Source organism: Psychroserpens burtonensis DSM 12212 (genome assembly GCF_000425305.1).
GTDB classification, from domain to species: Bacteria; Bacteroidota; Bacteroidia; order Flavobacteriales; family Flavobacteriaceae; genus Psychroserpens; species Psychroserpens burtonensis.
In genome coordinates this window covers 1-57,671 of sequence record NZ_AUDE01000018.1, presented here as the reverse complement: position 1 = coordinate 57,671, position 57,671 = coordinate 1, and the positions used below count along the sequence as shown (strand labels likewise).

Below are 57,671 nucleotides of genomic sequence, written 5' to 3'. Positions count from 1 at the left end.
GACTAAAATTTTTACTCATTTTCATTAATTATAACTTTACTCAAACTTTAACAGTCTTTAAAGTCCACATTTTCAATTAATTATTCTTAGTTTGTTAAGTTTATTTAAATTTAGTCTAAATAAGCTTTGATAATTTAAAGATGTGTTTTATTTTTGCAATCGAATTACAGATGTTATTTGTATTAAGTCTAAATAAAAACAATAAAAGCTTAAAAAATGAAAAAAATCGCTCTAAGTTTATTTGCAATTGCAAGTCTTTTCACATCATGCTCTAATGATGATGATGTTATTACAACGACATCACAAGTAGAAGCACCTGCAACTTATACGTTTCAAAGAAATGGAGAAACAACCGTCAGTTACAGTGGACAAACCACTCGTATTTTAATGGGAGAAGAATTTATAAGTGCACTTAAAGATCCATCTAAAACTGAAGCTCAGTTGGACGATATGTTTGCTCATGTAGAAGGAAATGCAGATTTCTCTGACGCAGATTTAAACGCTTCTAATAAAAGTATTCGAAGTAAAGTAGCTGCCTCTTCAGATTTCTTTGCAGCTAACACTGCTGATGCCACAGTTATAAAAAATGATTTTGACGGTTGGATTGCAAACCAAGTCAATGATGTGTTTCCAAGATGGAATGATGATGCTTCTGCAGGAGTTGCAGGTCAAATTCAGGAAGCTGGAGGAGGATCTATTCGTTATATTAATGCTCAGGGTTTAGAATATAATCAAGCCATAAACAAGGGCTTAATTGGTGCTTTGATGACAGATCAATTGCTAAATAATTATTTAAGTCCTGCTGTTTTAGATGCAGGGGATAACGTAGTAGATAACAATGCAGGTACGGTAGCTGAAGGAAAAAACTACACTAATATGGAGCACAAATGGGATGAGGCTTTTGGTTACCTATATGGGACTGATGACGCTACAAACCCAATGCTTAATCAAGATAGCTTTTTAAACAAGTATTTGTCTAGAGTAGAGGGAGATTCCGATTATCAAGGGATTGCTCTTAGTCTTTACAACGCTTTTAAATTAGGTCGTGCTGCTATTGTTGCAAATGATTATATTATAAGAGATGAGCAAGCTGATATTATTAAAAATGAAATTTCTAAAATGATTGCTATTAGAGCAATCTACTATTTAGAACAAGGTAGGATTGTTAGAAGTGCTGGAGATAATGGTGGTGCATTCCATGACTTATCTGAAGGTTTTGGTTTTATCTATAGCTTACAATTTACACGTCAGGCAGACTCTAATGCGCCTTATTTCACGAAGACTGAAGTAGATGGGTTTATTACTCAATTAATGGAAGGAAACGGGTTTTGGAATGTTGCAGATGCAACTCTAGAGGCAATGTCGGCTGAAATTGCAAATAGATTTGATTTATCTATTGCGCAAGCAGGAAGTTAATTACGTGTTAATCTAAAAAAAGCAAATACGTTCCCTTGCTTGAACGTATTCGCTTGTTTATCTTTGCAAAATGAAAAAGTAAAATATAAAATGAAAAAATGATGAAGAAAATTGTTTTAAGTTTATTTACAATCGTGTTGTTCGTGGCTTGTACAGAGTCAGACGATACAGGAGGATCTGGTGGGACATCAGATGATTTTAACCGTCAAGCGATGTTGACGAATTGGGCAGATAATATTATTATTCCTGCTGTTCAAGATTTAAGTTCAGATTTAGGAACATTATCTGCAAATAAAGATGCGTTTTTGGCGTCTCCAAATCAAACTACTTTAGATGCCATAAGAGTATCTTGGCTAGAAGCCTACAAAACGTGGCAATATGTTGAAATGTTTAATATTGGTAAAGCAGAAGAGTTTAATTATGCTTTTCAAATGAATATTTATCCTACTAATGTTAGGGATATTCAAAGTAATATTAGCTCAGGAACCTATGATCTTGCTAGCGTAAATAATAACGATGCCGTTGGTTTTCCAGCTGTAGATTATATGTTATATGGTTTATCAAATAGTGATACTGAAATTTTGGATGCCTATACAATAGTTTCAAATTTTGAAGCTCATAAGTCATATTTGTCAGATTTGATAAATCAAATGCAAGCTTTGACGACTACAGTTTTAAGTGACTGGACATCAAATTACAGAGATATTTTTGTCAATAGTTCAGCAAATACGGCGACTAGTTCTTCAAATAAATTGACTAACGACTTTATTTTCTATTACGAGAAAGGGTTGCGAGCTAATAAATTTGGGATTCCAGCAGGTGTGTTTTCAACAACGTCTTTTAATGATAAGGTTGAAGCTTTTTACAATAAAGATGCCTCAAAAATATTGGCGCTAGAAGCTTTACAGGCTGTTCAAGATTTTTTCAACGGCAAAGCTTATAATGCTTCAATATCTGGAGAGAGTTTTAACTCCTACTTACAGTATTTAAATACAATTAAAGAAGGTGACGATTTAAGTGCCTTAATCAATAATCAGTTTAATACTGCTGAATCAAAAATACAAGTGTTAAGTAATGATTTTTCATTACAAGTTGAAACGGATAATAATAAAATGTTAGAGGCCTTTGATGAATTACAAAAAGCAGTCGTTCTTTTAAAAGTGGATATGATTCAAGCAATGAACATCAGTGTCGATTTTGTAGATGCAGATGGAGATTAATCTCGCATAAAATTAAATAATAATTAAGATTCTTTAGTGGTGTAAATCGTTAAGGAATCTCTTTTTAACAAGCCATTTAAGGCTCCAATAAAAGCACTCTTTTGGGTTAAGAATAGTCTCAACCTAATATTTAGATGACATCGAAACTTAACAAATACCTAAATAAAACGACAAATGCAGCTCCTCTAGCAGTTTTTCGTGTGCTTTTTGGGATCATGATGTGTTTTAGTCTCCTAAGGTTTTGGTACCATGGTTGGATAGAAAAGCTATACATAGCCCCTAAGTTCCATTTTAAATATTATAATTTTGAATGGGTGAGATCATTAGGAGATTATAATTATCTGTTATTTTTTGTCTGCGGAATATCCGCACTGTTTATCGCTTTTGGTCTAAAATATAGATTTTCAATCATCATATTCTTTTTAAGCTTCACGTACATAGAGCTCATTGACAAAACGACCTATCTCAATCATTATTATTTTATTAGTGTCCTGAGCTTTTTGATGATCTTTTTGCCTGCAAACGCTAAGTTTTCAGTAGATAATTTACTGCGGAAGCGACGTTTTAATCAAATCCCAAATTGGACAATAGACAGTATAAAACTACTTTTAGGAATTGTGTATTTCTACGCCGGAATAGCAAAAATAAATAGTGATTGGTTACTTAGCGCCATGCCATTAAAAATCTGGCTACCGTCAAAATACGATTTACCAATAATTGGTAATAATTTAATGCAACAAGACTGGTTTCACCACGCGATGAGCTGGTCTGGAATGTTTTACGACTTATTTATTCCATTTTTGTTACTGTATAAACGTACCCGTATTTTTGCTTTTGTGCTCGTTGTGTTTTTCCATGTATTTACGAGAATTTTATTTCCAATTGGAATGTTTCCATTTATTATGATTGTGGCGACGTTAATCTTTTTTGATGCCAGCGTTCATGAAAAAATAATTGCGATTATTAAACGTATTATCAAACCGTTTCAAAAAATAATAAAAGCTCCAAAATTACAAGAGACATATCCATTTTGTAGTCGAAAGATCTTACTGCCAATCGTAGCTGTTTTTTTTGCATTTCAAATCCTATTTCCGTTTAGGTATTTATTGTATAAGAACGAATTATTTTGGACTGAAGAAGGTTATAGATTGTCATGGCGAGTCATGCTTATGGAAAAAGCAGGAATGACGACCTTTAAAATTGCTAATTCTAAATCAGGGCAGTATTTCTATGTTGATAATACTGATTTCTTGTCTGCCTTTCAAGAAAGGCAAATGAGCTCTCAACCAGACTTTATTTTAGAATATGCTCATTTTTTAGGAGACCATTTTAAAACTCAAGGTCACGAAAATATACAAGTTTTCGCTGATAGCTACGTCGCACTCAACGGACGATTAAGCCAACAATATGTTGATCCAACCGTCGATTTATATCAAGAAAAAGAATCATTTAAACCCAAAAATTGGATTTTACCATTTAAAGATGACATTAAAGGATTTTAAATTAGTACTATTTATATTTCTATTCAGTTTACCTGTAATTGGGCAGAACAAACTCTCAGGTTACATTACTAATGGAACTGATAATACCGTTATTAATAATGTTCAAGTTTTTGAGAAATCTGCTGGTTTATTAACGACGTCAGACGCTAAAGGATACTATGAGTTTTCTTCGGAAAAAACAGAACTAACTGTGATATTTTATATTTCAGAATTTGAGATTCTTGAACGAGAACAAACCCTTGAAAAGGATGAGAATCTAAACGTCGTTTTGTTGCCATTACAGGAAAATCTTTCTGAAATTATAATCAACGTAAGACGCGCAAAAGTTTTTGAACTTAATAGACTAAAGGATGTTGAAGGCACTGCTATTTATGCAGGTAAAAAAACCGAAGTTGTTTTAGTAGATCAATCACTTGCTAATCTTGCGACTAATAATGCACGTCAAATTTACAGCCAGGTTGCAGGACTAAATATTTTCCAAAATGACGATGCAGGATTACAACTTAATATTGGAGGTCGTGGTTTAGATCCCAATCGTACAGCTAATTTTAATACGAGACAAAACGGTTATGACATTAGTGCAGATGTTTTGGGGTATCCAGAAAGTTACTATACACCAGCAACCGAAGGTTTAAAAGAAATTCAAGTGATTCGTGGTGCTGCTTCGCTGCAGTACGGAACCCAGTTTGGCGGACTCATAAACTTCAAAACTAAAGCTCCAAATCCAAATAAGCCCATTGAGCTTATTACTAGAAATACGGTAGGAAGTTTTGGGTTATACACAAACTTCACAAGCCTTAGTGGTACCAAAGGGAAGTTTAGCTATTATACCTATTTCAATTATAAAAAAGGTGACGGCTTTAGACCTAATTCTCAGTTTGAATCTAAGAATGTATTTGCACATGTGGGCTACAAATTCAATGAGAAAACAAACATCTCTGCAGAGTTCACACATTTGTATTATCTCGCTCAGCAAGCTGGTGGTTTAACAGATGCACAGTTTAATGAAGATCCATTGCAAAGCAATAGAGCACGCAATTGGTTTAGAGTAAATTGGTTGTTGTATAACTTCAAGTTGAGTCATAAAATTTCCGAAGATACCAACTTTACATTCAATGCTTTTGGGCTTAATGCTTCTCGTGACGCGCTAGGGTTTAGAACCAATCGCGTAGATCAAATTGATCCCAATGGCGAACGCGATTTAATAAAAGGTGAGTTTAATAACTTTGGAGCAGAAGCACGATTACTGAGTAAATATAAGATCTTCGGAAAAGAAGCCACCTTCCTAATTGGCTCTAAATTTTATAAAGCGAGTAATAGCGAACAGCAAGGTCCAGGATCTGAAGGAAGCGGTCCAGACTTTAATTTATTTAACGATGAGTTCCCAAATTATCCAGCACAATCACAATTTGATTTTCCTAATTTAAATGTAGCTGTATTTGGAGAGAATATTTTTTACTTAAATGATACGTTTTCTATCACACCAGGGTTTCGTTTTGAATATATAAAAACCGAAAGTGAAGGGTTTTTCAAACGCATTAATACAGATGCAGCAGGCAATGTTATTTTTGAGGAAACGGTAGAAGATAACCGTGATTTTGAGCGTAAGTTCATATTGTTAGGCGTTGGTTTGAGTTATAGGCCATCAACTGCCTTAGAGGTTTATGGAAATATCTCTCAAAATTATAGATCTGTAACCTTCTCAGATATCAATATTTTAAATCCAGCATTTGCTGTGAATCCAAATATTACAGATGAGGAAGGCTTTACTGCAGATATCGGTTTTCGAGGTAATTATAAAAATACCATTTCTTATGACTTAGGTGCTTTTGCTTTATTCTATAACGGTAGAATTGGTTTTATTCAAAAAGCGTTTGATGATGGTCGTGTTATAAGTGAACGTGGTAATGTTGGTGATGCTAGACTATTTGGTATAGAATCTTTAGTTGATTTTAATTTTAAGAAGATTCTTAAAATGGACAATGATTTTAGTTTTAATTATTTCATCAATGCGTCTTTTATTTCCTCGGAATACACGCAATCCCAACAATCTGGAGTTGCAGGGAATCAAGTTGAATTTGTTCCTGATGTGAATATTAAAACAGGGTTGCGATTCGGGTATAAAAACTTGTTAGCAAATGTGCAATACTCGTATTTGGCTAGTCAATTTACAGATGCAACAAACTCTCAAGACTCAAATTTAAGCGGAGTTATTGGAGCAATACCACAATATGATATTATGGATGTATCTCTATCTTACACTTACAAACGTTTTAAGTTAGAAACAGGAATCAATAATCTACTTGATGAAACCTATTTTACAAGACGTGCAACGGGTTATCCAGGACCTGGAATTATACCTTCAGCTCCGAGAAATTATTATGCCACATTTCAAATCAAATTATAATATTATTTAATTTATAGTGATTCTGAATTCTTAAATCATAACTTGTTATGATTTAAAGTTCATTATCTTCGTAGAAACATATCGATATGAACACTACAATAGAAAAATTACTAAATAATCAAATTAAGTACGAAGCGCAAGCGTCATTACAATATTTAGCAATGGCATCTTGGGCCGATGCTACTGGTTATAATGGAGTTTCAGATTTCTTTTATAGTCAGTCAGACGAAGAACGTGTTCACATGAGTAAATTAATAAAGTTTGTCAACCAAAGAGGAGGATCTGTCATTATACCAGCTTTGGACAAACCTAAAGACAGCTATCAAGGACTCAATGAGCTTTTTGCAAAGTTTTTAGAAAGTGAAATGTTTGTGACAGAGCAAATCAACCATGTTATTTTTGAATGTTTACAACAAAAAGATTACAACGTACACAATTTCATGCAATGGTATGTGACAGAGCAATTAGAAGAAGAAGCAATGGCTAGAACACTACTTGATAAACTAAATATTATTGGAACAGATAAATCTGGTCATTATTTGTTTGATCGTGATATTAATGTAATAGCCGCTAATCATGAAAATGAATAGACAACTGTTGATAATTTTGTAAAAAATGCTCTCTCTACAGGGATCTTTTTTTTGTAACTTTGTTTTTATTTAGAATAAATTAAAATAATGCAAAACGATTTAACAATAGAAAATGTAACTGTGATTATTACATCATGTGTATTTTATTGTGATCAAAATAAGAAGTCTAAGTGTTGTAAAAAGTATAAAAAAGTAGGGAAAACTAATTGTTCTCGTTGCCCCAAATTGTAGTGATTTAAATCTGTTTTTTAAGATTTAACCTTGTCTTAATACAATTCTTTATATAAGTTGTATCTTTGCACGCAATTATAACTGTAATTGCATTATGATAGCACACGAAAATAAAATTATTGGAGAAGGTCTTACCTACGACGACGTACTTCTGGTCCCAGCATTTTCTGAAATTTTACCTAGAGAGGTAAATATCCAAACCAAATTAACTCGTAATATAACGATAAACATACCTATAGTTTCTGCAGCTATGGATACCGTTACAGAGAGTAAAATGGCAATTGCTATGGCTCAAGAAGGTGGTATTGGTGTGCTCCATAAAAATATGACGATAAACCAACAAGCTGAAAAAGTTCGTAAAGTAAAACGAGCCGAAAGTGGTATGATCATAGATCCAGTAACCTTACCAATGACTGCAAAGGTTAGTGATGCTAAGCAAAATATGGCAGAGCACAGTATTGGAGGAATTCCTATTGTAGATGATAAAGGTTTACTTAAAGGGATTGTTACTAATCGTGATTTGCGTTTTGAACACGAGAATGATAGACCGATTGTAGAAGTTATGACTTCTGAAAATTTAATAACTTCGAGAGAAGGTACTTCGTTAAAAGATGCAGAGAAGATCTTACAGCAGAATAAAATCGAAAAATTATTGATTGTTGATGAGAGCTACAAACTAGTTGGACTCATTACATTTAGAGATATTACTAAAGTCACTCAAAAGCCAAATGCAAATAAAGACACCTATGGAAGACTTCGAGTTGCAGCAGCGATTGGTGTTACACCAGATGCAGTAGAGCGTGCTTCAGCATTAGTGAAAGCGGGAGTAGATGCTGTCGTTATAGATACCGCTCACGGTCATACGAAAGGTGTGGTCTTGGTTTTGAAAGAGATTAAAAAGAAATTCCCGAAATTAGAGGTCATCGTCGGAAATATTGCAACTGCAGAAGCAGCTAAATATTTAGTTGAAGCCGGAGCAGATGCTGTAAAAGTAGGGATTGGTCCAGGATCAATTTGTACAACTAGAGTAATAGCAGGAGTCGGGTTTCCTCAGTTTTCTGCAGTTTTAGAGGTTGCAGCAGCAATAAAAGGATCTGGAGTGCCAGTTATAGCAGATGGAGGAATTCGGTATACAGGTGATATTCCAAAAGCGATAGCAGCAGGGGCAGATTGCGTCATGTTAGGATCCTTATTAGCAGGTACAAAAGAGAGTCCAGGAGAAACCATTATTTACGAAGGACGAAAATTTAAATCGTATCGCGGAATGGGTTCAGTAGAAGCGATGAAACAAGGGAGTAAAGACCGTTATTTTCAAGATGTTGAAGATGATATCAAAAAATTAGTCCCAGAAGGTATTGTTGGTCGTGTACCATATAAAGGTGAATTAGTAGAAAGTATCCATCAGTTTATAGGCGGATTAAGAGCAGGAATGGGTTACTGTGGTGCCAAAGATATCGCTTCGCTCCAAAATAAAGGGCAATTTGTAAAAATTACGGCTTCAGGTATTAATGAAAGTCATCCTCATGATGTGACGATTACTAATGAATCTCCTAATTATTCGCGATAGAATAAAAGATATATTAAAAGTAAAAAAGCGCAACATAATGTTGTGCTTTTTTACTTTTAGAACGGTCAGCTTATAGCTGATTTATTCCAAGAGGTATTACTGTTATTTGGTTTTCCTAGCTTTGAGATAACACTACGTTTAGCTTCTCGTGCTAACGGTGTACGTTGTAAATCTGTTAACATAAAAGGTCCTTTTGATTCTGGATAGTTTAAGATTTTAGAAAGAATATGGCAATATCTGTGCCCTTAGCAATAGTAACTTTATATTGTTCCATTTATTAAATCTTTATATAGTATGGTATAGATCTTTGTTTTACAGTGGTCTACTGGTAGTATGTCAATTTCCGAAGCATTAAAACGTCATTTAAATTCGTTTATTATCATGATTTCAGAAGTTTAAGTATGCATAGTTATTGGCTTATTATAACTTATCTCATTAATAACTAATTTGGGACGTTCTTTTTTTGTGCTGCTGAAATAGGACAATTCATTAGGACTGTTTCCTTCTAAATAATAAGTGATAACTATTCCAATAGCACCAAATACTAATAGCCCAATATTATTTTTAATAGTCGTGTTAATTTAAGTGCATTTTACTCCTCTAGAACAGTCTTGCTAGGGAATATTTTTGAAACGACATACCCTACAATCATTGCCAAGGCGAATGAAGGAGCAAGTACATCTAATTCTTTAAAATAGGGACCTATTCCTTCCATATTTGATACTACAAACTTGAAAAGTATGACTGATAGAAACCCAGTAATCATAGAAGCAATAGCTCCTTTCTCAGAATATCCTTTCCAAAACAAGGACAGAATAATCACAGGACAAAAGGTGGCTGCAATTCCAGACCACCCAAAAATCATAATCCAGAAAATCTTCCTATCTGGATATAGATTGTATAATATGACAGCAATACCAAGTGCGGCTACAGCCATTCCAATAGTAACTAGCCTCGAAAACGTGGTTAAGTCTTCATCTTTTAAGTCTGGTCTAAATATTTTTTGGTAGAAGTCGCGCGTAATGGCGCTAGAGGCAAGAATAAGTAATGAATCAATTGTTGACATGATTGCAGATAATACAATAGCAATAAAGATAGCTACTAAAATGGTTGGTAAGAATTCGTTAGTGATCATGCTCAATACATCTTCTCCTCCAGTTCCTAATATAGCTTCAGGATCCTGTCCTTCGCTTGTGAAATAAATTCGAGCAAGAATTCCAATCGTTACTGCTGCTGCATCTGTTAAGAGCGTAAAAAGCAGTGCAATCCATTTTCCTTTATCAATCTCATGTTCACTTTTAATAGACATAAAGCGAACATATACTTGTGGAGAACCAAGGAAACCTAGGCCAATCATTGAAAAGCCGAGAATCGTAAATAAGTTCATCCAGCCATCATCGCTTCTACCCATTATTTGAGTTAGTGTGGGGTCAATGGCATTCAATCCTTCTGTGATTCCAGCACCATGATCCATTGAGAACCAAACGACAATAGGCAATAAAACCAACCCGAAAAACATTAAAATACCTTGGAACATATCTGACCAAACTGCAGCTACAAATCCACCAATAAAAATATAGATCAACACAATACTGAAACCGATAAGCACTCCTATTCGATAGTCAATACCGAGCATGGATTCAAATGCAATTCCAGTGACATCCATTTGAGAAGCGACATAAATGACAACGAAAACCACTAATACAGAAGCAGAGAGAATTCGAAGTGTGTTTGTAGAGGATTTAAAATGACTCTCGAGGTAATCAGGTATTGTAATTGATTTGTACTCATCAGACCGCCTTTTAAATTTTTTGGCCATGAATTGCCAGGAAAGAAAAACTCCTAGTAGTTCACCGGCAACAACCCAATATCCAGAATAGCCTGCTATTGCTCCCATTCCTGTTAGACCTATTAAAAGCCATCCAGATTCGCCAGTGGCTCTTGCAGAAAAAGCAATAGCCCAAAAACCCATTTTTTTGCCCCCTAAATAATAATCACTCATACTTTTGACTCTCCGTGAGGCTAATATTCCTATTAAGAATAGAATAGCGACATAAATGGCTAGGACGATAATTTTTGTAGTCATAGTTGTTTTGAGTTATTTCGTTAAAGATAGTATTCCTTTAACGTTTGTAAAATATCTTTTAATACTGAACAGTTTCGCATTAGACGAGGTACATTTTTTAAGTATCAAATTATAGTAAATACAAACGAATAGAAAGGCCTTACAGATTTTTTTAAGTAGGCGAGTACCAAGCCATATATTTTAAAGGTCTTAAGTTTGTCTTTCGTTATTTTTTAAATACTTACTCTAATGATTACAGAGGTAATTGACCAATTGTGTATTTGAAATATTTAGAAGTTTTATTTTCTACAATAGGGTTTTGATCGCTTTCACAAAAGAATTTAATTATTGAGACTACTTCTTGTCGCTAATAATGATTGCTGGTATATTTAGCGATTTATACAATGCATTATACGCATTCATTTCTGTGTCTATAATAACATTGCGTTCATTTTTATACACTTGCCAATCTTTCATTAAATCATTAAGTCGTTCTATAGCGCCATCAGTGATTTTAGGGTCTGCTTGATCGATATAACTTTTTAGCTGAATAAGTTGTGCGTTTAGCTTGTTATTGAAATTAATAACATCTTGAAACGTTTTTTGATCGGCTTGAATTAAATTTTCTTCCCAACTATTAATACGCTTTATTAAATCGTCTCCTTTTTCTATTAATGAGGTCATATTCTCATTATCTTTTAAAAGCTTGGCGTGCATATCAAGTTGCGATTTTGTAGATCGCATTTGGTTTACAGACTCATGCATATCTCTAACCGTATTCTCAATGGTTATAAGTATATTTTGTTGCGCTATAAAATCTTGAGAAGTTGAATTAATTAAAGGATTTGGAAGAATAGTTACTACTGTTTCAATTGTCTCTTCTTCTAATGTTAATTGTAATGTGTAATTGCCGGGAGCTACGCTAGATCCAGAGAGTCCGCCATGAATAAAAACCTTATTTATAGCAGGTAAGACTTCTCTCTTAAAATCCCAAGTAAAGCGATTATATCCTTGTTTGGAAGGTAATATTTGTGGTTGAGATGGTCCTCCTGGCCACGATTTAAAATCTTCAGATTTTTTGTTAGTGTATGTTCTTATAACTTTTGAATTTTGTAAAACCTCTAATTTTAAATCTAAAGTATCTACTGTTTGGTCTATATAATAATCAAAAGTTACACCGCTTTTAGGGTTTTCTCCTTGTCCTATATCTTTAGATGTACCACCAAAAATGCGATAGGTTGCTTTCGGTTTGAATAGTTGCAAGGCATTATTCTCAGAATTCATGTTTTGTAATACACCTAAATCATCTAATATCCAGAATCCACGTCCTGATGTTGCAGCGACCAAATCATTATCTTGAATGATTAAATCATTAATAGGAACGATGGGTAAGTTTAATTTTAGACGCTGCCAATGAGCACCATCATCATTTGAAACGTATAAACCAATTTCGGTGCCAGCATACAACAATCCTTCGTTTTTTTCATCTGCCCTAACGACTCTTACAAATCCGTTTGGATCCTCTAGACCATTTACAATTTTTGTCCAAGTTTGTCCATAATCGGCTGTCTTAAAAACATACGAGTTCAAGTCCATCGATTTATATCGCATGATAACTATATAGGCTTTTGCTGGATCATGTGGAGAGACATCAATACTATTTATAATACCATCTTTAATTCCTTTTGGAGTAATGTTCTCCCATGTTTGACCACCATTTTTCGTAATATGAAGTAAACCATCATCACTACCTGCATATAAAACACCTTCTTCATGTGCTGACTCTACTAATGCCGTAAGCGTATTGTAATTTTCACCACCTGCCGCTTCATTGGTATAGGGACCTCCGCCAGGACCATGTTTTTCGGTTTCATTCTTAGTAAGATCTGGACTAATAGCAGTCCAGCTTATGCCACCATCCGTTGTTTTAAAAACAACATTACCAGCATGATAAATTGTAGTTCTGTCGTGTGGTGAACTTATAATTGGTGCATTCCAATTATAACGATACCGAGCGTCTTTTGGAGCAATACTTAATCCTAGTTCTGGGTATTCTTTAATTGATTTTTGTTCTTTAGATGTTTTGGTCCATTTGCTAATGTTCCCTTGATAGGTACCACCATATACTGTTTCTGGATTGTTGGGGTCGAAAGCAATAAAAGCACTTTCACCACCTGCCACAGAATACCAGTCTTTCCAATCTATTCCTCGATCGTTTGTTCGGCTTGCAATGGCAATAGCAGAGTTGTCTTGTTGACCACCATATACGTTATAAGGTACCAAATTATCAGTTATAACACGATAAAATTGAGCAGTTGGTTGGTTTTGTTGAGAGCTCCAACTTTCTCCTCCATTAAAGGATATATTAGCGCCTCCATCATTCGAGTTTATTAGATTGGTATTATCATTTGGATTGATCCATAAATGATGATTATCTCCATGAGGAACAGGAATATTAAAAAAACTATTACCTCCATCAATAGATTTCATAACCGGTGCATTTAAAACATAGACTACATTCTCATTTTGAGGATCAGCAAAAATCTCCATATAATACCAAGACCGTGCAATATTAACACGGTTGCTATTTACTTGTTTCCAAATTTTTCCTGCGTCGTCTGATCGGTATACACCCCCTTTTTCATCCTCAGCTTCAATAACTGCAAACACACGTTCTGGGTTTGCTCTAGAAACAGAAATGCCTGATTTACCAAAAGCTTCAGGCAATCCTTCTTTCATGTTTTCCCAAGTATCTCCACCATCATTAGACTTATATAAACCTGAATCTTTACCACCAGATTCCATAAACCAAGGATATCTGCGATGTTGCCACATTGAAGCATATAAAATACGAGGATTGGTCATATCCATAGACAGGGATGAAGCTCCTGTTGTATCATTTACTGACAATATGTTCTTCCAAGTAATACCACCATCTTGAGTTCTATAAATACCTCGCTCTGCGGATGGAGCATATTGTGCGCCTTGTGCAGTTATATAAATAATATCAGGGTTTGTTGGATGTATGACAACATCTGAAATATGACGGGTTTTTTCTAATCCTAAATGCGTCCATGTTTTTCCAGCATCCATAGATTTGTATACACCATCTCCCATCGAAGTCATAACAACACGTGCAGCATGTTCGCCCATACCAACAACGACTATGTTTGAATCACTTTCAGATACAGTAATAGCACCGACAGATCCTGTTTTTAAAAAATCATCAGAGATATTTTTCCATGTGATTCCATCATCAATAGTCTTAAATACACCACCTCCTGTAGAGCCCATATAGTAGGTGTGAGGCTGTCCTATTACTCCAGTAGATGTAACGCTTCGACCTCCTCTAAACGGACCAATATTACGCCATTTTAAACCATGAAATAAAGAGTCTATTAGCTTTGTAGTGGGCTCTGAAGACTTGATTTTTCTTTTTTGGGCATTAGTAGTTATTGGCAGCATAAGCATGCAAATAAATAATAGTTTTAGTGATTTCATATTATTACTTTTGGTTAATAGATGTATAGGTTCATAAAATTTTATCACATTTTTTTTTCGAGAAATTGGGACTCTTTATGGTTGTTTTTTATGAAGCACAACTTTGTTGTTTATGATTAATTGTATTCGTGAGAACTAAGTTAGTAAATAGAAAATGAACCAGAGGAAAACCTTTAGGATTTTCTGATTATGAGTAGATTATGAAAGTAATGATACATGATGTTGTGTGTGGTTTTTTAATAAACACATCAATCTATGACGAAAGGAGTAAAAGATATAGCCACAGCACTTAAAAAAAAACACCGCTAAAAACAAAGTATATTCGAGCGAATAGTTTTGAGGAATCTGTCCTCATTTTATTAATAAGTTCCATTTCAGTTAAAATCAGTGATGCGTTATAAATACTGTCAATCCATTTTAATTCACTAATATAAGGATATTCTAAAATTCCAATTTCTATAGAGAAAATCAAAAGGCATTTTTTAACTTTTTTAGTGTTAGAATATTTTGCCTTTTCTTTACAAGAATTATTCAATAGTCACATTAAATAAATATCCAACTATTGCTGTTAGTCCCATTGCGACAGTTCCCCAGAATGTAATTCGGATTATCGCTTTTCCTATACTTGAGCCACCGGTTCTAGCAGCTAATGCTCCCAGAATTATAAGAAAAAATATTGCAAAACCATAAAGTGAATATTCCATACTTTTTAAAGGAAGAAAGAGCGTTACTAAAAAAGGAAGTAATCCTCCTACCGTAAATGCTAAACCAGAAGCTAATGCAGCTTGCATGGGTTTAGCTTGACTTATTTCATTAATCCCTAATTCATCTCTAACATGAGCTCCCAGGGCATCGTGCGCTGTTAATTCTTTAGCGACTATTAAGGAAGTTTCTTTTTTGAGGCCTCTTTTTTCGTAAATTTCTGCGAGTCTTTGTAATTCGATTTCGGGCATTTCATTCAGTTCTTGCTTTTCACGTTCGATATCAGCTTTTTCCACATCTGTTTGAGAGCTTACCGAAACATATTCTCCAGCTGCCATTGATAAAGCACCAGCGACTAGTCCAGCTAAAGTTGCCAAAATAATAGGTTCTCGAGTATCACTGGCAGCTGCAACACCAATCGCCATACTCGCAACTGATAAAATGCCGTCATTAGCTCCAAGGACAGCAGCTCTCAACCAATTACTTCTGTGTATGTAATGATTATCTAAATAATCGTCTAAACCATCTGTTTTTTCTGTCATCTATTTTGTTTGGTCAAATTAGACATAACGATTTGCTTAAGAATCGTTATATAGTGGACTACTAATTTAGGAAAAATTGGGACGAACCACAGGTAAACTATAGGTTTTTTTTAAGTAGTATAGTACTAAGCAATTATTTTTATACCATGTGATTAGACTTCTTTTATGAAATAGTGCTGTTGAGAATAAAACTAAGAAAATATAAACTCAAGAGTTTTAAAATAATTTAGATGAATTGTTTTTAGGAATTATAAAATTCAAATTATGTAGATTACAAATTGTGCAGTCTCTTTACCAATCAATAATTATTTTTAATATTTGAACTAAATTCCTCTTTTTTTTTGCGGAGTTGGCACACATATTTGATGATTTTTCACTTTTACTGACAGATTTGCTGATTTGATTATTTTTTATGTGATTATTTTTAATTTAATTCTAAAGTTGTGTTTTACTACCATTAAAGGGATACAACACGATTTTCACGTATTACGTTTAATGATTTATAGGTTAATAACTTTTCATTGTAGTTTTTTGGAGTTTTGGCTTGATTTTGGCGGCTAATGATATAATAAGTTTAAAATAAAATGTTTGCTGCATAAAAATTATGCAAAGAATATTTTTAAAATCAATAATATAGTATGAATCAAGTTAAAGAGAATAACACGGTAAAAGTAAATTACACAGGTAAGTTATCTGATGGACAGATTTTTGATAGTTCTGAAGGAAAAGAACCGTTAGAGTTTACTTTAGGTCAAGGACAATTAATACCTGGTTTTGAAAAAGGATTAATCGACATGAAGTTAAATGAAAAAAAAACCATTACTATTTCTAAAGAGGAAGCGTATGGAGAAATCAATGAAGATTTAAAACAAGAAGTTAAAAAAACAGAACTTCCCCAAGATATTACGCCAGAAGTTGGCATGGGACTAGTTTCTAAATCTCCAGATGGACAAGAAACGAATTTACTAGTGGTTGAGGTTAAAGAGGAAAGTATCGTTATAGACGGAAATCATCCTTTAGCTGGCAAAGACCTAATTTTTGATCTTGAAGTAGTAGCAATTAAAGAGACAGAGGTTACAAAATAAATTAAGTTACTTAATTTTGAAATACCTGACAGCCGTTGTTAAAACTTTTTCAGCAAAGGTTGTCAGGATTTATTGTTAGATTAATTTGCTGTATAGGTTTTGAGTGTATAATTACAAACTTGCTTGAGCATTCAAATAGAGATGATTTTAAAGAATAGTTTTTTTAATCGCGAGCTTTATAGTTTTAGCTAAGTATTTGAATTTTTATTAATCCTACTGAAACAGATTAAATGAACATTATATATACCATAATCGGAATTGCATTTCTCATTTTTATAGTGGTTACATTTTACATGATTTTATTTCAACCATTTCTAGACTCCTTCAAAAAATAAAAATTATATGCTTATTTGGATTTTGTAAACATATAATGAGGCTTTCGTTCGCTTAGAATGTTTACTAATTATGTTTGTAGATGGTTAGCTACGCAGCAGCAACTTAGAACAAACTGCTCCAAAAGCAATTGCTATAAATACCGCTAAGCCAATATTTTTATTTCTTTTTCTATGTTGTGTCATTTTCTCAAATTGGGCGTAATATGCGTTATATTGTTATTCGTTTGCGTAAGAATCTAATTTAACAAAAAACGCACAGATATAAAATTCCAGAAAATTTTTAGTAGGTAGGCGATTACCAGCCATTAATTATACATGATGTGATGCTTTCGTTAAGTCCTCTTTTTTAGTTTTATTATGATCAGTAATATCATTTTTTTAATTCCTCATTACGGTTACTCTATCTCTTCTGGTAAAGGTGAAATCATAATGTGCGCTCTATGTGTTCCAGGATTCATAATCCAAGGATGATTTGGTGCCATTGGAGCTGCTGGCAAACCAGTCGATTCTGCTGTAGCCCAAGGCATATACACTACGTAGCGGAGTTGAGCACCTTCAACTTTTGAAGTTTCAGGATCATACATTGTTTTTGCTCCGTAGTAGATATGCAAAGTCAATCCAGGAGATATTTTAAGTTGACCTGATTTCATTTCTGCTTCACGCATATCAAAAATTTCTTGTCCTGTCTTTCCCTCTGCTCTTAAAGCTCTTCCTCTAGCCATAAAGGGTTCAAGGTCTTTATGATAACATGCGGCATTAAATCCATCTTGATTAGGATTATCTGCAAGAACAATAAATTCATTATCTCCTTCTCTTAACGTTACAAATTCACCTGCCATATTATACCCAATAACTTTACATTTCGATCTGCTTTCTTCGGGAGCAGCCATTAATGATGTGGCAATTAAAGATTCATTACTATCAATAGTCTTTAATTGTTTACCATTAGACGTGCTTTCTGTTGCAGTTTTCGTTTCAGAGGATTCCTGTGTTGATATTTTTATTTTGTCTGAGGAATTACAAGAAATCAAAATTCCTATAAAAATAAATGCTGTAATAATACGTTTCATGTTTTATTAATTTTTTAGCAGCGTCATATGGAAGTATAACGCCTTTATTATTTGTAGTAGAGAATTTAGGAGTACTAGTTTTCAAAAAGTAATTTACAAAATAAAAAAGAATAGTGATTTGAATTAGAACTAAAATCGCTGTTCCTTAAACTCAGCGTGGTGACAATGTTTTTAGTTTCATTTTGCTTAGGGCAGTTGAACTACGTTATTATGGGTTGCAATAGTCGCAATACATAGGGTCTTCCCTTGTTTTTGTGTGTGGATACATTTCTTCTGTTGTGTAATTACAATGTTGGCAAACGTAAATGTGGCTTAATATAGAATTTGTTGGTGATCCACATAAGTCACATTCTAATCCTTTTTTTGAGTCTGTAATTCCAAAGCCGGGTTTACTACATTGATGGCATGAAGAGTTTATTTTGATAATCAATTTTTGGGTTGCTGCTTCAATTACTTTCATTCGAGAAGGGTTATATAATGCTCTCATATCTGTTTCAGAATAAATAGTATTTGACTTTTTCAGAAGTTTTTTGAATGCTTTTTGTAATTGAATTAGATCTGTAATACCTTTAATTATGTCGCTATTGTCGTTTTTTGATCTACGAAGTATTAGTCCGTGAGAAGGGAATTTTACGGATTCAGCAAAGTCAAACAAGTCTTTCTCTGTCTCAATCTCTTTTCCATTAAAATTGGTTTCCATACTCAGTTCTCTGACAATTATTTCCAAGTTATTTTTCTTGTCAATAAATATTAAAAACTCATCATCTGCGCTAGCAAAAAACAGTGAGGGATGAGCACCAAAAGAGCCTTCACTTGCAACACCCAAATCACAGTCGCTTGCGTCCATAGCGAGAAGACATTTTTTTCTAGCGGTTGCTATTGGGTCAGACTCTCTTTCAATTTCTCCTGAAAAAGTTCCTAAAGTATCTGTGTCGAAATTTTTATTAGTAAAACAGGTTACACCAAGATTTTTTTCTAATATAGGAGCTATTACTTTTTCCTTTTCGTGCTTAGTAGCGATTAAGAGTCTTCTGTTTTTAAATAATGAGATGCTCATATAATTGGGAGTAATTATTTTATTTTGTTGCTCTTTCTAATCGATCATTAATAGATTTTCCTAACCCAAAGTCTGGAAATATTTCTGCTACAATCAGATCTAAATTTAAATTATCCAATTTGTGTAATGTATTGTACAATTTTGAGGCAGCTTCTTTTAAATCTCCTGATTTTGATAAAACCTCTAAGTGTTCTATATGTGAGCATTTAATCTCCACTGAGAACTTTATCACACCAATTCTTTTATTTTTGAAATTCTTAATAAAAGTTTCAACATCGTCTACGAGGTATGTTTTAGTCCTAGGGGCATAGTGTCTTGCTAGCATTCCGGGAGCACTTGGAGCCTTCTCATTCTTGTTTTTAATTTTAATTTCTCCAATAACATTTTCAATTTCTTCTATAGAGATAGCTCCCAATCTGTAGAGTACAGGCTCGTTGTTTTCAAATCCAATAATGGTAGATTCTATTCCGTTTTCACATTCTCCACCCTCGAGTATCATGGGTATGGTCTCCTTAAAATAGTGTTCAACATGCAATGAACTGGTGGGACTAATTCTATTAAACGGATTTGCACTAGGTGCAGCCACTGGAAAAGATAATTTTTTTAATAAACTTAAGGTAACAGGATGATTTGGAATTCTAATTGCTACAGCATCTTTACCTGCGGTTATTAAATCTGGAATGTTCGATTTTTTCTTTAAAATTAAGGTTAGTGAACCAGGCCAAAAAGTAGCAGCAAGTTTTCGAGCTTTAGCAGGAAATTCACTTACTAGTTCTTCTATTTGCTCAAGAGTATGAATATGAACTATCAACGGGTTGAAGAAGGGTCTTTGTTTGACTTCAAAAATTTTACGAATTGCTTTTTCACTGTAGATATTTCCTGCTAATCCATAAACAGTCTCTGTAGGTATTGCAACGACATCTTCGTTATTTAGGATTTCAATTGCTTTGGCAATATCATTTGAAATAATAGTCATATTTAAAGCTATTTATTGCTAAACTCTATAGGCATTCCAAAACTATTTTCTTGAAAGATACCATGATCATATATGAGTTTTCCATTTACGAAGGTCTGTATAATTTTTGTATGAAAAGTAGTGCCTTCTAATGGCGACCAAGCACATTTATAAAGCAGATTATCTTTAGCGACTGTCCATTGGTTATTCAAGTCCACTAAGGTCAAGTCTGCATAATATCCTTTTCGAATAAATCCTCTGTTTGTAATGCCATACAGAATGGCAGGGTTGTGACACATTTTTTCAACTATTTTTTCCAATGAAATTAGGTCTTGTTTATAAAACTCCAACATACAATTTAGTGAGTGCTGTACCATTGGTGCTCCTGACATAGATTGAAAATAGGGTTGTTGTTTTTCTTCCAAGGTGTGAGGTGCATGGTCCGTAGTTATGATATCTATTTTGTCATCAAGTAATGCCTTTAATAAACCGTCTTTATCCTCTTCTGTCTTTATAGCCGGATTCCATTTAATAAGCATTCCTAGTCGTTCATAGTCTTTGTCTGAAAACCATAGGTGATGAACAGAAACTTCAGTCGTTATTTTTTTCTCTTGTAGCGGAATGTCGTTTTGAAATAAGTGAGTTTCTGCTTCAGTAGTTAAATGCAGAATATGAAGTCTGGCATTGTGTTTTTTGGCTAGCTCAATAGCGCGTTTGGTCGCTTCGTAGCAGCCTTCAGTACTTCTAATAATTGGATGAAATTTCGCAGGAATATCATCGCCATATTTTTCTCTAAAAGCTTTTTCATTGTGTTCTATGATCTCTTCTTTTTCTGAATGTATAGCGATTATGGATTTGCAATTAGCAAATAGTTTTTCCATTGTCTCTGGGTTGTCTGCAAGTAGATTTCCTTTTTTTGTAAAATACAAACCGTCATCTGAAACTCCAATAAATTGGCTTGTATCTGTTTTTATTATAGCATCAATATTTTCTCCATTTACACCAAGGAAAAACGAATAGTTGGCTAAAGATTTTTTTGAAGCAATTTCATACTTTTCTTTTAGGCTTTCAACGGTCAAAATATTAGGAACCGTATTCGGCATATCAATAAAAGAAGTAACTCCTCCTGCTATAGCTGCTTTGCTTTCGGTATATAAATCTCCTTTGTGCGTAAGTCCTGGGTCTCTAAAATGGACTTGACCGTCAATTATTCCAGGGAATAGGTGTTTGCCTGTTCCATCAATTACTTTGTAATTCGGTTCAATATTAATAGTTCCGATTTGTTGAATAAATCCATCCGACAGCAGCACGTCTGCTAAAACTGATTTTCCCTCATTTACAACTGTTGTATTCTTGATTAAAATTTTTTGCTTCATTGTTTGTTTTCTGTCTTTGAGTTCGATTGCTACTTAGTCCATTGGTCATGATTACTAGTGAATATAAGAACACAACTATTTAAAAAGCAATTTGGAAAAATAATAAAGACTAGCGAACTGAATTCGCTAGTCTTATATAAGGTATTTGCGAAAGTCTTTTTTGCTCTTTTTGTAAACGAATTAAATATTTATTTGTCTAATTTCCTTCAGTTAAAGTAAAGCTTCCGTCACCATTAAAATTAGTAACGTTGATTGTTACGGTCCAGTTTCCTGGCTCACCATCAGATGTTACGCCAGAAAAAGAATCTGGCTCGATAGCACCATTCAATGACCTGTCTAAAACGGTGTTCCCTTCAGAATCTTCAACTATCATTTGGAATAATCCAGTTGTTGAGGCTGTAATATCTGCGTTGTAGTCAGCCGTAGAAAGGTCGTTTTGCCAGTTGAAAGTTTCGGATGTAGTGCCTCCATTCCCCGTAAAATCTCCTCCAATGTCACCATTGACACCTTCAGTTAAAGTGACATTTGCTATTAAATTATCATCATCATCATCAGAACAACTATAGAAAAAGAATACCGTCGTGATAATTGTTAGAATAATTGTCGGTTTTAAAATTTTCATGAAACATATGGTTTACTGCAAAAATAAATATTAATACTATTAATTAATATTTATATTATTAATAGTATACATAAATAATGTTTATGTATACTATGCTTTGAAAAGAGCTTATTTATTTAAATACCTAAAAGCATAATATATTATTAGGGATAATAAGGCTGCCGGTTTTCTGTATGGTGTTTTGATCGATTTTAAACATAATATGCTCTTATTAAAATCTAGGATTCGAAAAATAGAGAGATTCTGGTTCCAATAGCTAATACGATTCTGAGTATTTCTCTTTTAGCTACACGTTCAATAAACTAATAATCAGGGAGAAATAAAAGTCGGCGAAACGTTATGGACACAACTGTAAGTAAATCCTAACGTAAGCTTTTTAATTGCTTAACCTTAACTTTAAGTGTAAGGATCATATTTGTAATTAATTATAAAAAAACCAAATATGAAATACTTTAGTAAGTTAATTATGGCATTTTGCCTAGTTTTAGTAGTGAGTTGTAATAAAAATGATGACTCAACTTCAAGTTTAATTGTAGATACAACTGTTAATTTTCAGTTTAAAACGTCAATTAATATTGGAGGTGAAGGTGCTTCGGAAATTTCAGCTTATGACCCAGTTTCTAAAAAACTATTTACCGTTAATGTAGAATCTAATCAAATATCTGTGACCAATATTTCGAATATAAGTTCACCTATTCAAGAAACGCCAATTAATTTAAATGCCTTTGGAGCACCAAACAGTGTTGCAATTAATAATGGTAGATTAGCAGTTGCCGTTGAGGCTGATCCCAAGCAAAACCCTGGAAAAATAGTAGTCTATAACACAACAGATAACTCTTTACTCAAACAATTTACAGTGGGCGCTCTACCAGATATGGTTACATTTTCAAAGGATGGTAATTTAATTATCTCAGCTAATGAAGGAGAGCCTAATGACGATTATACTAATGATCCTGATGGAACAATAAGTATAATTAATTTAACTGATGACTCTGTCATTACTCTTGACTTTTCGTCGTTCAATAGTCAAGAAAGCGCATTAGAAAGTCAAGGGTTTAGAGTCTTTGGACCGAATGCAAATTTAGCTGCAGATGTTGAACCAGAATATATAGCAGTTTCAGAAGATTCTAATACTGCTTGGGTATCATTGCAAGAAAATAATGGTATCGCCGAAATTAATTTAGTTACCAAAACAATAACTAATATTTATCCTTTAGGTTATAAAGATTATAGTTTGTCAGGCAATGAAATTGATGCAAGTGATCGAGATAATAGTAAAGAGATAAAAAATTGGCCAGTATATGGCATGTATCAGCCAGATGCCATTGTAACTGTGAGCATAAACGGTACTGACTATATCATTTCGGCAAACGAGGGAGATGCTAGAGATTATGACGGTTTTAGTGAAGAAGTTCGTGTAGAAGATGTAGTGTTAGATCCAACTGTATTCCCAGTTTCTCAAGATTATCAAAACGAAATTTATTTGGGACGTTTAAAAACAACAACATCTCTAGGAGATGTCGATAATGATGGCGACCAGGATATTATTTATAGTTATGGAGCACGTTCTTTTAGTATCTGGTCAACTGGCGGAAGTTTAATTTATGATAGCGGTAATAGTATTGCTATTGAAACCTTAAATGCAACTCCAGATAGATTTAATGATGACGATGGAAGAAGTGATGATAAAGGAGCAGAACCTGAAAGTGTTGAAATTTTAAATATTGGAAATGAGCGCTATATACTTTTTGTTGGCTTAGAGCGAAATGACCAAGTTTTGGTGTACGATATTACAAATCCAATAGCGCCACAATTCTTAAGTATTTTATCTCATCCAGGAGACCAAGCTCCTGAAGGGTTGTTAGCGATTACAGCTGAAGATAGTCCAAGTGGAAATGCTCTATTAGTAGTTTCGAATGAAGATAGTGGAACTGTTACTATTTATGAGAATATGCAATAATTTTATTTAATTTTTTTATTAACCTAACGCCTTGATACATTTTTATTGGGGCTTTTTGTTTTATGCTAGTAGTACTTATATTTTAAACAGTCATAGAAATTATACTTTCAGATGGACAGAAAGGACACCCGCGAGTATGTTAAATTATATAGTCTTTATGGTAATTAATAACTTCATTGGTTATACTTAATTCAATTTTATCAACGTGTTTTATATATAAATTTTTTTCTCTGAATCTTCATAGGTGTTATAGGGTGTTCGTAAAAAATGGTTTTCTTGCCTGTGATTTCTCCGCCTAACTTTAAGACTATTTCACCGGTTATATCTCTAGCGTCGATGATTACTTTTTCTATTCCTATTTGAAATAATTCATCTAAGGATTTTATTGCAATTCTTTTTCCCAGACCTAGACCTCTTAACTTTTTATGAATTGCTAATCGTCCCCAATGACATTCAGATTTGATTTTCCAAGCGGCAACAGTTCCAACAATCTCATTACTATTTCTAATGCACCACCATTTTTGATGATTATTGTCAAGAAGTAATAGTTCTTTTGGAATATTTTGCTCTTTGTAAAATACAGTCTCAATAAATAATATAGCCGAGTCATAGAATTCTTGATTCAATTGTTCTACTTCGTATGAAATTGCGTTTGGTTTATTGTCTAATTTTGACTTTTTAAAATTAGGCCTAAAAGTTGTGTATAGTATTAATTACATTGTTTAGTACCTAAATTTAGCAAATATAAATTGAATAGAAAAACTGCGGGGTTTTTCTCAAATGTCTTAAAACTGCCAATAACATGAGATACGGTGTTATTTTACGTGTTTTTTATTCTGCCAACAATTCTTTCCACTTGTTAGATTCGGCAAACTCTTTCACAATTTGATTCCGCTGTATTAGTAATTGAGTCATATGTTTTTGAAGGAACAATTTGTCTGCAAGATTCCATAAAATACCAAAAGGTGACTGATAGTCGAAAATATCTATCATTAGAGGTTCCTCCATTAAATTCGGAAAAGTGATGTTCGTGTTTGAATTGCTTAAAGGTTCCTTTCTGCATTTCGTCCACAAAGTAATTTGGGTGGCCGTATTCGGTAATTATTGAAGTCAGTTTTTGATAAACGCCAAAGTGTTTTGCTCACCAAGTGACGCTCTCATTCATTTCGATTAAACCACTTGTTTTTACAGCGATAGCTTGCTCGTTAGTTTGTTTAGTCGAAATTTTGTGTAAATCGATACTTCTTGAAAGGTCAAACACGATGTTTTTGAAAGCTTTTATTTCAGTTTGGAGTTCAATTACTGGCATTTTAGTCTTATGTATGGTAACGTTTGTTGTTTTATTTTAATGCTTAATTTAGCCAATACAAATGGAATAGAAAAACCGGGAGTATTTTTGCAAGTAGTCTCGTATTCGTAATTAATTTGTGTGGTGCTATGTGCAGGTTTTTATTCTCCACAATGTAAATAATCTTTCAACGCCAAACGCCAAAACTCTCCCTTATCAAATTTCTCATTAAGTCCATTATCTTCTTTTTCTAAAAAAGCCTTGATGCCGTGTTGTACCATATATTTTGGGTAATATTTTGGAACTCCGACTTTTTGAATAGCTTGACAAATTTTATTTAAATTATCAGAACCTAATTCAAGTTCTTTTTTTAAGTTTTCTATTAGAGAATTTCTTGCGCTTTCATCAATATTTAACAGTGTATTTTGTTGCAATACTCATAAAGATTGATGAGCACTTTTATCTTTTACTCGGTATGTGTCATATTTCCCATACACTCCTGCAATTGCAAATAGTTTTACTGCCTTTTTATATTCTTTTAATGCAATACATTTCCTCATTCCTTTTAAAATATCAGCAGGATTATTCTCATTTGTAACTTCTGATAAATCAACAGATTCTAAAGGCTTTGGTGATTCTAAATTTCCATTCGCTTCAATTGAGATCCTCTTTTGGGAATTAATTTGATTAATTCCAAGTATTAAAAGTGCAAGAATATATAGCTTTTTCATAATATGGGTTAATATGCACACAACGAGTTGCTAAATACTAAAGATAGAAAAGTTGGGTTTAATATCTTTTAAACAACTGCTAATGGTTATATCTTATAACTACAATTATTTGATAGCATTCATAAATCAAAAGATTGGAGCGCATTGTCAGACAAAGATCTTCTTAATAAGCAAGTATATAAATAGGTGTTACTGCTTACTGATGTTGTCACAGTTTTGAAACACATTTATTAGAACTAATTTTTTCTATTAGAGTTATTCAAAAGCTATGAGATCATAAGGACATGAAAACAACTCAAATATACACTTAGGTATTTACCTTATAAATCTCCAACGTTGTGAACTCTTTAGACCATCTCTAAATATTACTCTTTATTATATCCTAAAAGCATATCAATAGTATTGACAGTCACACTGTGATAATTAGGTCTAGACTGTTCATAAATAGCCAAGGCCTTATCAGCCTTATCTGCTTTTTTAAATGCCTTAAAGAGAGTAGAGACATACCAACGTCTGCCAACTCTAATTAAAAAGTCTTCTATCTTTTGGTCCACGTCATTACTATGATAATCATGATTAATTGCCTGCTCATACCAAACCATGGCAATATGAGAATTTGTGGCATTGGTGAAGTCAAAAGCGTTGTCTAATCGCAATAAATCGTCGGTTGTTACTGTTTCAGGGAAATTTCTAATAAAATGCACCCATTCTTGTGTTGTCCAATCTTGAGTTTTAGAAACATCAACAGCTTTTGTATCCAAATAGTATTGCAACGTTTTTTCTGCGTTCTCAAATTTATTAGAAACAATTATAGATTGGTTGTCAGGGATTCCGGGCTGATAAATCCATTCTTCGGTATTAAATGTAATACCATTAGGTTCTAATAAATTACTATTCAAATAGTCTATAAAACTTTCGGTAGTTACCGTAGAAAAGGCATTAGTCTTAAAATAGTTTTTAAGAAAGGCATCAAAGGTGTCTCGACCTACTTTTTCTTCTAATGTTCGCAAAAATAAGTAGCCCTTATCATAAGCAATACTGTTCATACCATCGTCAGGATTTTTGTTGCTTAAATCTAATTTGAGTTTTGTCATTTCTGGTTCATCTTTAAAACCTTCTACTTCCTCTTCCAAATCTTGCCTGCCAATTAGCGCAATCATGTTTGCACGATCTTTTCCGTAGAGAGCTTCCATAATTCTAATTTCAAAATACACTGTAAAACCTTCGTTAAGCCAAAAGTCATTCCATGTGGCATTAGTCACTAAATTACCAGACCACGAGTGTGCTAATTCATGAGCAATTAGAGATGTTAAACTTTTATCCCCAGCAATGACAGTAGGTGTAGCAAAAGTAAGTCGCGGATTTTCCATACCACCAAACGGAAAACTAGGAGGTAAAACAATCACATCAAACTGATCCCAATCATAGTCGCCGTACAAATTCTCTGCAGCCACAACCATTTTTTCCATGTCTATAAATTCTGCTTGAGCTTTATCAACCATAGATTTTTCCGCATAAACACCTGTACGATTACTTACCGCTTTATACTCGAGATCTCCAATTGCTAATGCAATAAGATAGGGAGAGATCGGTTGCTTCATTTCAAAATTATAAACACCATCAACTGTTTTTTGCTTTGGGTTTTCAGCACTCATAACTGCCATTAATTCTTTAGGCACAACCACTTTTGCATCGTAGGTGATGCGAATTTGCGGACTATCCTGAATAGGAATCCAACTACGTGTTAAAATAGCCTGACCTTGTGTAAATAAAAACGGATGCTTTTTATCTGCTGTTTGTTGTGGACTCAACCATTGCAGAGCTTCGGTTTTATCTGTAGTTTTGTAGTGTACTGTGACTTGTTTTGTGTCTTTGGAAATTGGAATACGCAAAGCTTGTCCCAATTGTTCATCAAATGATCCTAATTCAAATTTATTTGGTCTTCCATCAACTTCTGTACGTATAATATCTAAAAACTTTGAATCTAAGACGATTTCCGAAGCCTCATAGTTTTCAATAGCGTAGGACGCTGTGCCAGTAATAACTTCAGTTTCAAAATCAACAACAATGTCCAAATCTAAGTGCTTAATTACAGCTTCATTTGGTTTTGCATAAGAGTGTGATTCTTCAACGTATGTTCGCGTTATAGGTGCTTCCTTTTTTTTATTAGCGCAATTAAAAGCAAGAATAAAGAGGGTGTACAAAAGGGTTTGTTTTTTCATGTATGTGTGTCTGTTTTAAGGTCATATGTTGCTCGCTATTAATCATTGTTTTGAGTTCTAACGATTTTAATACGCTCGTTTAATAATGTATGTTTTGAAAGTCGCAATATTTCATAGTGTAGCGAAAATTAGATATTTTATCTGTAAAAAAAGACAATGTCCTCGCTAATTCAAACTTATTCTTGATACAATGTACCACGATGCGGTTTTAAGGCATCTCTAATAGGCTTCATTTCGTCGTCTGTAACTACCATAAATGCAATACTATGCAAATCACTGAGTTGTTCAAAACCCGTAATGTTCAGATTTGTGTTTTTAATGGCTATAAATTCTTTGAGATGTTTGACGTGGTGCTCAGCAATTTTATGAGCGTCAGGACCTTTAAAGTCCCAAATGAGTTTTAATTTACGCATTGGCAATAGAGGTTCCGTTTTCGGCAAAACTTTTAAAATTTCGCATATAGATTAGTGATTGTTTTTTAAAGGCCCTAGGTATAAAAAAGAGCATAAGTCTCATTTTTAAATTTAAAGGTACAAATTCGGTAATAGAGGTCCATTTTGTAAACCCATTATTTGTATTTTTAAAATAGTTTTGTTGCACATTTTGCATGGCTTTCATAGTGTAGTTAGCATGGAATTCATTCGGTAAATTACGTTTTGTTATGGTTTCAATAATTTCCATTTTACGTTTTCCAAAACGATATTTGAGTTTCATTTTAGCACCTAATTGACCTAAATCTCCAGAGATATGCTCTGCAGACACAAATCCATGTTGCCAATGTTTCATATTGTCAACATTATCCATTTTTTTTATAAATTCGTCTAGAGTGACATTGACTTTTATTTCTGTAGTATATTTCATTTTGAATGTAGAGAAATTATTCAAATTTAAAGGTAAGTAATTTTCAATATAAATAAACGATTGAAAGCCCAATAACCATAATATTAGACAAGCGGTTCAAGTTGTGTTTCTAACCGGTAATTAGACATACTAAAGGCAATGGTCTTAACGTTTGTTGAATGCGACTTGTTTTATATGACAATTGTTTTATTTTTGCTGAACTTGGATATACTAATCCAATTTTAAAAATACATTAAAAAAGTCATCACTAAACATGTTTTTGCATGATGGATGAACCACAACTGCTAAATTAAATAGTAACACATGAAATTATTAGTAACCATAGTTTGTTTTTGTTTCACTTTCTTGGCTCAGGCACAAGTAAAAAAAGATGACGTATTATTTACAGTAGCTGGAGATGCTATAATGGCTTCAGAATTTGTAAGAGTGTATAATAAAAACTTAGACTTAGTTAAAGATGAGAGTCAAAAAGATATTGATGCTTATCTAGAGTTGTTTGTTAATTATCAACTCAAAGTAAAAGAAGCGCGTCGTTTAGGTTTGGATGAAGATGCTAAATATATTGGAGAGTTTAATAATTATAAAACACAGCTTACTAAAAACTTTATGTCAGATAATAAAGTGACCGATGCTTTAGTGAAAGAAGCTTATGATCGTACAACTAGCGATGTCAAAGTATCTCATATTTTAGTGCGTTTAGATGAATCTGTGTCTGATACATTGGCAGTATACAATAAAGTGCTGAAATTGCGTGAACGTCTCATTAATGACGGTTTTGAAGCGGTAAAAAAAGAGGTCCATGATGGTAAAACTATTTTTGCTGAAGATTTAGGTTATTTTGGTGGCTTTAAAATGGTATATCCTTTTGAGACAGCTGCGTTTAATACGCCTGTAGGTGAAGTTTCGATGCCTTTTAGAACTCGTTTTGGATATCACGTTGTTAAAGTGTTTGAAAAACGTCAATCTCTAGGTGAAGTTACGGTGGCTCATATTATGATATCTACAAAACAAAATGATAGTACTGTAGATCCAGAAGCTCGTATTAATCAAATTTATAAGAAATTAGAACAAGGTGAGAAATTCGAGTCTCTAGCTAAGCAGTTTTCAGAGGATAAGAGCTCTTCTAAAAAAGGAGGTGTTTTAACGCCTATCGTTGGTGGTCAATTACGTGCCAAAGAATTTGAGGATGTGGCATTTTCGTTAGAAAAGAAAGACGATGTTTCTAGGCCTTTTAAAACAGACTATGGTTGGCATATTGTTAAGTTGATTAGTAAGAAGGGGATTCAACCTTTTGAGGAGGTTAAAAATGAACTTGAAAATAAAGTAAAACGTGATTCTAGGTCAGCGCTTATAAATTCAGCATTAGTAAAAAAACTAATGACAAAATATAAAGTTAAAGTATTTAAGGATGAAGGTTTGGCTTTTATGGAAACAATTCTTAATGATGGATTTTTTAAGCAGTCATGGAAAACTCCAAAAGATATAAAAGAGGGTGTACTCATCACAATTCGTGACACACAAGTGTCTTACAAGGATTTTGCAGATTATTTAATGTCTAACCTACGTAAATACAATAACCAATTAGTAGATTACAAAGCGCTTCTAACTACCGAGTTCGATGCGTTTTTAGAACAACAAGTTTTGAAGTATCATGAAGATAACTTAGAATTTGAGAATGAGGATTTTGCTTTTGTATTGAAAGAATATAGAGACGGACTTTTATTGTTTGATCTTATGGAAAAGGAAGTTTGGAATGCTGCGGTAAAAGATTCTGTAGGTCTTGAGAAGTTTTATAATGATAATACGTCAAATTATGTTTGGCGTGATAGAGTAGATGCAGTGATTTTCTCATCGGCTTCTAAAACAACAATAGAAACCGTGAAAACGGAATTGCAAAAAGATATTTCCGCAGAAAACATTATGGTAATGATAAATAAAGATGAAAATCTAAATGTTATTTCAACTGCAAATACCTTTGAGGAGAGTGATCAAGTATTACCTCAGGATTTTGAATTTAAAGAAGGTGTGTCTAACATTTATAAGCACAATGAGTCATATCATGTGATACTTGTGAATAATGTATTGCCAGCAAAGAAAAAAACAATTGAAGAGGCAAGAGGAAAAGTTATTAGCGATTACCAAAACTATATTGAAACTAATTGGGTGAAATTATTACGTGAGCGCTTTGGGGTTGAGGTTAATAAGAGAACCCTAAAACGAGTTAAAAAACAAATTTTAAAGAACAACTAGCTTGAGACAATTATTTATTATTATTCTACTTGCTTTTACTGTAATGTCGTGTGATTTTTTTAAAGAAGCCGACGATAGAATTCCTATTGCTAGAGTTGATGAAATGTATCTTTATGAAGAAGATATTAAAGATTTGGTGGCAAAAGGAACGCCTCCAAATGATAGCTTGCAAATGGTTAATAGTTTTATAAATCGTTGGGCAACACAACAATTATTATTGGATGGCGCAGAGCGTAATTTATCTGAGGAAAAACAAATCGATTTTAATAAACTCATTCAACAGTATAAAAATGACTTATACACAAAAACCTATCTAGAAGCTTTAGTTAAAAAAAGTATTGATACGTTTGTAAATAATGCTCAAGCCACTGCTGTTTATGAGGCTAATCAAGAAACCTTTAAGCTTAATGAAGAGTTAGTGAAGTTTAGATATATAACGATTTCTCAAAATGCAATTAACGAAGATGATATTAAAAAACGATTTAAACGATTTAATACAGCAGATAAACGTTTCCTAGATTCAATATCTGTTCAGTTTAAAAGTTATTCGCTAAATGATTCCATATGGATTAAAGCGTCTCAGATCACCGAAAAAATTAGAGTTTTAAATTCTGAAAACAAAAAAGAACTGTTAAAAAAATCTAATTTTATACAACTCAAAGATTCATTAGACCTATATTTGATGCAAATTAAAGACGTTCTATATCAAAACGATTTGGCACCCCAAGAGTACGTAAAACCTACAATTAAGCAAATTGTAATTAACAAAAGAAAACTAGAGTTGATTAAACAACTTGAAAAAGATATTACTAAAGATGCAATTAAAAATAAACAATTTGAAGTCTATAAATAAATTAGTATTTACAGCATTTGTAGTCACCCTTTTCGCCGTAAATATGTCAGTTTCCCAAGAGATTATAGAAGATGTGGTTGACGCATCAAAAAAACAAAGAGATACGACCAAAACTTCTGGACGTCAAAAAGTTGATGGTGTTGCTGCGGTAGTAGGAGATTTTGTAGTTTTAGACTCAGATATAGATAAAGAGTATATTCAATTACAAGCAAGAGGAGTTTCTATAAAACAGATTTCTAGATGTCAGTTATTTGGTAAGTTATTAGAAGATAAGTTGTATGCTCACCATGCTATTCAAGATAGTATTGTTGTAAACGAATTAGAGGTTAGATCTAATATAGAGCAACAAATTAATGCGTTTTTAGAACAAAAAGGAGGTTCTATGACTGAGCTTTTAGAATTTTATAATAAAGACAGTGAACAAAGCTTGCGCGAAGAAATGTTTGAGATTAATAAGAACGCGAAGTTAGCAGGCGATATGCAGCGCAAAATTATTGAAGAAGTTGAAGTAACTCCGGAAGAGGTAAGAGAATATTATAATAGTATCCCAAAAGATTCTTTGCCAATATTTGGTACAGAACTTAAGGTTGCACAAATTGTTGTGATTCCAGAGGTGTCAGAGGAAGCAAAGCAAGAAGTTATTGATCAGCTTAAGGGGTATAAAGCAGATGTTGTAGAAAATGGAGCGAGTTTTACGACTAAGGCTGTGTTTTATTCAGACGATACTGCTGCTCGAGCTAAAGGTGGTATGTATACGCTCAATAGAAAGCGTCCTCAAATGGTAAAAGAGTTTCGTGATGTTGCATTTTCATTACTTGAAGGTGAAATCTCAGATCCTTTTGAAACTGATTTTGGATTTCATATTATTTTGTTAGAAAAAATCAGAGGTCAAGAATATGATGTAAGACACATTTTATTACGTCCCGAAATTACAGATGCTTCTGTGTTAGCAGCCAAAGAAAAGATTACTAAAGTAAAAGAGCGTATTGAATCGGGAGATTTAAAATTCGCAGATGCTGCTCGTGAGTTTAGTGATGAAGAGGAAACGAAATTTGAAGGCGGACAATTAATTAATCCATACACTCAAGATTCTAGTTTAGAATTAACAAAAATGGATCCAGAATTATATGGTCAAATTCAAGACTTAAAAGATGATGAAATTAGTTTAGTGTTACAGGATCAAGATAGAGTAAATCCAATTAAATTTAAAATATTAACCGTTACAGATAGAACAGAAGACCATCAAGCAAATTTTGCTCGTGACTATCTTAAAATTAAAGACCTTGCCCTCCAAGAGAAGCAATTTAGGGCGATTCAAAAGTGGCAAGAAGAAAAGATTTTTGATACGTATGTGAAAATAAACGATGATTACAAGGGCTGCGAATTTGAAAGTAACTGGTTAAAAACTGAAAAAGAATAGTATGTCTGACGTTGCTGCAATAGAACAGTTTGTAAAAAAATATAATGACCTAAAAACCGAAGTTGCCAAAGTTATAGTTGGTCAAGACGAGGTTGTAAATCAAATACTTATTTCAATATTTTCTGGAGGTCACTCGTTATTAATAGGTGTTCCTGGGTTGGCAAAAACCTTAATGGTCAATACCATTGCGCAAGCTCTAGGTTTAGATTTTAAGCGTATCCAATTTACACCAGATTTAATGCCTAGTGATATTTTAGGAAGTGAAATCTTAGACGAGAACAGGCAATTCAAATTTATTAAAGGTCCAATCTTCGCCAATATTATTTTGGCAGATGAGATTAACCGTACCCCTCCAAAAACTCAAGCAGCTTTATTAGAAGCTATGCAAGAACGCTCTGTGACCGTTTCTGGACATAATTATAAATTAGATTTACCTTATTTTGTGTTAGCAACACAAAACCCTATTGAGCAAGAAGGAACATATCCTTTGCCAGAAGCACAATTAGACCGTTTTATGTTTGCTATTAATTTGGAATATCCCTCTTTTGAGGAGGAAGTTCAAGTCGTAAAGTCGACCACTTCAGATCATAAAGCGACTGTAAATGCATTGTTCACTTCTCAAGAAATTATAGATTTTCAAAATGTAATACGTCGTATTCCTGTCGCAGATAATGTTATTGAATATGCTGTAAAAATGGTGAGTAAAACAAGACCAAAAACATCTACTGCTTCAGACCTCGTTACAGAGTTTGTAGATTGGGGAGCAGGACCAAGAGCTTCACAAAATTTAATCTTGGCAGCCAAAACACATGCTGCAATTAATGGTAAATTTTCTCCAGATATTGAGAATGTACAAGCAGTAGCTTCTGGGATTCTACGTCACAGAATTATTAAAAATTATAAAGCAGAAGCTGAAGGTATTACGGATGCTCAAATCATTAAGAGTTTGTTTTAAATGAATTTAAAAAAGCTACTACCTGCGGGAATTATACTTCTTTTGGGTATCGGTGCAACTATCTTGGGTGCGCTTTTTAAAATTCAACATTGGACGTATGGACGAATGCTTCTAACAATTGGAACGTTTCTAGAACTGTTAGCTATATTTATGGCGATCGTTGCATTGATCAAAATGCGTAGAAGGAAGTGAGTTTTAGTCTAATAATGTATTAGCAGTGTTTTTTAAAAACACCATTATTTTTTGTCTAATAAAATAAGATAGAATCCAGATTTACACCGCTCTACATTACGATATTCAAAATTAGTCTCACATAAAGGTATTATATATTTTTAGTTGGTCATGTTAAAAAATAGTCATCGTTTTAATCGATGTTGTCTGCAATAAACATGTCTTTACTAGTAGACTGTTTATATACTCTATAGAGTTTTAAATGTTGTTTATTACATAAGTTAGTACAAGTGAAGGTAGCACGGTTATCACTTCGATTTTTTTTTTACTTAAGGATTATGGAGTTTGAATTTCATCATCTCCTTTTTAGTTGATGCTACATTTACTAGAGTCGGGTCTTACGTACTTTATGTGTTTTTTGAAAGCCCTATGGCTAATCTTCGTGATACCGCTAAAATTAAGAATCGTTTTAAATAACGTATAGTTGTTAATTTTATAATTTTCACCTATTTTAATTGTTAAATCATCAAAATAATGATGCATATTGTCTTTTTTGTTGATGTATCTGCACAGTTTTTCACATTTTGTTACATATTTTAAAATCTGCTTTAAAATTCGTAAATTTGCTACACTTAAAAATAAAAAGCAACCTTATAAATAAGACTTATGGCATTTGATATTAACATGATTAAAAAGGTGTATTCTAATATGGCAGAGCGTGTAGATGCCGCTCGTGACCTTGTTGGAAAACCATTAACACTTTCAGAAAAAATATTATACTCTCATCTTTGGGATGGAAATTCTACCAAAGTGTTTACTAGAGGTAAAGATTATGTTGATTTTGCGCCAGATAGAGTTGCATGTCAAGATGCAACAGCGCAAATGGCATTGTTGCAATTTATGCAAGCAGGAAAAACTAAAGTTGCTGTGCCTACAACAGTTCATTGCGATCACCTTATCCAAGCAAAAGATGGTGCAACAACAGATTTGCAACATGCAATAAATACAAGTAATGAAGTATTTAACTTCTTAGAGTCTGTATCTAATAAATACGGTATTGGTTTCTGGAAACCAGGAGCTGGTATCATACACCAAGTGGTTTTAGAAAATTATGCATTTCCTGGAGGAATGATGATTGGGACAGATTCTCATACTGTAAATGCAGGAGGATTAGGAATGGTAGCTATTGGAGTTGGTGGAGCAGATGCTGTTGATGTCATGGCAGGTATGGCTTGGGAGTTGAAATTTCCGAAGTTAATAGGCGTTAGATTAACAGGCAAGTTGTCTGGATGGACAGCACCAAAAGATGTTATTTTAAGAGTAGCAGATATTCTTACCGCTAAAGGAGGCACAGGAGCTATCGTTGAATATTTTGGACCTGGGGCGACAGGAATGTCATGTACAGGAAAAGGAACAATTTGTAATATGGGTGCTGAAATTGGAGCAACCACATCAACCTTTGGATATGATGAATCTATGGAACGTTATTTACGAGCTACAGATAGAGCAGATGTTGCTGATGCTGCAAATAAAGTTAAAGAGCATTTAACTGGAGATGCAGAAGTTTACGCTAACCCAGAGCAATACTTTGATCAATTAATAGATATCAATTTGTCTGAGTTAGGTCCATTATTAAACGGTCCTTTTACTCCAGATTTGTCAACGCCAGTGGGTTCCTCAATGACCGAAAAAGCAACCGCTAATGAGTGGCCATTAAAAGTAGAATGGGGTTTAATTGGATCATGTACCAATTCTTCTTATGAAGATTTATCTCGTGCCTCTTCTATTGCACAACAGGCTTTAGATAAAGGCTTAAAAATGAAAGCAGAACTAGGGATTAATCCAGGTTCTGAGCAAGTTCGTTTTACAGCGGCACGTGACGGAATCATTCAAATTTTCGAAAAATTAGATGCTAAGATTTTTACAAACGCTTGTGGTCCATGTATAGGGCAATGGGCGCGATATGAAGATCCTAAAAATGCACCTAAAAATAGTATCGTACATTCATTTAACAGAAACTTTGCAAAACGTGCTGATGGAAATCCAAACACGCATGCCTTTGTTGCATCACCAGAACTAACAGCTGCAATTGCAATTGCAGGTCGTTTAGATTTTAACCCATTGACAGATAAGTTAATCAATGAAAATGGCGAAGAAGTGATGTTTGAGGAACCAACAGGATGGGAATTACCTCCAAAAGGCTTTGCTGTTGACGATAATGGATATTTGGAACCAATGGAAGATGGAAGAGGTGTCAAAGTAACGGTAGATCCAGAATCTGAAAGAATACAACTACTAACACCATTTACACCATTAGGAGATTCTATAACAGGTGCTAAATTATTAATCAAGGCTTTTGGAAAATGTACAACAGACCATATTTCTATGGCCGGACCATGGTTACGTTTCCGCGGACATTTAGATAATATTGCAAACAATACCTTAATTGGTGCTGTGAATGCGTTCGGTAAAAAAACAAACTTTGTTAAGAACCAATTATCAGGTGAGTTTGGCGGTGTGCCAGATACAGCAAGAGCGTATAAAGCTGCAGGTGTCAAGTCTATAGTTGTTGGAGATCACAACTATGGTGAAGGGTCTTCTAGAGAGCATGCAGCAATGCAACCACGTTTTTTAGGAGTAGCTGCTGTGATTGTAAAATCATTTGCACGTATCCATGAGACAAACCTTAAAAAACAAGGGATGTTAGGATTGACATTTGCTAATGAAGCAGATTACGATTTAATTCAGGAGGATGACACCCTCAACTTCTTAGATTTAAATGAATTTGCACCAGAAAAGCAATTGACACTAGAAGTTGTACATGCAGATGGAAGTAAAGATACAGTGATGCTAAACCATACATACAACCAACCTCAAATTGATTGGTATAATGAAGGTTCTGCTTTGAACTTAATCAAAAAAGAAAATGCTGCATAGCATAATATTAATATGATAGAAATGAGCCTTTGAGAAATCAAAGGCTTTTTTATTGTTAGATTTGAGGAGTATTACCGACTATCGTGATGCGTTTATTAATTTATATAACTTATGGCACAACCTAAACGATTTAAAACGTCTAGCATTATTTTTGTAGTTGTTATTGCATTGATGATTATACCTCAAACAAGACAGCCCATTCAAATATTTCTTCAAAAAGGAATAGCAATGATTGTAAAACCGAGTGTTGTTAATGCTTCTGAAAGAGTAAAACTTTCAGGATATGACTGGAAATTAAAAGATATTGAAGGAAATAATTTTGACTTTTCTTCTGCCGAAGGAAAAGTGATTGTGATTAATTTTTGGGCTACTTGGTGTCCGCCTTGTATTGCCGAAATGCCTAGTTTAAATCAACTCTATAAACATTATGAAGCTCACGATGATGTGGTGTTTTTGTTTGTGTCTAATGAGGAAACAGCTGTAATTCGTGATTTCATTAATAAGAAAGGATATGGTTTCAACGTCTATAAATCAGCGACGCAATATCTTCAAGAATTTGATGTGTCTTCAATACCCAGAACATTCATCGTAAGTAAGCAAGGGGAGATTGTTATTGATAAATCTGGAGCTGCAGATTGGAGTAGTGAACGAGTTACTCATACTATAGATGAATTACTTAAAGTGTTTTGAAAAAAGCCTTTATAAAACTCCACGAGAATAATGACATCATAATTTTGAGTTCTTCAGTAAAGGTAGATTCTTCATCCAAAAAACGGAACATTGTTTGTACAGAGTTTTTTGCATAAAAACTTTCAAAAATCCATTCGCCTTTATGATTTTCGTCTTTAAGTACTTTCAAAAAAACCGTATCGTAAAACTTATATTTTCTTCTGAATAAACCATGGGAAGGTAGGCGTCCAGATTTTAGGTTGTCAATAATTATGGCAACTTTCTTTTCGGTATGTTTAAATGAATAGCCTGTAGATCCTTTTACCCATCCACCTCCTGTCCCTATTTTGGTAATCTTACTCGTATTAAATTGTTCAAAGTTGTAATTGGTCATTGGGATTTGACCAGCTTCTGTTTCTATAATAGAGTAGGCGTCTATCTTGAGGTAGTCTTTGATGTATTCTTTTATGTAAGCATCGTAAACCTGTTCTTCAACGGTGTGCTCTGTGAAATAGGTGAATTCTACTAAGGCTTCTGTTTTTGAAAATGGTAAAACGTATGTGAATGTTGTTTGATGTCCGTCTTTAAGACGATAATCCATCATGATGACTTTGTTTTCGTCAAAAACATCCCTTTCAGTTTTAATAACCCAACCTTTAAAATGTTGAATAATTGAAATACTGTTCTTAGGTTCTATGACGAATTCTTCAGGCACGCGACTATCAAAAGCGTGAGTGGTTGTAAATGTTTTAGTAGTTGTTTTAACGCTGACTTGTGAATCTTCTATGACAGATGTCACGTGTTCTTCAATGAAATAAATATTGTCCTTCTGTTTGAGTTGTGCTTTAGCTTCTGTATAAAAATCTATTGCTCGTATCGTTTTGTAAGCATACGGATCAAGGTTTAGATGTATTTCTTTGTTTGAAGTTATAATTGACGCTTTGCTCCACGTTTTATGAGTGAGTGCCTTCCATTGTGAAGGTTCCGTTTCCCAAAAACTCCATGTTTTGTCATTAGTGGTTTTTTTAGAAGGGTCAATTAGAGCTATTGTTTTCTGATGAAAAGATATTTCAGTAGATAACTTAAGAGCCAATTGGAGTCCCGCTAATCCATTTCCTATAATGATAAAATCGAAATGGGAAGGCCTTTGCATAAATGAATTTAACTACTATTTTTTGAAGTATTTGAAAGGTACGAAAAGCATTCCAAAATTCTCACTATCTCCTTTGCCTAAAGATTTATGATGAATTTTGTGGGCACGTCTAACGCCTTTTGCATACCAGTTACTAGCTTTCCTAAACATTTTGAAGCGTTGGTGTATAAAAATGTCATGAACTATAAAATAGGCTAATCCATAAGCCATAATACCTAGTCCAATAGGTAGGCAGTACCATAACATTTCATAGCTCCAAAGATAGAAACAGGACATGCTTACTATGGCATAAAATATAAAAAATGCATCATTGCGTTCAAACCAATTATCATGATCTTTATGGTGATGGTCTTTATGTAAACTCCATAGAAAGCCATGCATGACATACTTGTGAGTAAACCAAGCCATGAATTCCATGGTGCTAAAAACACCTAAAAATAGTAGTATCCAGTATATAGTTTGCATTAGGTTATATTAGGTTTAATTGATATTTAACATAGCTTCTTGTGAGTATCTCAATCTTTTTGTAATTAGGCACTCGAATTCTTGTAGATTTTATTTCTAATGCTGGAGTTTTCTTCAGTTTTTTTAGCAATTGGTTATAATAGCGATATGCCATAAAAACCCCAAATTTTGCTTCTATTGGAAGTCGTTTTATACCTTGGAGACCTAAAGCGAAATCATTTTCTATGTCTGCTATAATCGCTTGCTTAGAGATTTCGTCCAGATGGTTTAAATCTGTATTTGGAAAATAGGTTCTACTTAAATCTTCGAAATCTGCTTTTAAATCTCTCAAGAAATTAACTTTTTGAAATGCAGATCCTAAACTCATGGCAGAGTCTTTTAACGACTCGTACTTTTCGTTATCACCTTTTACAAAGACTTTTAAACACATGAGACCAACAACGTCAGCAGATCCATAAATGTACTGTTTGTACTCTTCGTCTGTTAAATACGTGTTTTTATGTAAATCTGTTCTCATACTTTTCATGAAAGCATCGACTTGTTTTTTATCAATATTGTACTTGTGATACGTTTCTTGAAATGAATTTAATATTGGATTTAAACTTATTTTTTGTTCTAATGCGAGCTCTAAATCATTAGTGAAATTTTTAAAGAGCAAAAGCTTATCATAATCGTGAAAGGTATCTACAATTTCGTCTGCGAACCTTACGAATCCATAGATATTGTAGATGTCTTGACGTATTGAGTCAGACAACATTTTTGTTGCTAACGAAAAAGAAGTGCTGTAAGATTTTGTTACAGTCTTACTACACTCGTGGGAAACAGAATCAAAAATTGACTTCATACTTAGTTACTATGGTGTTTCTTAATGAGCTCAGCTGCTAATTTACCTGAGATTAGAGCAGGAGGAACTCCTGGTCCTGGAACCGTTAGTTGTCCTGTGAAATAGAGATTATTTACTTTTTTACTTTTCAACTTGGGTCTTAAAAATGCAGTTTGGGATAGCGTATTTGCCATACCGTAAGCATTACCTTTATAAGAATTATAATCCTTTATAAAGTCTTTGACACAAAAGGACTCCTTAAATATAATATTATTTTTAATATCTTGATGTGTTAAGTTTTCAAATCTTGATATAATCAAATCAAAATATTGTAATCTTAATTCCTCTGTATCTTCAATTCCTGGAGCTATAGGTATTAAAAAAAATCCTGTCTCACAATTTGCAGGTGCCATAGATTCATCTGTAACGGACGGAAAGTTCATATAAAATAAAGGATCACTCGGCCATTTAGGATTATCATATATTTCTTCTGCATGCGTTTCAAAGCTAGTATCAAAAAATAGATTGTGGTGTAGTATATTTTTTAATTTTTTATCAAAACCTACATAGAATAGGAGTGACGATGGTGCAAATGTCTTTTTATTCCAATAGTCCTCAGAATATTGACGGTACTTTTTGTCTAACAAGGTCTCTGAGTGGTGATAATCTGCTCCACTTAACACAATGTCGCTTTTGTACTCAATACCATTAGAAACAATAGATGTTGCAGTACCATTATCTACATTGATTTTATCAATTGAGTTTTCTGTGAGGATCTTTACACCTAAATCTACTGCTACAGTTTCCATGGCTTTTATGATTTCATACATACCTCCTCTTGGATGCCATGTGCCGAGACCGAAATCGGCAAAATTCATAAAATTATAAAATGACGGTGTTTTGCTAGGTTTTGCTCCTAAAAACAAAACAGGGAATTCTAATGTTGAAATTAGTTTCGAATTTTTGAAGTTCTTTCTGACCTCTCCACTTATCGTTTTGAAAAATTGATCTACTCGCATCGCTGTTTCAGGAGTGACCAATTCAAAAGGAGAAATTCCTGGCTTTAAAACAACTTTATTAATTGCTATATCATAGTTTGTGGCGGCCTTATCGATAAACTTTTTGAGTGCGACAGAACTACCCGGTTCTATGCGGTCAAACTCTTTACCTATTTTTTCTAAAGTATCACCAATTGTGATTATTTCATCTTTAAAGAATATCTGATATGCAGGATCCAGTTTGTCAAGTGCGTAAAAGTCTGAAGTTTTTTTGCCAAAATCAGCAAAAAATTTATCAAAAATATCAGGCATCCAATACCAACTAGGTCCTATATCAAAAGTAAAGCCCTCTTTTTTGAATTGTCGGCATCGACCGCCAATAGTTTCGTTCTTTTCGAAAACGGTTACATCATAACCGTCTTTTGCAAGATAGCAAGATGCTGAAAGGGCCGAAAAGCCAGAACCAATTATAGAAATATGTTTTGTCATTGTTTAACAAAGTTACTAGAAAGTTAAACGAAATTAGCTTTTAACGGCGTTTTTTTATAATTTTTTAACTAAATTCTCAATAGAGTCAAAAGTTGTGATTTGTTTTGGCAGTTTATTTAGGTCTAGTTCCTGTAACATTCTTCCTAAAACCCAAAGTTTAATAGATTTTTTTGTTAGAATTTTTTCAGAAAACTCATTGATATAATCAGCAATATGTTCTTTATCTGGCATTACAGTGAAATAAGATAGAAATGTAATGTCATCGTAGTATTTAAGAAGATCTTTTAAACTTTCAAGAGGAACACTTTGTCCTAAAAATATGGATTTATGACCTTTTGCTATTATTTGATAATTTATAATCATAAGTCCTAATTCGTGGACCTCATTGTCTGGTAGATATAGAACAAATACTTTGTCAGTTTTCTCTTGATTTTGAGATTGAATTATTTCAGTGTTTATAAGTATCTTCTGTCTAATTAAAGAGGTTAGAAAGTGCTCATGTGCAGGCGTAATCGTATCGGTTTGCCAAAGCATACCGATTTCAGAAAGAAGAGGTATAAAATCTTGATAGAACATCTCAAGAAATGATTTCTCTGTTATCAAACTTTCATAAGTATCATAAAAGAGTTTTTGATCAAAATTTAACATTGATAGTTTAAACGTATCAATAGCATGGTTATTTGTATGATCATTTTTGGATACTTCTTTAACTAATTTAGGTATTTCGCTATTTTGAAGCGAAGCAATTTTAGATATTTTGTATCCATTGTTATTTAAATAACTAATATTTAAAAGCTTTTGGAGGTGAGCTAATGTATAATACCTAATATTCGTTTCTGTACGTTCTGGTTCAAGTAAATTATAACGCTTCTCCCAAATCCGTATGGTATGTGCTTTTACACCTGTTAGATTTTCAAGATCTTTAATACTAAAAGTGCTCTTTACGTTGTTCATTGTTTATTTAAAAAAGTTAAACAAAAGTAACACTTTTTTGTAATGCAACTAAATTTTAAGCTTTATTTAATAGTAAAACTATTGAAAATGTTATTTGTGATATTGAACGGTGAGTATTATATAAAAAGTAGTCGCATAAAATGCTCTGATTTCCATAGGACTACTTTCATTTATTGCTGTTAGAAAGCAGGGTAGTTAAAAGTGCGCACGAGAAGACTCGAACTTCCACGGACTAATGTCCACCAACCCCTCAAGCTGGCGCGTCTACCAATTCCGCCACGTGCGCTTTATTTCAATAAAGATAAAAAAAAAGTTAAGCAAATGCTTAACTTTTTTTTATTGTGACCAGTCTGGGGCTCGAACCCAGGACCCTCTCCTTAAAAGGGAGATGCTCTGCCAACTGAGCTAACTGGTCATTAAGTTTCTCTAACGAGGGTGCAAATATAAAACGAATAATTAATTAACCAAACCTATTTTTGGATATTTTTTTGTTTTTTTGTTTAAATATTAATTATGATTTTAATAATCAATTTATAATGACAATATGACGCTTTTTTTAGTTGGGTATATGGGATCGGGTAAGTCTGTAATTGGCAGTAAATTAGCAGATATTTTGAAATATAATTATCTAGATTTAGATGGTTATATTGAAGAAAAAGAGGGTGCAACCATAAAAATAATATTTAAGACGAAGGGTGAAATTTATTTTAGAAAACTTGAAAGTTCCTATCTTAAAGAGTTAATTGGTCTAAATAATACGGTTATTTCTCTAGGAGGGGGTACTCCGTGTTATGGAAATAACCTGAATCTAATTTTAGAGTCTAAAAATTCATTAAGTATTTATTTAAAAGCTTCAATTAAAACGCTGGTAGGAAGATTGTATCAAGAGAGATATAAAAGACCTTTAATAGCTCATCTAGAAGATATAAGTGCACTTAATGAATTTATAGGTAAGCATATATTTGAGCGCGCTCCTTTTTATGAACAATCTAGTCTTAGTATTAAAACTGATGGTTTAGATATAAATGAGGTAGTTGATAATCTCGTTTTAAAATTATTTTAGAAAAGCTTGATGCACTTTACCAGTTAAAATAATTTCAATATGTTCATGTAGTGATGTTGATAAAGAAATTCCTTTGAAATCTGCTTTCACTGGGTATTTCTTGTGATTTCTATTGACTAATACGGCAGTCTTAAATTGTTTTAGAGGCACATCTAGAAAATGTTTTACCCCATATATTAAAGTGCTTCCAGAGTTTAGAACGTCATCAATTAATACGATTGATTTATTGGCGTATGCTTCTTTACTTAAGGAGGTATTTACTTCAATAAGGGGATTCTTTTTATTAATAATAACTTTGCAAATTACTGGTTTTATGTCAGAAATTTTTTCGAGAGTTTGTTTTAATTTTTGCGCAAGAATGAAACCATTATGTTCTATGCCAGCTAGTATAATGACCTTCTCCTCCACATTACATTCATAAATCTGATAAGCAATACGTTTTATTTTATGCTGTATTTCTTGATGATCTAATATAATATTTTTAGTAATGCTCATAGGTGCTTTCGGTTTCTTCAAAGATAAAAAAGAGTTTTCTTAATCGTTGTTTAAAAGTTAGATATCTTCTTCTGGTGTATCGTAAAAATCATCAATATCCCTTCTGTCTTTTTTCGTTGGTCGACCTACTCCTTTTTTTCTATAATACTCTTTGGAGTATTTGAGTAATTCTTTAGCGTCAAACACGTCTTTTGGAGTAACGTCTGTTACGTACAAATTAACTAGCTTGGCACCAACACGACTTTCAGGTAAATCATTGACTTGTAATTGATATTTTACTTGGTCTTTTCTAAATTCAATTTTATCAGTTGCATAAACATCTCTACTAGGCTTAACAACTTGATTATTTATTTTCACATGACCTTTTTTGCATGCATTAGTTGCAATACTTCTTGTTTTGCAATATCTAGTGCACCAAAGATATTTGTCTATTCGCATATTAAAACTGTAAAATTGGCGTTAATTGTATTGTGCAAAAGTATTATATTATTGTATCTTGCGCCTTAAAAATAAGCAATATTGAACAATTCAAATTTATTTGAATTAAAGCAAATTTAATCACTATGAATTCTAAATACATTACAGTCTTAATTGTTTTTTTAATTGCGACATTTTGGGCATGTACTCCAGATGAAACAGAGATCACAATAGTGCCCGCGCGTGATAGAGGAGAGCAGCAGATTATAGACAATGACTCATTGATAGAATATTTACAAACACATTATTATAATAAATCTTTCTTTAGTGATACGTCTGCAAATTATTCTAAAGATGATATTATAATATCGGAAGAATCAACGGATGGTGAAGGGAATCCCTATGAATTATTATTTAATGATGTTATTATGTACTCCTCTTCATTTTTAAGCCAAGATTATGACTACTATGTCCTTGATTTGAATCCCGGAACAGGAGGTCCTCAGCCAAATTTTACTGACAATGTAAGTATAAGTTACACAGGTTTTTTACAAGATGACGATATTTTTGATAGTACTGTAAATCCAACGACTTTAGATTTAATAGGTGTGATTCCTGGTTGGAGAGACGTGTTGCAAGATGTGAAAACTGCTGAGAGTGGGCCATTTGAAAACGCTGATGGAACTTTTAGCTATGATAACTATGGACTTGGTGTTATGTTTTTACCGTCTGGTTTAGCGTATTTTAACACGCCTCCATTTGGAATTCCAGTTTACTCAAATTTAATATTTAAGTTTGAATTATACGCTTCGGAAGTAAATGATCATGATAATGACGGCGTTTTTAGTCATTTAGAAGATATTAATGGGAATGAAAATATAACTGATGACGATAGTGATGGTGATTTAGTACCGAATTTCTTTGATGTAGATGATGATGGCGATGGGGTATTAACCAGAAATGAAGATATAGATAATGATGGTGATCCAACTAACGATGATTCTGATATGGATGGAATTCCTAATTATTTAGATGTAGATTCTACTGAATCTAATCAAACAGATAGTTAAAAAGAAAGTTTATTTTCTTAGGATGATAGAATAAAAAAGACGCTGGAAGCGTCTTTTTTTTGTTTTTTACTCTTTCCGAATTAAATTATAAGGCAATAGACAAACTCAAAATTAATTGATCTGGTCTTGTGTCAATTCTACTTATTGCACCTTCACCAATGTTGTTATCAATAAAAGTAGCTTCGTTTTCGCTAAAACCTCTTTCGTACCTTAAGTCAATGCCAATTTTATTAAAGCTTAATCCGATACCAAAGTTTAATCCAACCGAGAATTCATCTTCTACATTTTCTATATTAATTCCGTTGAATTCGGTATCAAGAATATATTGAAATGAAGGTCCAGCAAACACGCTAATTGGCCCAATAATAGTTATACCAACAAGTATAGGCGCATCAATTTTTTTTATTGAAAACTCACTACTATCGTATTCGCTTTTTGTAGCTGTATATATGAGTTCTGGTCTTAGGTACAAATCGTCACCAAATTTTCCGAAAACACCAAGATGATATCCGATATTTCGATCAGGATTTTTAGAATTGTCACTGATAGATTCAAAGTAATCACCATTGGAACTGTAGTTTAATCCTCCTTTAAGTCCAAATGCACTCCCTTCTTGGGCATTGACATTCAAACAAAATAACGTTAGTAAAAACGTACTCATAATTAAGTTTTGCATAATATTCTTTTTTTGTGATTTGGATTTATAACATCATAAACGTTGCCAAAACAGAATTATTTCTTTTTTGTCTTAAAATAATAGGATACTACAATGTGTTTAACACAAAAAATCTAGCTGATAAAAGCTAGATTTTTGAACTGATATTTTATAAAAGGTTTATTTTCTTTTTATAACCTTTTCGGAGGCATTTATAATAGCATTTGCATTCAATCCGTATTTTTCCATTAATTGAGCTGGAGTTCCAGACTCTCCAAAGGTGTCTTGGGTAGCAACAAACTCTTGAGGTGCAGGTCGGTGTAGGGATAATACTCTTGCAACACTTTCTCCTAAACCACCTAAAATATTATGTTCTTCAGCAGTAACAATACATCCTGTTTTTATCACAGAGTCTATAATAGTTTTGTCATCCAGAGGTTTGATGGTATGAATATTAATGACTTCTGCAGAAATACCTTTTTCATTTAGCGATTTAGCAGCTTCAAGTGCTTCCCAAACCAGATGACCAGTAGCAACGATAGTAACATCAGTACCTTCAGTTAATTTTAGTGCTTTACCAATTTCAAATGTTTGATCTACTGGAGTAAAGTTAGCTACTTTTGGTCTTCCAAAACGCAAATAAACAGGTCCTTGATGTTTTGCTATGGCAATAGTAGCCGCTTTAGTTTGATTATAATCACAGGTATTAATTACAGTCATTCCAGGTAACATCTTCATCAAACCAATATCTTCGAGGATTTGGTGCGTTGCTCCATCTTCTCCAAGTGTTAATCCTGCATGAGATGCACAGATTTTTACATTTTTATCAGAGTATGCAATACTTTGTCTAATTTGATCATAAACACGACCTGTAGAAAAATTAGCAAATGTACCTGTAAATGGAATCTTACCACCAATGGTCATACCTGCTGCAAGACCAATCATATTGGCTTCTGCAATTCCTACTTGAAAAAAACGTTCTGGATGGTTTGCCTTAAACTCATCCATTTTAAGGGAGCCAATCAAATCTGCACAAAGTGCAACTACACTCTCATTAGTTTTTCCTAATTCTGTTAATCCTGCTCCAAATCCTGAGCGAGTATCTTTATTTCCTTGATTTTCGTATGTTTTCATCTTTTATCTCTTAATTTGAAGGATTAATAATCGCCTAAGGTTTCAGGATTCTGTGCTAAACCATGAGCTAACTGCTCGTCATTAGGTGCTTTACCATGCCAAGCATGCGTGTGCATCATAAAATCTACACCGTTGCCCATTACTGTGTGCAGTAAAACACAAACGGGTTTACCTTGTCCCGTAAGTGATTTAGCTTTCGCCATTCCTTCTAAAACAGCATCAATATCGTTTCCATTTTCAATATCTAAAACAGTCCAACCAAAAGCTTCAAACTTTCCTCTTATACTACCCATAGGTAAAACATCGTCTGTAGAGCCATCAATTTGTTGTCCATTTAAATCAATAGTAGAAATTATATTATCCATATTATTTGCCGCAGCATACATAATGCCTTCCCAGTTTTGACCTTCTTGTAATTCACCATCACCGTGTAAGCTGTAAACTAAATGAGTGTCTCCGTTTAATTTTTTTGTTTGGGCAGCACCTAAAGCAACACTAAAACCTTGACCTAATGATCCAGAGGCAATACGAATTCCTGGCAAACCTTCATGAGTTGTTGGGTGACCTTGAAGTCTTGAGTTAATTAGTCTAAAAGTATTTAGTTCATCAACAAGGAAATATCCTGATCTGGCCAAAACACTATAAAATACTGGTGAGATATGACCGTTTGATAGAAAGAAAAGGTCTTCATCTTTCCCATCCATATCAAAAGTATCTTTTCTATCCATGATGTCCTGATAGAGTGCTACAAAGAATTCGGCACATCCTAATGAACCTCCTGGATGACCAGAATTTACCTTGTGAACCATTCGTAGAATATCTCTACGAACTTGGGTTGTTAAGTCTTGTAATTGTTGTGTGTTTGGCATATAAAGAGTGTGAATATTTAAGCCTCAAAAATAAAGTTTTCGTAAGGCTAATCAAAAATAGAGGCGATGCACTTATTAACGATTTTAGTCAGTTGCTAACAATTTTTATTCAAATGGAATATGAAAACTAGTTTTTAAGTTTCCGAAGACATAATTTTATTAAATGTTTAAGACCATAATACGTCTAGATAATTATCTTTGCTCACTTACGAATACGTTTTATGAAATTTGAATTAAAAGCAAGTGATCCTCAAAGTAAGGCCAGAGCTGGTTTAATAACAACAGATCATGGTCAAATTGAGACTCCTATATTTATGCCTGTTGGCACCGTTGCCTCTGTAAAAGGGGTGCATCAACGCGAACTTAAGAATGATATCAATCCAGATGTTATTTTAGCTAATACCTATCACTTATTTTTAAGACCTCAAACGCCTATTTTAGAAAAAGCAGGAGGTTTGCACAAGTTTATGAATTGGGATAGAAATATCTTAACCGATTCTGGAGGTTATCAAGTGTATTCCCTATCTGATAACCGAAAGATAAAAGAAGAAGGCGTAAAGTTTAAATCTCATATTGATGGCAGTTACCATGTCTTTACTCCAGAGAATGTGATGGAAGTTCAGCGTAGTATTGGTGCTGATATCATTATGGCATTTGATGAATGTACACCTTATCCATGCGATTATAATTATGCGAAACGTTCAATGCATATGACGCATCGTTGGTTAGAGCGTTGTTTAACACATTTGGATAAAACACCTTTTAAATATGGTTACGAACAAACATTTTTTCCAATAGTTCAAGGAAGTTGTTATAAAGATTTACGTCAACAATCAGCAGAGTATATTGCCAATGCAGGAGCCCAAGGAAATGCCATTGGAGGCTTATCTGTTGGAGAACCAGCAGAAGAAATGTATGCCATGACAGATGTTGTTTGTGAGATTCTGCCTTGGGACAAACCACGTTACTTAATGGGAGTAGGTACACCTATAAATATTTTAGAGAATATTGCTTTGGGTGTGGATATGTTTGATTGTGTGATGCCAACGCGTAATGCAAGAAACGGGATGTTATTTACTGCTCATGGTTCTATAAATATTAAAAACTTAAAATGGGCAGATGATTTTTCTCCTGTTGATGAGATGGGAATTACTTTTGTTGATACAGAATATAGCAAAGCATACCTTAGACATCTATTTACAGTGAATGAATTACTGGGTAAGCAAATTGCTACAATTCACAACCTCGGATTTTATTTATGGTTAACTCGAGAAGCTAGAAAGCATATAATAGCTGGAGATTTTAGAGCATGGAAAGATAAAATGGTGAAACAAATGGATAAAAGATTATAGGTGAAAATTCTCGATTGGTACATATTAAAACGCTATCTGCTTACATTTTTAATGATGTTGTTATTGTTTATTCCTATTGGGATTACAATAAACCTCGCTGAGAAAATTGGTAAGATTTTAGAACGTAATGTTCCTTTTGGAGCAGTCGCTCAGTACTATTTAGATTTTACGATTTATTTTGCAAATTTATTATATCCAATATTTTTATTTATCTCAGTAATTTGGTTTACATCTAAGCTTGCAAATAATACAGAAATCGTAGCTTTTTTAAGCTCGGGAGTTTCATTTTGGAGGTTTTTAAGACCTTATATGATTGGCGCTACTATTATCGCGAGTCTTGCCTTAGTTATGGGCTTATATCTCGCTCCAGAAGCTAGCAAGGGGTTTAATGAGTTTAAGTATAAATATTTAAAAAATAGCTCTAACGTTACTAAAACTACGAATATTTACCGGCAAATTAATGATAATGATTACATTTATGTAAGTAATTTTAACCCAGTAACAAAACGAGGGACTAATTTTACGCTAGAGCATTTTGTAGGTAATAAACTGACATACAAAATCACCGCAAATTCTATCATTGATAATGATTCGACATACCGACTTATCAATTATACAAAAAGAACGTTTGGTCCAGAAAATGACCTTATTGAAAACTCAAGTAGAAAGGATATTGAGTTTGATTTCGATACAGATGATTTAACACCAGAAGAATATATTGCAGAAACACTCCAATACGGTGATTTGATAAAATTTATTGAAAAGGAAAAACGAAGGGGCTCGTCTAACATTGGTCGCTATGAGGTTGTAAAATATAAAAAATGGAGTTTACCAGTATCTGTATTTGTTTTAACCATCATCGCTGTTTCTGTATCCTCTATTAAACGTAGAGGTGGTATGGGAATTAATCTAGCATTCGGGATTACAATTGCTATGGTTTTCGTGTTTTTTGATAAAGTGTTTGGCGTCATGGCAGCACAATCTAGCTTTTCACCAATAGTAGCCGTATGGTTACCAAATATTGTTTTTGGCATCTTAGCCGCTTATCTGTTATACAATGCCAAACGATAAATTTAAAAATTATCTCCATCTACATTTTCTAGTTTTCATAGCTGGTTTTACAGCTATTTTAGGAGAGCTAATCTCCATTGGTTCCACCGCTTTGGTATGGTATCGAATGCTCATTGCAGGTGTTTTGATGTTTGCGTATATCAAAATTATTAAGCTCAAAATACAAGTATCAACAAAAACAAAACTTAAATTTTTTGGAGCAGGAATTATAATCGCATTACATTGGATTACATTTTTTGAAGCCATAAATCAATCCAATATTTCTATAACTTTAGCGATGTTCTCCACAGGCGCTTTTTTTGCTTCTTTTATAGAACCTTTGATTTACAAACGAAAAATTATCTGGTATGAAATTCTCTTCGGAATGATTGTCATAATCGGTGTTTTTCTAATTACACAAAGTGAGATCAAATACCTAAATGGGATTTTATTAGGGATTTTATCAGCATTGTTCTCTACGTTATTTGCAGTTATAAACGGAAAGTTTATCGCAGAACATCGTGCTACGGTCATCTCATTTTACGAATTTATTAGTGGTGTTGTGTTTTTATCATTATTTATACTCGTATTTCAAGGTGGTTTTTCTACAGATTTTTTCATATTAAAAACATCAGATTGGATTTATATTTCAATCCTTGCCTCTATTTGTACGGCTTATGCGTTTATTGGTTCTGTAAACGTGATGCGACATTTAAGTCCATATACTGTGATTTTAACCTATAACCTTGAACCTCTATATGGTATAGCATTGGCATTGTTATTATTTCCTGAAACTGAAATAATGAGTACACAGTTTTACTATGGTGCCTTTTTAGTTTTGGCTACCGTTTTAGCAGATGGTATTTTAAAAAACTATAAGCGCCATATAAAGCGAAGTGGGTTAACGAGTAAAGCTGATACCCATCAGTAAATAACTGATTTCATCAGAATAAAACGCCTTGTTTATCTTTCTATATCTTAATAAAAGGAATCGGTAACTAGCGCCATGAATATATTTTCTTATCCATATAAAGACAAAAACATCATTTTCTTTTCAAGCGTATTCAATCTTTAACTGATAGAAAGTTTTTATATTTGCAGCAACTAACTAATGACTAATTATAACTAATCAAAATTTCTATGGAATATTTAGATTTTGAACTACCCATAAAAGAACTTCAAGACCAATTAGAAAAATGTCAAGTAATAGGCGAGGAGAGTGAAGTAGATGTCACACAAACTTGTAAGAAAATTGAGAAAAAGTTACTTGAAACTAAAAAAGAGATATACAAAAATTTGAGTGCGTGGCAGCGTGTTCAACTCTCAAGACATCCAGATAGACCTTATACTTTAGATCATATTAAAGCACTATGTGGCGATTCTTTTTTAGAATTACACGGTGATCGTAATGTTAAAGATGACAAAGCGATGATTGGTGGTTTAGGTAAAATTGGGGATCAAACGTATATGTTTATTGGTCAACAAAAAGGGTATAACACTAAGACACGTCAGTACAGAAATTTTGGAATGTCAAATCCAGAAGGTTATCGTAAGGCTTTGCGTTTAATGAAATCTGCAGAGAAATTTGGAATTCCCGTAGTGACATTGATTGATACTCCTGGTGCTTATCCAGGATTGGAAGCCGAAGAACGCGGACAAGGAGAAGCAATTGCTAGAAATATCCTAGAGATGACTCGCCTTAAAGTACCTATTATTACAATTATAATTGGAGAAGGTGCATCAGGTGGAGCTTTAGGGATAGGAGTAGGGAACAAAGTGCTAATGTTAGAAAATACATGGTATTCTGTTATTTCACCCGAATCTTGTTCATCTATTTTATGGAGAAGCTGGGAATATAAAGAGCAAGCAGCTGAGGCTCTCAAATTAACCTCTCCAGACATGAAACGTCTTAAATTAATTGATGGTATTATTAAAGAACCTTTAGGAGGTGCACATACAGATAGAAAAGCAACATTTTTAGCAGTTAAAAATGCTATAGAGAAAAATTACGAAGAGCTTAAAAACTTATCACCAAAAGATTTGGTGAATCAACGTATGGAAAAATACTTAAACATGGGAGTTTTTAAAGGCTAAACCTTATAAAATATAGGCTTAAAAAAACTGAAACTTATCGTTTCGGTTTTTTTTATCGCTATTAACAATATATTTAAGTTATTAACAGTTAAATTGTTGATGACCTGTTAAGATTGAGAATTTTTGAAATCCAATATTAGAATACATTTTATTTACATTCGCAGCTATGAAACAACCCAACCAACTACAAGGCTATCCAATAGATAAAAGCACAATTATAAGCTTAGAGAAAGGTAAAATACCGCCTCAAGCACTTGATTTAGAGGAAGTTGTGCTTGGAGCTATGATGATTGATAAAAAGGGTGTTGATGAGGTTATTGATATTTTAAGTACTGAGGCTTTCTATAAAGACGCCCATAAACATATCTTTGAAGCTATTTTCAAATTATTTGAAAACAGTGAGCCTATTGACTTATTAACCGTTTCTAGTCAATTAAAGAAAGATGCAAAATTAGATCTTGCTGGAGGTGACTTTTATTTGATTTCTTTAACGCAACGCGTATCATCTTCTGCGCATATTGAGTTTCATGCGCGTATTATTCTACAAAAGTATATTCAAAGAAGTTTAATTAAAATTTCTAACGAAATTATAGAAGAGGCTTATGACGAAACTAAAGATGTTTTTGATTTATTAGATACAGCAGAAGCTAAGCTTTATGAAGTTACCCAAGGTAACGTTAAGAAATCTACGGAGTCTGCTCAAAGTTTGGTGATTCAAGCAAAAAAGAAAATTGAAGAAATATCCAATAAAGAGGGGATGAGTGGTATTCCAACAGGATTTACCAAATTAGATAGATTGACTTCAGGTTGGCAGCCAAGTGATTTGATTATTATCGCAGCACGTCCAGGTATGGGGAAAACAGCATTTACGTTAACCATGGCAAGAAACGTTGCCGTAGATAGTAATATTCCTGTAGCATTTTTCTCTCTGGAAATGTCATCTGTACAGTTAATAACACGTTTGATTTCTTCGGAAACGAACCTGTCTTCAGAAAAGTTAAGAACCGGAAAATTAGAAAAGCACGAGTGGGAACAACTCAATGTGAAAGTGAAAACCCTCGAAAAAGCACCTTTGTTTATTGATGATACACCTTCGTTGTCCATTTTCGATTTGCGTGCAAAAGCAAGGCGTTTAGCCTCTCAATACGGAATTAAAATGATCATGATTGATTACCTGCAGTTAATGACAGCAGGTGGAAGTCAAAAAGGAGGAAACCGTGAACAAGAGATCTCAACAATTTCAAGAAATTTAAAAGCACTAGCTAAAGAATTAGCAATCCCAGTAATTGCATTATCACAATTGTCTCGTGCTGTGGAAACGCGTGGAGGAAGCAAGCGTCCGTTATTATCAGATTTACGTGAATCTGGAGCCATCGAGCAAGATGCAGATATCGTGTCCTTTATCTACAGACCAGAATACTACAAAATTGACGAATGGGATGATGACGAGCGCTCACCAACCGAAGGTCAAGGAGAATTCATCGTTGCCAAACACAGAAACGGTGGATTGGATAGTATTAGATTAAAGTTTATCGGTCATTTAGGTAAGTTTGATAATCTAGATGATTTTGATACACCTTTTGGAGAATTCCATTCAAAAATGAATGCAGCTGCGAATGATGATACGTTTAGTCCAGATAAATTTCCGTCTGCTAATGATGCTTTTGGTGGTCCAGAGGAGGATGAGGATAATGATGTGCCTTTTTAGATTTTACATCCTTTTACTATAAATTAATATAAATAAAAAAGTACTTATTTAAGTACTTTTTTATTTATATTTGTTTTATGGAAACAGTAAACTATTCAGAATTTCGATCAAATCTCAAACATTGGTTTGATAGAGTCGTAGATAATGTGAGTGACTTAGTCATCAAGCGAAAAGGTGGCAAAGACTTAGTCTTAATTTCATTAGATGAGTACAATTCTCTCAAGGAAACTACCTACTTATTGTCTGGAAAAAACAGAGATATTTTATTACAATCTATTAGTGAGTTGGAAGCTGGCAAAGGGTTTGAAAAAGATCTATTAGACTAATGCGCTTAATTTGGTCAAAAACATCGTGGGATGATTATTTGTATTGGCAGAAAGTCGATAGAAAAATTATGAAGCGAATCAATGAACTTATTAAAAGTTGTATACGAACACCATTTGAGGGCATCGGAAAACCCGAAGCATTAAAAGGAGATTTACAAGGCTATTGGTCGAGACGTATTACTTCGGAACATCGTTTAGTTTATAAATATGAAGATGAAAGTGTATTGATTGCTGCATGTAGGTATCATTATGGGAAGTGAGCTGATTATTTCAAAGTAAAATAGGTGCTTTGTCATATTTCCACTTTTTCACTTCTTTTTCTAAATCTTCAACAGTTGTATACTCTCCATGAGTTATTGATGCGTCTGCTTCTTTAACTCTATTGACATATTCTTCTTTGGTAAGTGAATCTCCATTAACAGTATATGCAACAATTTCAGAATCATTTTCTTCTTTTTGCTTTTCTGCAAAGTCAATTATAGCCTTTAGATGATTGACGTTATCAGTATTTATAAGTTGTAGTATTTTATTTTTTAATGCTGTAGCTCCCATAATTATTTAGATTAGAACGTAGTCAAAGATAGGTGACAATATAATTTGTTTTCTATTTAACATCAATAAGTTATGTATAAAATTTACTTCAAATTTGTTTGACAACTAAAATTTCCCTCAACTTTATTATTATTCTCAAAATAATGCTAGATTTACTCATAATTTCTTCCCTAAAGGAATTTCTAATTAATTTGTTGACTACACAAAAATAATTTTAACCGTCTATTTATAGACTAAATTAATGTGCAAATTATTATAAAAAAAACCTCCTACAACGTCTTACTTATTGATGACCATCCATCTATTATTGAAGCCTTTCAAAACGTTTTGAAACATATTGAGAAGCAAAATGAAAACTTAACGTTTAATATTGTGAGCGCAAATGATTGCCAAAGCGCATTTTTTAAAATTAATACCAAGATTCTAAATCAAAACCTAGATTTGGTGATGCTAGATATTAGCTTACCAGCAGCACCAGAACTAAAAATTAACTCTGGTGAAGATTTAGGTATTCTTTTGCGACAGCAATTGCCAAAAACAAAAATACTAGTGTGTACTTTTTATGATGACACTTATAGATTATCCCAAATACAGAAACTTATAAATCCAGAAGGTTTTATCTGTAAAAATGATTTAGGCTTTATGGGTTTTGTTAAGGCGTTTGAAAGTTTACTCTCCAATAATAATATGTATAGCCAAAGCGTTATTAATGCTTTAAGACAAAAATCCCAACTTAGAATAGTTTTAGATGATTATGATATATTAATACTTAAAGAGTTAGCAAATGGTTCAAAAATGAAAGATCTTTTAGAGTTAGTACCACTTTCTAAATCTGCGATAGATAAAAGAATACGAACTTTAAAACGAAATTTTAATATTGAAAGTAATAGTAATAGAGATTTAGTATTGGCAGTTAGGGCAAAAGGATTTATTTAGTTTTCTGCTTTTGCTTACTTTAAGTAAACCTTTTTGTGATTTTATTTGAATGGTAAGGTCTATCTTTAAAATGTTAATCAAGAAAGAGTTGAGTGCACGCAACAACATCTATGATTAAAATTTTTTTTATTAATTAAAATCATATAAATTATAAAATTCTAAGTTCAAGTTATAAGTGCAACACGAATATTTAAAATAGATGGGGCTAGCCCCATCTATTTTAGGCTCAATATTTATATTCGTTTTGAATGAAACATTATAAACAATTGACCTTGTCACAAAGGTATCAAATCTCTGCATTATTAGAGACAGGAATTACTATTACACAAATAGCAATAATTATTGGTGTCAATAAAAGTACAGTATCAAGAGAGTTAAAAAGAAACACGCCAAGTAGAGGAAGTACAGCTGGTAGTTATATTCCAGAACACGCTCAACAGAAGGCAATTAATAGACATTGTTTGAAACCCAAGCCTATAATCTTAACTGATGAGCTTAAAAAACGAAT

The 57,671-nt window shown here is 33.3% G+C and carries 52 protein-coding genes and 2 tRNA genes; 26 read left to right on the top strand and 28 right to left on the bottom strand.

What is annotated here, in order from left to right; genetic code table 11:
- The first annotated feature begins 216 nt into the window (after nucleotides 1-216).
- The 6 genes from H593_RS0108335 (at nucleotide 217) to guaB (ending at nucleotide 8,933) form a co-directional block, all read left to right on the top strand.
- Nucleotides 217-1,416 (top strand): DUF4856 domain-containing protein, encoded by a 1,200-nt coding sequence (locus H593_RS0108335; RefSeq protein WP_028872036.1) that lies wholly within the window; start codon nucleotides 217-219, stop codon nucleotides 1,414-1,416.
- Between the two features lie 98 nt (nucleotides 1,417-1,514).
- The gene (locus H593_RS0108330) at nucleotides 1,515-2,636 is read left to right on the top strand and encodes an imelysin family protein (protein WP_028872035.1); all 1,122 of its coding nucleotides are present in this window, start codon (nucleotides 1,515-1,517) and stop codon (nucleotides 2,634-2,636) included.
- A gap of 134 nt (nucleotides 2,637-2,770) precedes the next feature.
- A complete protein-coding gene (locus H593_RS0108325; protein ID WP_028872034.1) occupies nucleotides 2,771-4,138 on the top strand; it encodes an HTTM domain-containing protein in 1,368 nt (455 codons plus the stop codon).
- Nucleotides 4,119-6,545: a TonB-dependent receptor domain-containing protein gene (locus H593_RS0108320; protein ID WP_028872033.1), complete on the top strand. Its 2,427-nt coding sequence runs from the start codon at nucleotides 4,119-4,121 to the stop codon at nucleotides 6,543-6,545. The genes H593_RS0108325 and H593_RS0108320 overlap by 20 nt, the downstream gene beginning before the upstream one ends.
- 86 nt (nucleotides 6,546-6,631) lie before the next feature.
- Nucleotides 6,632-7,135 carry a ferritin gene (locus H593_RS0108315; RefSeq protein WP_028872032.1) on the top strand — a complete coding sequence of 168 codons (504 nt, stop codon included), beginning with the start codon at nucleotides 6,632-6,634 and terminating at the stop codon, nucleotides 7,133-7,135.
- 325 nt (nucleotides 7,136-7,460) lie between these two features.
- Entirely contained in the window at nucleotides 7,461-8,933 is a 1,473-nt protein-coding gene (gene guaB, locus H593_RS0108310; protein ID WP_028872031.1) for an IMP dehydrogenase, read from the top strand.
- 592 nt (nucleotides 8,934-9,525) lie between these two features.
- Here the strand turns inward: guaB and H593_RS0108300 are convergent.
- The 3 genes from H593_RS0108300 to H593_RS0108285 form a co-directional block, all read right to left on the bottom strand.
- Entirely contained in the window at nucleotides 9,526-11,019 is a 1,494-nt protein-coding gene (locus H593_RS0108300) for a sodium/proline symporter (RefSeq protein ID WP_028872030.1), read from the bottom strand.
- A 333-nt stretch (nucleotides 11,020-11,352) separates the two neighbouring features.
- Nucleotides 11,353-14,499, bottom strand: a complete 3,147-nt coding sequence (locus tag H593_RS0108295) for a VPS10 domain-containing protein (protein WP_028872029.1) — start codon at nucleotides 14,497-14,499, stop codon at nucleotides 11,353-11,355.
- A gap of 527 nt (nucleotides 14,500-15,026) precedes the next feature.
- Nucleotides 15,027-15,743: a VIT1/CCC1 transporter family protein gene (locus tag H593_RS0108285; RefSeq protein ID WP_028872028.1), complete on the bottom strand. Its 717-nt coding sequence runs from the start codon at nucleotides 15,741-15,743 to the stop codon at nucleotides 15,027-15,029.
- Between the two features lie 638 nt (nucleotides 15,744-16,381).
- Here H593_RS0108285 and H593_RS0108280 point away from each other — a divergent pair.
- Complete coding sequence (locus tag H593_RS0108280; protein ID WP_028872027.1) at nucleotides 16,382-16,828, top strand: FKBP-type peptidyl-prolyl cis-trans isomerase; 447 nt, start codon at nucleotides 16,382-16,384, stop codon at nucleotides 16,826-16,828.
- Nucleotides 16,829-17,558: 730 nt separating this feature from the next.
- On the opposite strand, the gene H593_RS0108275 is transcribed toward H593_RS0108280, so the two are convergent.
- The 5 genes from H593_RS0108275 to H593_RS0108255 all read right to left on the bottom strand — a co-directional run bounded on the left by H593_RS0108275 (nucleotide 17,559) and on the right by H593_RS0108255 (nucleotide 22,243).
- Nucleotides 17,559-18,233: a hypothetical protein gene (locus H593_RS0108275; protein WP_028872026.1), complete on the bottom strand. Its 675-nt coding sequence runs from the start codon at nucleotides 18,231-18,233 to the stop codon at nucleotides 17,559-17,561.
- A 208-nt stretch (nucleotides 18,234-18,441) separates the two neighbouring features.
- On the bottom strand, nucleotides 18,442-19,290 hold the full coding sequence (locus tag H593_RS0108270) for a DUF6671 family protein (protein ID WP_028872025.1): 849 nt from the start codon (nucleotides 19,288-19,290) through the stop codon (nucleotides 18,442-18,444).
- A 19-nt stretch (nucleotides 19,291-19,309) separates the two neighbouring features.
- Complete coding sequence (locus H593_RS0108265) at nucleotides 19,310-20,266, bottom strand: L-threonylcarbamoyladenylate synthase (protein ID WP_028872024.1); 957 nt, start codon at nucleotides 20,264-20,266, stop codon at nucleotides 19,310-19,312.
- An 8-nt stretch (nucleotides 20,267-20,274) separates the two neighbouring features.
- Nucleotides 20,275-21,621, bottom strand: a complete 1,347-nt coding sequence (locus tag H593_RS0108260; protein ID WP_028872023.1) for a dihydroorotase — start codon at nucleotides 21,619-21,621, stop codon at nucleotides 20,275-20,277.
- A 196-nt stretch (nucleotides 21,622-21,817) separates the two neighbouring features.
- Nucleotides 21,818-22,243, bottom strand: coding sequence for a hypothetical protein (locus H593_RS0108255; RefSeq protein ID WP_028872022.1), 426 nt, complete (start codon nucleotides 22,241-22,243; stop codon nucleotides 21,818-21,820).
- Between the two features lie 442 nt (nucleotides 22,244-22,685).
- On the opposite strand from H593_RS0108255, the gene H593_RS0108250 reads away from it, so the two are divergent.
- On the top strand, nucleotides 22,686-24,203 hold the full coding sequence (locus tag H593_RS0108250) for a choice-of-anchor I family protein (RefSeq protein WP_028872021.1): 1,518 nt from the start codon (nucleotides 22,686-22,688) through the stop codon (nucleotides 24,201-24,203).
- A gap of 200 nt (nucleotides 24,204-24,403) precedes the next feature.
- Here H593_RS0108250 and H593_RS0108245 read toward each other — a convergent pair whose 3' ends face one another.
- From H593_RS0108245 to H593_RS0108210, 7 genes are all read right to left on the bottom strand, one after another.
- Complete coding sequence (locus H593_RS0108245; RefSeq protein WP_051229666.1) at nucleotides 24,404-24,829, bottom strand: GNAT family N-acetyltransferase; 426 nt, start codon at nucleotides 24,827-24,829, stop codon at nucleotides 24,404-24,406.
- Between the two features lie 515 nt (nucleotides 24,830-25,344).
- Nucleotides 25,345-25,512, bottom strand: a complete 168-nt coding sequence (locus H593_RS21505) for an SRPBCC family protein (RefSeq protein ID WP_211224955.1) — start codon at nucleotides 25,510-25,512, stop codon at nucleotides 25,345-25,347.
- Nucleotides 25,513-25,652: 140 nt separating this feature from the next.
- Nucleotides 25,653-25,925: a hypothetical protein gene (locus tag H593_RS0108230; protein WP_028872019.1), complete on the bottom strand. Its 273-nt coding sequence runs from the start codon at nucleotides 25,923-25,925 to the stop codon at nucleotides 25,653-25,655.
- Nucleotides 25,926-25,928: 3 nt separating this feature from the next.
- A complete protein-coding gene (locus tag H593_RS0108225; protein ID WP_028872018.1) occupies nucleotides 25,929-26,222 on the bottom strand; it encodes a hypothetical protein in 294 nt (97 codons plus the stop codon).
- Nucleotides 26,223-26,587: 365 nt separating this feature from the next.
- Nucleotides 26,588-28,444: a M1 family metallopeptidase gene (locus tag H593_RS0108220; RefSeq protein ID WP_028872017.1), complete on the bottom strand. Its 1,857-nt coding sequence runs from the start codon at nucleotides 28,442-28,444 to the stop codon at nucleotides 26,588-26,590.
- A 176-nt stretch (nucleotides 28,445-28,620) separates the two neighbouring features.
- Nucleotides 28,621-28,857: a hypothetical protein gene (locus H593_RS0108215; protein ID WP_028872016.1), complete on the bottom strand. Its 237-nt coding sequence runs from the start codon at nucleotides 28,855-28,857 to the stop codon at nucleotides 28,621-28,623.
- Nucleotides 28,850-29,305 (bottom strand): SRPBCC family protein, encoded by a 456-nt coding sequence (locus H593_RS0108210; RefSeq protein ID WP_028872015.1) that lies wholly within the window; start codon nucleotides 29,303-29,305, stop codon nucleotides 28,850-28,852. Before H593_RS0108210 ends, H593_RS0108215 begins: the two co-directional genes overlap by 8 nt.
- Nucleotides 29,306-29,608: 303 nt before the next feature.
- Here H593_RS0108210 and H593_RS0108205 point away from each other — a divergent pair, with 303 nt between their 5' ends.
- From H593_RS0108205 to H593_RS0108175, 7 genes are all read left to right on the top strand, one after another.
- Nucleotides 29,609-31,555 (top strand): peptidylprolyl isomerase, encoded by a 1,947-nt coding sequence (locus tag H593_RS0108205; protein WP_028872014.1) that lies wholly within the window; start codon nucleotides 29,609-29,611, stop codon nucleotides 31,553-31,555.
- Nucleotide 31,556: 1 nt separating this feature from the next.
- On the top strand, nucleotides 31,557-32,408 hold the full coding sequence (locus H593_RS0108200) for a hypothetical protein (RefSeq protein WP_037051805.1): 852 nt from the start codon (nucleotides 31,557-31,559) through the stop codon (nucleotides 32,406-32,408).
- Nucleotides 32,392-33,828 (top strand): peptidylprolyl isomerase, encoded by a 1,437-nt coding sequence (locus tag H593_RS0108195; RefSeq protein ID WP_315969371.1) that lies wholly within the window; start codon nucleotides 32,392-32,394, stop codon nucleotides 33,826-33,828. The genes H593_RS0108200 and H593_RS0108195 overlap by 17 nt, the downstream gene beginning before the upstream one ends.
- A 1-nt stretch (nucleotide 33,829) precedes the next feature.
- Nucleotides 33,830-34,783, top strand: a complete 954-nt coding sequence (locus H593_RS0108190) for an AAA family ATPase (protein WP_028872011.1) — start codon at nucleotides 33,830-33,832, stop codon at nucleotides 34,781-34,783.
- On the top strand, nucleotides 34,784-34,975 hold the full coding sequence (locus H593_RS21590; protein ID WP_028872010.1) for a GldL-related protein: 192 nt from the start codon (nucleotides 34,784-34,786) through the stop codon (nucleotides 34,973-34,975).
- A gap of 645 nt (nucleotides 34,976-35,620) precedes the next feature.
- Nucleotides 35,621-37,891: an aconitate hydratase gene (locus H593_RS0108180; protein ID WP_028872009.1), complete on the top strand. Its 2,271-nt coding sequence runs from the start codon at nucleotides 35,621-35,623 to the stop codon at nucleotides 37,889-37,891.
- A gap of 111 nt (nucleotides 37,892-38,002) precedes the next feature.
- Nucleotides 38,003-38,581, top strand: a complete 579-nt coding sequence (locus H593_RS0108175) for a TlpA family protein disulfide reductase (RefSeq protein WP_028872008.1) — start codon at nucleotides 38,003-38,005, stop codon at nucleotides 38,579-38,581.
- Here the strand turns inward: H593_RS0108175 and H593_RS0108170 are convergent.
- The 7 genes from H593_RS0108170 to H593_RS0108140 form a co-directional block, all read right to left on the bottom strand.
- Complete coding sequence (locus tag H593_RS0108170) at nucleotides 38,568-39,713, bottom strand: lycopene cyclase family protein (RefSeq protein ID WP_028872007.1); 1,146 nt, start codon at nucleotides 39,711-39,713, stop codon at nucleotides 38,568-38,570. The genes H593_RS0108175 and H593_RS0108170 overlap by 14 nt on opposite strands.
- Nucleotides 39,714-39,728: 15 nt before the next feature.
- On the bottom strand, nucleotides 39,729-40,178 hold the full coding sequence (locus H593_RS0108165; protein ID WP_028872006.1) for a sterol desaturase family protein: 450 nt from the start codon (nucleotides 40,176-40,178) through the stop codon (nucleotides 39,729-39,731).
- Nucleotides 40,179-40,182: 4 nt separating this feature from the next.
- Entirely contained in the window at nucleotides 40,183-41,022 is an 840-nt protein-coding gene (locus tag H593_RS0108160; protein WP_028872005.1) for a phytoene/squalene synthase family protein, read from the bottom strand.
- Between the two features lie 2 nt (nucleotides 41,023-41,024).
- A complete protein-coding gene (locus tag H593_RS0108155; protein WP_028872004.1) occupies nucleotides 41,025-42,488 on the bottom strand; it encodes a phytoene desaturase family protein in 1,464 nt (487 codons plus the stop codon).
- A 54-nt stretch (nucleotides 42,489-42,542) separates the two neighbouring features.
- Nucleotides 42,543-43,442 carry a MerR family transcriptional regulator gene (locus H593_RS0108150; protein WP_028872003.1) on the bottom strand — a complete coding sequence of 300 codons (900 nt, stop codon included), beginning with the start codon at nucleotides 43,440-43,442 and terminating at the stop codon, nucleotides 42,543-42,545.
- Between the two features lie 202 nt (nucleotides 43,443-43,644).
- Nucleotides 43,645-43,728: transfer RNA gene (locus tag H593_RS0108145), tRNA-Leu, on the bottom strand.
- 56 nt (nucleotides 43,729-43,784) lie between these two features.
- A tRNA-Lys gene (locus H593_RS0108140) sits at nucleotides 43,785-43,857 on the bottom strand.
- Between the two features lie 129 nt (nucleotides 43,858-43,986).
- On the opposite strand from H593_RS0108140, the gene H593_RS0108135 reads away from it, so the two are divergent.
- Nucleotides 43,987-44,505: a shikimate kinase gene (locus H593_RS0108135; protein WP_028872002.1), complete on the top strand. Its 519-nt coding sequence runs from the start codon at nucleotides 43,987-43,989 to the stop codon at nucleotides 44,503-44,505.
- Here H593_RS0108135 and H593_RS0108130 read toward each other — a convergent pair.
- Nucleotides 44,497-45,000: a phosphoribosyltransferase family protein gene (locus tag H593_RS0108130; RefSeq protein WP_028872001.1), complete on the bottom strand. Its 504-nt coding sequence runs from the start codon at nucleotides 44,998-45,000 to the stop codon at nucleotides 44,497-44,499. The genes H593_RS0108135 and H593_RS0108130 overlap by 9 nt on opposite strands.
- 57 nt (nucleotides 45,001-45,057) lie before the next feature.
- Complete coding sequence (locus H593_RS0108125; protein ID WP_028872000.1) at nucleotides 45,058-45,438, bottom strand: RNA-binding S4 domain-containing protein; 381 nt, start codon at nucleotides 45,436-45,438, stop codon at nucleotides 45,058-45,060.
- A 125-nt stretch (nucleotides 45,439-45,563) separates the two neighbouring features.
- Between H593_RS0108125 and H593_RS19970 the strand changes: the two genes are divergently transcribed.
- Nucleotides 45,564-46,487: an FKBP-type peptidyl-prolyl cis-trans isomerase gene (locus H593_RS19970; protein ID WP_051229665.1), complete on the top strand. Its 924-nt coding sequence runs from the start codon at nucleotides 45,564-45,566 to the stop codon at nucleotides 46,485-46,487.
- 85 nt (nucleotides 46,488-46,572) lie between these two features.
- On the opposite strand, the gene H593_RS0108115 is transcribed toward H593_RS19970, so the two are convergent.
- The 3 genes from H593_RS0108115 to H593_RS0108105 all read right to left on the bottom strand — a co-directional run bounded on the left by H593_RS0108115 (nucleotide 46,573) and on the right by H593_RS0108105 (nucleotide 49,145).
- Entirely contained in the window at nucleotides 46,573-47,163 is a 591-nt protein-coding gene (locus tag H593_RS0108115) for an outer membrane beta-barrel protein (RefSeq protein ID WP_028871999.1), read from the bottom strand.
- 159 nt (nucleotides 47,164-47,322) lie between these two features.
- Nucleotides 47,323-48,276 carry a transketolase family protein gene (locus H593_RS0108110; protein WP_028871998.1) on the bottom strand — a complete coding sequence of 318 codons (954 nt, stop codon included), beginning with the start codon at nucleotides 48,274-48,276 and terminating at the stop codon, nucleotides 47,323-47,325.
- 23 nt (nucleotides 48,277-48,299) lie between these two features.
- Entirely contained in the window at nucleotides 48,300-49,145 is an 846-nt protein-coding gene (locus H593_RS0108105; protein ID WP_028871997.1) for a transketolase, read from the bottom strand.
- A gap of 221 nt (nucleotides 49,146-49,366) precedes the next feature.
- Between H593_RS0108105 and tgt the strand changes: the two genes are divergently transcribed.
- From tgt to H593_RS0108070, 7 genes are all read left to right on the top strand, one after another.
- The gene (gene tgt / locus H593_RS0108100; RefSeq protein WP_028871996.1) at nucleotides 49,367-50,497 is read left to right on the top strand and encodes a tRNA guanosine(34) transglycosylase Tgt; all 1,131 of its coding nucleotides are present in this window, start codon (nucleotides 49,367-49,369) and stop codon (nucleotides 50,495-50,497) included.
- Entirely contained in the window at nucleotides 50,498-51,568 is a 1,071-nt protein-coding gene (locus tag H593_RS0108095) for an LptF/LptG family permease (RefSeq protein WP_084142290.1), read from the top strand.
- On the top strand, nucleotides 51,555-52,478 hold the full coding sequence (locus H593_RS0108090) for a DMT family transporter (RefSeq protein WP_028871994.1): 924 nt from the start codon (nucleotides 51,555-51,557) through the stop codon (nucleotides 52,476-52,478). Before H593_RS0108095 ends, H593_RS0108090 begins: the two co-directional genes overlap by 14 nt.
- 209 nt (nucleotides 52,479-52,687) lie before the next feature.
- A complete protein-coding gene (locus H593_RS0108085) occupies nucleotides 52,688-53,641 on the top strand; it encodes an acetyl-CoA carboxylase carboxyltransferase subunit alpha (protein WP_028871993.1) in 954 nt (317 codons plus the stop codon).
- Between the two features lie 166 nt (nucleotides 53,642-53,807).
- Entirely contained in the window at nucleotides 53,808-55,349 is a 1,542-nt protein-coding gene (dnaB, locus tag H593_RS0108080; protein ID WP_028871992.1) for a replicative DNA helicase, read from the top strand.
- A gap of 77 nt (nucleotides 55,350-55,426) precedes the next feature.
- Nucleotides 55,427-55,675: a type II toxin-antitoxin system Phd/YefM family antitoxin gene (locus H593_RS0108075; RefSeq protein WP_028871991.1), complete on the top strand. Its 249-nt coding sequence runs from the start codon at nucleotides 55,427-55,429 to the stop codon at nucleotides 55,673-55,675.
- A complete protein-coding gene (locus tag H593_RS0108070; RefSeq protein ID WP_028871990.1) occupies nucleotides 55,675-55,935 on the top strand; it encodes a Txe/YoeB family addiction module toxin in 261 nt (86 codons plus the stop codon). Before H593_RS0108075 ends, H593_RS0108070 begins: the two co-directional genes overlap by 1 nt.
- 10 nt (nucleotides 55,936-55,945) lie before the next feature.
- On the opposite strand, the gene H593_RS0108065 is transcribed toward H593_RS0108070, so the two are convergent.
- The gene (locus tag H593_RS0108065) at nucleotides 55,946-56,227 is read right to left on the bottom strand and encodes a hypothetical protein (RefSeq protein WP_028871989.1); all 282 of its coding nucleotides are present in this window, start codon (nucleotides 56,225-56,227) and stop codon (nucleotides 55,946-55,948) included.
- A 243-nt stretch (nucleotides 56,228-56,470) separates the two neighbouring features.
- Between H593_RS0108065 and H593_RS0108060 the strand changes: the two genes are divergently transcribed.
- Together H593_RS0108060 and H593_RS18715 are read left to right on the top strand one after the other, a co-directional pair.
- Nucleotides 56,471-57,163, top strand: a complete 693-nt coding sequence (locus H593_RS0108060) for a helix-turn-helix domain-containing protein (RefSeq protein ID WP_051229664.1) — start codon at nucleotides 56,471-56,473, stop codon at nucleotides 57,161-57,163.
- 248 nt (nucleotides 57,164-57,411) lie between these two features.
- A partial coding sequence (locus tag H593_RS18715; RefSeq protein ID WP_037051525.1) for a helix-turn-helix domain-containing protein occupies nucleotides 57,412-57,671 on the top strand: 260 nt, incomplete at its 3' end.

Coding starts and splice junctions, on each gene's coding strand:
- H593_RS0108335 (WP_028872036.1), top strand. CDS start 217: ATGAAAAAAATCGCTCTAAGTTTATTTGCAATTGCAAGTCTTTTCACA.
- H593_RS0108330 (WP_028872035.1), top strand. CDS start 1,515: ATGATGAAGAAAATTGTTTTAAGTTTATTTACAATCGTGTTGTTCGTG.
- H593_RS0108325 (WP_028872034.1), top strand. CDS start 2,771: ATGACATCGAAACTTAACAAATACCTAAATAAAACGACAAATGCAGCT.
- H593_RS0108320 (WP_028872033.1), top strand. CDS start 4,119: ATGACATTAAAGGATTTTAAATTAGTACTATTTATATTTCTATTCAGT.
- H593_RS0108315 (WP_028872032.1), top strand. CDS start 6,632: ATGAACACTACAATAGAAAAATTACTAAATAATCAAATTAAGTACGAA.
- guaB (WP_028872031.1), top strand. CDS start 7,461: ATGATAGCACACGAAAATAAAATTATTGGAGAAGGTCTTACCTACGAC.
- H593_RS0108300 (WP_028872030.1), bottom strand. CDS start 11,019: ATGACTACAAAAATTATCGTCCTAGCCATTTATGTCGCTATTCTATTC.
- H593_RS0108295 (WP_028872029.1), bottom strand. CDS start 14,499: ATGAAATCACTAAAACTATTATTTATTTGCATGCTTATGCTGCCAATA.
- H593_RS0108285 (WP_028872028.1), bottom strand. CDS start 15,743: ATGACAGAAAAAACAGATGGTTTAGACGATTATTTAGATAATCATTAC.
- H593_RS0108280 (WP_028872027.1), top strand. CDS start 16,382: ATGAATCAAGTTAAAGAGAATAACACGGTAAAAGTAAATTACACAGGT.
- H593_RS0108275 (WP_028872026.1), bottom strand. CDS start 18,233: ATGAAACGTATTATTACAGCATTTATTTTTATAGGAATTTTGATTTCT.
- H593_RS0108270 (WP_028872025.1), bottom strand. CDS start 19,290: ATGAGCATCTCATTATTTAAAAACAGAAGACTCTTAATCGCTACTAAG.
- H593_RS0108265 (WP_028872024.1), bottom strand. CDS start 20,266: ATGACTATTATTTCAAATGATATTGCCAAAGCAATTGAAATCCTAAAT.
- H593_RS0108260 (WP_028872023.1), bottom strand. CDS start 21,621: ATGAAGCAAAAAATTTTAATCAAGAATACAACAGTTGTAAATGAGGGA.
- H593_RS0108255 (WP_028872022.1), bottom strand. CDS start 22,243: ATGAAAATTTTAAAACCGACAATTATTCTAACAATTATCACGACGGTA.
- H593_RS0108250 (WP_028872021.1), top strand. CDS start 22,686: ATGAAATACTTTAGTAAGTTAATTATGGCATTTTGCCTAGTTTTAGTA.
- H593_RS21505 (WP_211224955.1), bottom strand. CDS start 25,512: ATGCCAGTAATTGAACTCCAAACTGAAATAAAAGCTTTCAAAAACATC.
- H593_RS0108225 (WP_028872018.1), bottom strand. CDS start 26,222: ATGAAAAAGCTATATATTCTTGCACTTTTAATACTTGGAATTAATCAA.
- H593_RS0108220 (WP_028872017.1), bottom strand. CDS start 28,444: ATGAAAAAACAAACCCTTTTGTACACCCTCTTTATTCTTGCTTTTAAT.
- H593_RS0108215 (WP_028872016.1), bottom strand. CDS start 28,857: ATGCGTAAATTAAAACTCATTTGGGACTTTAAAGGTCCTGACGCTCAT.
- H593_RS0108210 (WP_028872015.1), bottom strand. CDS start 29,305: ATGAAATATACTACAGAAATAAAAGTCAATGTCACTCTAGACGAATTT.
- H593_RS0108205 (WP_028872014.1), top strand. CDS start 29,609: ATGAAATTATTAGTAACCATAGTTTGTTTTTGTTTCACTTTCTTGGCT.
- H593_RS0108190 (WP_028872011.1), top strand. CDS start 33,830: ATGTCTGACGTTGCTGCAATAGAACAGTTTGTAAAAAAATATAATGAC.
- H593_RS21590 (WP_028872010.1), top strand. CDS start 34,784: ATGAATTTAAAAAAGCTACTACCTGCGGGAATTATACTTCTTTTGGGT.
- H593_RS0108180 (WP_028872009.1), top strand. CDS start 35,621: ATGGCATTTGATATTAACATGATTAAAAAGGTGTATTCTAATATGGCA.
- H593_RS0108175 (WP_028872008.1), top strand. CDS start 38,003: ATGGCACAACCTAAACGATTTAAAACGTCTAGCATTATTTTTGTAGTT.
- H593_RS0108170 (WP_028872007.1), bottom strand. CDS start 39,713: ATGCAAAGGCCTTCCCATTTCGATTTTATCATTATAGGAAATGGATTA.
- H593_RS0108165 (WP_028872006.1), bottom strand. CDS start 40,178: ATGCAAACTATATACTGGATACTACTATTTTTAGGTGTTTTTAGCACC.
- H593_RS0108160 (WP_028872005.1), bottom strand. CDS start 41,022: ATGAAGTCAATTTTTGATTCTGTTTCCCACGAGTGTAGTAAGACTGTA.
- H593_RS0108155 (WP_028872004.1), bottom strand. CDS start 42,488: ATGACAAAACATATTTCTATAATTGGTTCTGGCTTTTCGGCCCTTTCA.
- H593_RS0108150 (WP_028872003.1), bottom strand. CDS start 43,442: ATGAACAACGTAAAGAGCACTTTTAGTATTAAAGATCTTGAAAATCTA.
- H593_RS0108135 (WP_028872002.1), top strand. CDS start 43,987: ATGACGCTTTTTTTAGTTGGGTATATGGGATCGGGTAAGTCTGTAATT.
- H593_RS0108130 (WP_028872001.1), bottom strand. CDS start 45,000: ATGAGCATTACTAAAAATATTATATTAGATCATCAAGAAATACAGCAT.
- H593_RS0108125 (WP_028872000.1), bottom strand. CDS start 45,438: ATGCGAATAGACAAATATCTTTGGTGCACTAGATATTGCAAAACAAGA.
- H593_RS19970 (WP_051229665.1), top strand. CDS start 45,564: ATGAATTCTAAATACATTACAGTCTTAATTGTTTTTTTAATTGCGACA.
- H593_RS0108115 (WP_028871999.1), bottom strand. CDS start 47,163: ATGCAAAACTTAATTATGAGTACGTTTTTACTAACGTTATTTTGTTTG.
- H593_RS0108110 (WP_028871998.1), bottom strand. CDS start 48,276: ATGAAAACATACGAAAATCAAGGAAATAAAGATACTCGCTCAGGATTT.
- H593_RS0108105 (WP_028871997.1), bottom strand. CDS start 49,145: ATGCCAAACACACAACAATTACAAGACTTAACAACCCAAGTTCGTAGA.
- tgt (WP_028871996.1), top strand. CDS start 49,367: ATGAAATTTGAATTAAAAGCAAGTGATCCTCAAAGTAAGGCCAGAGCT.
- H593_RS0108090 (WP_028871994.1), top strand. CDS start 51,555: ATGCCAAACGATAAATTTAAAAATTATCTCCATCTACATTTTCTAGTT.
- H593_RS0108085 (WP_028871993.1), top strand. CDS start 52,688: ATGGAATATTTAGATTTTGAACTACCCATAAAAGAACTTCAAGACCAA.
- dnaB (WP_028871992.1), top strand. CDS start 53,808: ATGAAACAACCCAACCAACTACAAGGCTATCCAATAGATAAAAGCACA.
- H593_RS0108075 (WP_028871991.1), top strand. CDS start 55,427: ATGGAAACAGTAAACTATTCAGAATTTCGATCAAATCTCAAACATTGG.
- H593_RS0108070 (WP_028871990.1), top strand. CDS start 55,675: ATGCGCTTAATTTGGTCAAAAACATCGTGGGATGATTATTTGTATTGG.
- H593_RS0108065 (WP_028871989.1), bottom strand. CDS start 56,227: ATGGGAGCTACAGCATTAAAAAATAAAATACTACAACTTATAAATACT.